51 protein-coding genes and 1 riboswitch are annotated in these 56,169 nt (G+C 73.3%); of the genes, 25 read left to right on the top strand and 26 right to left on the bottom strand.

Annotated elements, in window-relative coordinates:
* Positions 1–374: 374 nt before the first annotated feature.
* The 7 genes from IG64_RS30665 to IG64_RS30635 all read right to left on the bottom strand — a co-directional run bounded on the left by IG64_RS30665 (position 375) and on the right by IG64_RS30635 (position 9,002).
* Positions 375–1,823, bottom strand: coding sequence for a cobyrinate a,c-diamide synthase (locus tag IG64_RS30665; protein ID WP_199811684.1), 1,449 nt, complete (start codon positions 1,821–1,823; stop codon positions 375–377).
* Positions 1,824–1,827: 4 nt separating this feature from the next.
* Positions 1,828–2,427, bottom strand: a complete 600-nt coding sequence (gene cobO / locus IG64_RS30660; protein WP_037862122.1) for a cob(I)yrinic acid a,c-diamide adenosyltransferase — start codon at positions 2,425–2,427, stop codon at positions 1,828–1,830.
* A complete protein-coding gene (locus IG64_RS30655; RefSeq protein WP_037862121.1) occupies positions 2,427–4,508 on the bottom strand; it encodes a putative cobaltochelatase in 2,082 nt (693 codons plus the stop codon). Before IG64_RS30655 ends, cobO begins: the two co-directional genes overlap by 1 nt.
* 49 nt (positions 4,509–4,557) lie before the next feature.
* Positions 4,558–6,081 (bottom strand): cobyric acid synthase, encoded by a 1,524-nt coding sequence (locus IG64_RS30650; RefSeq protein WP_037862120.1) that lies wholly within the window; start codon positions 6,079–6,081, stop codon positions 4,558–4,560.
* Positions 6,078–7,031 carry a cobalamin biosynthesis protein gene (locus IG64_RS30645; protein ID WP_037862119.1) on the bottom strand — a complete coding sequence of 318 codons (954 nt, stop codon included), beginning with the start codon at positions 7,029–7,031 and terminating at the stop codon, positions 6,078–6,080. The genes IG64_RS30650 and IG64_RS30645 overlap by 4 nt, the downstream gene beginning before the upstream one ends.
* Before the next feature lie 99 nt (positions 7,032–7,130).
* Positions 7,131–7,283: riboswitch (cobalamin riboswitch) on the bottom strand.
* 182 nt (positions 7,284–7,465) lie between these two features.
* Positions 7,466–7,687: a hypothetical protein gene (locus IG64_RS30640; RefSeq protein ID WP_037862117.1), complete on the bottom strand. Its 222-nt coding sequence runs from the start codon at positions 7,685–7,687 to the stop codon at positions 7,466–7,468.
* A gap of 43 nt (positions 7,688–7,730) precedes the next feature.
* Entirely contained in the window at positions 7,731–9,002 is a 1,272-nt protein-coding gene (locus IG64_RS30635; RefSeq protein ID WP_037862115.1) for an inorganic phosphate transporter, read from the bottom strand.
* A 263-nt stretch (positions 9,003–9,265) separates the two neighbouring features.
* On the opposite strand from IG64_RS30635, the gene IG64_RS30630 reads away from it, so the two are divergent.
* From IG64_RS30630 to IG64_RS30620, 3 genes are all read left to right on the top strand, one after another.
* Positions 9,266–10,060, top strand: coding sequence for a class II aldolase/adducin family protein (locus IG64_RS30630; protein WP_078884317.1), 795 nt, complete (start codon positions 9,266–9,268; stop codon positions 10,058–10,060).
* Positions 10,061–10,199: 139 nt separating this feature from the next.
* Complete coding sequence (locus tag IG64_RS30625) at positions 10,200–11,327, top strand: alpha/beta hydrolase (protein ID WP_037862113.1); 1,128 nt, start codon at positions 10,200–10,202, stop codon at positions 11,325–11,327.
* A gap of 742 nt (positions 11,328–12,069) precedes the next feature.
* Positions 12,070–13,515, top strand: a complete 1,446-nt coding sequence (locus tag IG64_RS30620) for a hypothetical protein (RefSeq protein ID WP_199811683.1) — start codon at positions 12,070–12,072, stop codon at positions 13,513–13,515.
* Between the two features lie 211 nt (positions 13,516–13,726).
* Here the strand turns inward: IG64_RS30620 and IG64_RS30615 are convergent, their stop codons facing one another.
* The gene (locus IG64_RS30615) at positions 13,727–14,140 is read right to left on the bottom strand and encodes a VOC family protein (RefSeq protein WP_037862111.1); all 414 of its coding nucleotides are present in this window, start codon (positions 14,138–14,140) and stop codon (positions 13,727–13,729) included.
* 231 nt (positions 14,141–14,371) lie between these two features.
* Here IG64_RS30615 and abc-f point away from each other — a divergent pair, with 231 nt between their 5' ends.
* The 3 genes from abc-f (at position 14,372) to IG64_RS30600 (ending at position 17,552) form a co-directional block, all read left to right on the top strand.
* The gene (gene abc-f, locus IG64_RS30610; protein ID WP_037862108.1) at positions 14,372–15,970 is read left to right on the top strand and encodes a ribosomal protection-like ABC-F family protein; all 1,599 of its coding nucleotides are present in this window, start codon (positions 14,372–14,374) and stop codon (positions 15,968–15,970) included.
* A gap of 378 nt (positions 15,971–16,348) precedes the next feature.
* On the top strand, positions 16,349–16,570 hold the full coding sequence (locus tag IG64_RS30605; protein WP_037862106.1) for a helix-turn-helix domain-containing protein: 222 nt from the start codon (positions 16,349–16,351) through the stop codon (positions 16,568–16,570).
* 160 nt (positions 16,571–16,730) lie between these two features.
* Complete coding sequence (locus IG64_RS30600) at positions 16,731–17,552, top strand: enoyl-CoA hydratase/isomerase family protein (protein WP_037862104.1); 822 nt, start codon at positions 16,731–16,733, stop codon at positions 17,550–17,552.
* A gap of 164 nt (positions 17,553–17,716) precedes the next feature.
* Here the strand turns inward: IG64_RS30600 and IG64_RS30595 are convergent, their stop codons facing one another.
* The 4 genes from IG64_RS30595 to IG64_RS30580 form a co-directional block, all read right to left on the bottom strand.
* Positions 17,717–18,472, bottom strand: coding sequence for an SDR family oxidoreductase (locus IG64_RS30595; protein ID WP_037862103.1), 756 nt, complete (start codon positions 18,470–18,472; stop codon positions 17,717–17,719).
* 325 nt (positions 18,473–18,797) lie between these two features.
* Positions 18,798–19,625: an SURF1 family protein gene (locus IG64_RS30590; RefSeq protein WP_078884316.1), complete on the bottom strand. Its 828-nt coding sequence runs from the start codon at positions 19,623–19,625 to the stop codon at positions 18,798–18,800.
* 49 nt (positions 19,626–19,674) lie between these two features.
* Positions 19,675–19,908, bottom strand: a complete 234-nt coding sequence (locus IG64_RS30585) for a hypothetical protein (protein ID WP_078884318.1) — start codon at positions 19,906–19,908, stop codon at positions 19,675–19,677.
* A 378-nt stretch (positions 19,909–20,286) separates the two neighbouring features.
* Positions 20,287–21,276 carry a DEDDh family exonuclease gene (locus IG64_RS30580; protein WP_078884315.1) on the bottom strand — a complete coding sequence of 330 codons (990 nt, stop codon included), beginning with the start codon at positions 21,274–21,276 and terminating at the stop codon, positions 20,287–20,289.
* A 361-nt stretch (positions 21,277–21,637) separates the two neighbouring features.
* Here IG64_RS30580 and IG64_RS30575 point away from each other — a divergent pair, with 361 nt between their 5' ends.
* A complete protein-coding gene (locus IG64_RS30575) occupies positions 21,638–22,348 on the top strand; it encodes a VIT1/CCC1 transporter family protein (RefSeq protein ID WP_037862099.1) in 711 nt (236 codons plus the stop codon).
* 168 nt (positions 22,349–22,516) lie between these two features.
* Here IG64_RS30575 and IG64_RS30570 read toward each other — a convergent pair whose 3' ends face one another.
* Entirely contained in the window at positions 22,517–23,926 is a 1,410-nt protein-coding gene (locus tag IG64_RS30570; protein WP_037862098.1) for a CoA transferase, read from the bottom strand.
* 43 nt (positions 23,927–23,969) lie between these two features.
* Positions 23,970–25,502: a S8 family peptidase gene (locus IG64_RS30565; RefSeq protein ID WP_037862096.1), complete on the bottom strand. Its 1,533-nt coding sequence runs from the start codon at positions 25,500–25,502 to the stop codon at positions 23,970–23,972.
* Between the two features lie 666 nt (positions 25,503–26,168).
* Between IG64_RS30565 and IG64_RS30555 the strand changes: the two genes are divergently transcribed.
* The 3 genes from IG64_RS30555 (at position 26,169) to moaA (ending at position 29,443) form a co-directional block, all read left to right on the top strand.
* Positions 26,169–26,525 carry a DUF485 domain-containing protein gene (locus IG64_RS30555; protein WP_037862093.1) on the top strand — a complete coding sequence of 119 codons (357 nt, stop codon included), beginning with the start codon at positions 26,169–26,171 and terminating at the stop codon, positions 26,523–26,525.
* The gene (locus IG64_RS30550; protein WP_037862091.1) at positions 26,522–28,171 is read left to right on the top strand and encodes a cation acetate symporter; all 1,650 of its coding nucleotides are present in this window, start codon (positions 26,522–26,524) and stop codon (positions 28,169–28,171) included. Before IG64_RS30555 ends, IG64_RS30550 begins: the two co-directional genes overlap by 4 nt.
* 282 nt (positions 28,172–28,453) lie before the next feature.
* The gene (gene moaA / locus IG64_RS30545) at positions 28,454–29,443 is read left to right on the top strand and encodes a GTP 3',8-cyclase MoaA (RefSeq protein ID WP_037862089.1); all 990 of its coding nucleotides are present in this window, start codon (positions 28,454–28,456) and stop codon (positions 29,441–29,443) included.
* Positions 29,444–29,475: 32 nt separating this feature from the next.
* Here the strand turns inward: moaA and IG64_RS30540 are convergent, their stop codons facing one another.
* Together IG64_RS30540 and IG64_RS30535 are read right to left on the bottom strand one after the other, a co-directional pair.
* On the bottom strand, positions 29,476–29,697 hold the full coding sequence (locus IG64_RS30540; RefSeq protein ID WP_037862087.1) for a hypothetical protein: 222 nt from the start codon (positions 29,695–29,697) through the stop codon (positions 29,476–29,478).
* Positions 29,698–29,920: 223 nt separating this feature from the next.
* Positions 29,921–30,400, bottom strand: coding sequence for a DUF3099 domain-containing protein (locus IG64_RS30535; protein WP_037862084.1), 480 nt, complete (start codon positions 30,398–30,400; stop codon positions 29,921–29,923).
* A 304-nt stretch (positions 30,401–30,704) separates the two neighbouring features.
* Between IG64_RS30535 and IG64_RS30530 the strand changes: the two genes are divergently transcribed.
* Entirely contained in the window at positions 30,705–30,992 is a 288-nt protein-coding gene (locus IG64_RS30530) for a GlsB/YeaQ/YmgE family stress response membrane protein (protein WP_037862082.1), read from the top strand.
* A gap of 142 nt (positions 30,993–31,134) precedes the next feature.
* Here the strand turns inward: IG64_RS30530 and tyrS are convergent, their stop codons facing one another.
* The 3 genes from tyrS to IG64_RS30515 form a co-directional block, all read right to left on the bottom strand.
* Entirely contained in the window at positions 31,135–32,403 is a 1,269-nt protein-coding gene (gene tyrS, locus IG64_RS30525; protein WP_037862081.1) for a tyrosine--tRNA ligase, read from the bottom strand.
* A gap of 76 nt (positions 32,404–32,479) precedes the next feature.
* Positions 32,480–33,874 carry a metallopeptidase TldD-related protein gene (locus tag IG64_RS30520; protein WP_037862079.1) on the bottom strand — a complete coding sequence of 465 codons (1,395 nt, stop codon included), beginning with the start codon at positions 33,872–33,874 and terminating at the stop codon, positions 32,480–32,482.
* Positions 33,871–35,433, bottom strand: coding sequence for a TldD/PmbA family protein (locus IG64_RS30515; RefSeq protein WP_420710013.1), 1,563 nt, complete (start codon positions 35,431–35,433; stop codon positions 33,871–33,873). The genes IG64_RS30520 and IG64_RS30515 overlap by 4 nt, the downstream gene beginning before the upstream one ends.
* A gap of 217 nt (positions 35,434–35,650) precedes the next feature.
* Between IG64_RS30515 and fabG the strand changes: the two genes are divergently transcribed.
* Both fabG and fabI read left to right on the top strand, forming a co-directional pair.
* Positions 35,651–36,355: a 3-oxoacyl-[acyl-carrier-protein] reductase gene (gene fabG, locus IG64_RS30510; RefSeq protein WP_037862077.1), complete on the top strand. Its 705-nt coding sequence runs from the start codon at positions 35,651–35,653 to the stop codon at positions 36,353–36,355.
* Between the two features lie 2 nt (positions 36,356–36,357).
* On the top strand, positions 36,358–37,125 hold the full coding sequence (gene fabI, locus IG64_RS30505; RefSeq protein WP_037862076.1) for an enoyl-ACP reductase FabI: 768 nt from the start codon (positions 36,358–36,360) through the stop codon (positions 37,123–37,125).
* Between the two features lie 320 nt (positions 37,126–37,445).
* Here fabI and IG64_RS30500 read toward each other — a convergent pair whose 3' ends face one another.
* A complete protein-coding gene (locus IG64_RS30500; protein ID WP_037862074.1) occupies positions 37,446–38,138 on the bottom strand; it encodes a FadR/GntR family transcriptional regulator in 693 nt (230 codons plus the stop codon).
* Positions 38,139–38,229: 91 nt separating this feature from the next.
* Between IG64_RS30500 and IG64_RS30495 the strand changes: the two genes are divergently transcribed.
* The 4 genes from IG64_RS30495 to IG64_RS30485 all read left to right on the top strand — a co-directional run bounded on the left by IG64_RS30495 (position 38,230) and on the right by IG64_RS30485 (position 40,805).
* Positions 38,230–39,588, top strand: coding sequence for a CynX/NimT family MFS transporter (locus tag IG64_RS30495; RefSeq protein ID WP_037862123.1), 1,359 nt, complete (start codon positions 38,230–38,232; stop codon positions 39,586–39,588).
* 47 nt (positions 39,589–39,635) lie between these two features.
* Complete coding sequence (locus tag IG64_RS42920) at positions 39,636–39,755, top strand: SGM_5486 family transporter-associated protein (RefSeq protein WP_267883420.1); 120 nt, start codon at positions 39,636–39,638, stop codon at positions 39,753–39,755.
* A 210-nt stretch (positions 39,756–39,965) separates the two neighbouring features.
* On the top strand, positions 39,966–40,172 hold the full coding sequence (locus IG64_RS30490; protein WP_037862072.1) for a hypothetical protein: 207 nt from the start codon (positions 39,966–39,968) through the stop codon (positions 40,170–40,172).
* A 114-nt stretch (positions 40,173–40,286) separates the two neighbouring features.
* Entirely contained in the window at positions 40,287–40,805 is a 519-nt protein-coding gene (locus IG64_RS30485; RefSeq protein WP_037862070.1) for a SixA phosphatase family protein, read from the top strand.
* A 276-nt stretch (positions 40,806–41,081) separates the two neighbouring features.
* On the opposite strand, the gene serB is transcribed toward IG64_RS30485, so the two are convergent.
* Positions 41,082–42,290, bottom strand: a complete 1,209-nt coding sequence (gene serB, locus IG64_RS30480) for a phosphoserine phosphatase SerB (protein WP_037862066.1) — start codon at positions 42,288–42,290, stop codon at positions 41,082–41,084.
* Between the two features lie 486 nt (positions 42,291–42,776).
* Between serB and IG64_RS30475 the strand changes: the two genes are divergently transcribed.
* On the top strand, positions 42,777–45,308 hold the full coding sequence (locus IG64_RS30475; RefSeq protein WP_037862064.1) for an FHA domain-containing protein: 2,532 nt from the start codon (positions 42,777–42,779) through the stop codon (positions 45,306–45,308).
* A 146-nt stretch (positions 45,309–45,454) separates the two neighbouring features.
* Here IG64_RS30475 and IG64_RS30470 read toward each other — a convergent pair whose 3' ends face one another.
* On the bottom strand, positions 45,455–46,192 hold the full coding sequence (locus IG64_RS30470) for a transglycosylase SLT domain-containing protein (RefSeq protein ID WP_037862061.1): 738 nt from the start codon (positions 46,190–46,192) through the stop codon (positions 45,455–45,457).
* 726 nt (positions 46,193–46,918) lie between these two features.
* On the opposite strand from IG64_RS30470, the gene IG64_RS30465 reads away from it, so the two are divergent.
* The 3 genes from IG64_RS30465 to chpE all read left to right on the top strand — a co-directional run bounded on the left by IG64_RS30465 (position 46,919) and on the right by chpE (position 49,123).
* A complete protein-coding gene (locus tag IG64_RS30465) occupies positions 46,919–48,064 on the top strand; it encodes a GAF domain-containing sensor histidine kinase (protein ID WP_037862060.1) in 1,146 nt (381 codons plus the stop codon).
* Positions 48,057–48,698, top strand: coding sequence for a response regulator (locus IG64_RS30460; RefSeq protein WP_037862058.1), 642 nt, complete (start codon positions 48,057–48,059; stop codon positions 48,696–48,698). Before IG64_RS30465 ends, IG64_RS30460 begins: the two co-directional genes overlap by 8 nt.
* A gap of 179 nt (positions 48,699–48,877) precedes the next feature.
* A complete protein-coding gene (chpE, locus tag IG64_RS30455; RefSeq protein ID WP_037862057.1) occupies positions 48,878–49,123 on the top strand; it encodes a chaplin ChpE in 246 nt (81 codons plus the stop codon).
* Positions 49,124–49,389: 266 nt separating this feature from the next.
* Here chpE and IG64_RS30450 read toward each other — a convergent pair whose 3' ends face one another.
* Positions 49,390–50,178 (bottom strand): hypothetical protein, encoded by a 789-nt coding sequence (locus IG64_RS30450; protein WP_051813521.1) that lies wholly within the window; start codon positions 50,176–50,178, stop codon positions 49,390–49,392.
* 150 nt (positions 50,179–50,328) lie between these two features.
* Between IG64_RS30450 and IG64_RS30445 the strand changes: the two genes are divergently transcribed.
* The 3 genes from IG64_RS30445 (at position 50,329) to IG64_RS30435 (ending at position 52,844) form a co-directional block, all read left to right on the top strand.
* The gene (locus tag IG64_RS30445; protein ID WP_037862054.1) at positions 50,329–51,126 is read left to right on the top strand and encodes an ABC transporter ATP-binding protein; all 798 of its coding nucleotides are present in this window, start codon (positions 50,329–50,331) and stop codon (positions 51,124–51,126) included.
* Between the two features lie 164 nt (positions 51,127–51,290).
* On the top strand, positions 51,291–51,722 hold the full coding sequence (locus tag IG64_RS30440; RefSeq protein WP_037862053.1) for an NfeD family protein: 432 nt from the start codon (positions 51,291–51,293) through the stop codon (positions 51,720–51,722).
* 129 nt (positions 51,723–51,851) lie between these two features.
* A complete protein-coding gene (locus IG64_RS30435; RefSeq protein WP_037862052.1) occupies positions 51,852–52,844 on the top strand; it encodes an SPFH domain-containing protein in 993 nt (330 codons plus the stop codon).
* Between the two features lie 117 nt (positions 52,845–52,961).
* Here IG64_RS30435 and IG64_RS30430 read toward each other — a convergent pair whose 3' ends face one another.
* The 3 genes from IG64_RS30430 to IG64_RS30420 all read right to left on the bottom strand — a co-directional run bounded on the left by IG64_RS30430 (position 52,962) and on the right by IG64_RS30420 (position 55,006).
* Positions 52,962–53,468: an HNH endonuclease gene (locus IG64_RS30430; protein ID WP_037862049.1), complete on the bottom strand. Its 507-nt coding sequence runs from the start codon at positions 53,466–53,468 to the stop codon at positions 52,962–52,964.
* A gap of 164 nt (positions 53,469–53,632) precedes the next feature.
* Positions 53,633–54,172, bottom strand: coding sequence for a YbhB/YbcL family Raf kinase inhibitor-like protein (locus IG64_RS30425; protein ID WP_037862048.1), 540 nt, complete (start codon positions 54,170–54,172; stop codon positions 53,633–53,635).
* A gap of 51 nt (positions 54,173–54,223) precedes the next feature.
* A complete protein-coding gene (locus IG64_RS30420; RefSeq protein ID WP_037862047.1) occupies positions 54,224–55,006 on the bottom strand; it encodes a sporulation protein in 783 nt (260 codons plus the stop codon).
* Between the two features lie 139 nt (positions 55,007–55,145).
* On the opposite strand from IG64_RS30420, the gene IG64_RS30415 reads away from it, so the two are divergent.
* Positions 55,146–55,796: a DNA-3-methyladenine glycosylase gene (locus IG64_RS30415; protein ID WP_037862045.1), complete on the top strand. Its 651-nt coding sequence runs from the start codon at positions 55,146–55,148 to the stop codon at positions 55,794–55,796.
* Positions 55,797–56,169: the final 373 nt, after the last annotated feature.

The raw sequence follows: 56,169 nt of genomic DNA, 5'->3' as shown, positions 1-56,169 counted from the left end.
GGCCTGGCGGCCTGAGCGCAGCCGCCCCCGGGCCCGGCCCGCGGGCCCCCCCGCCCGCCCCCCCGCCCGGCCCGGCAGCGCCCCCCACCCGCCGGATGAGCGCGGCGCCCCGCCCGCGGCACCCGCCCGCCCCCCGAACACGGACGCCGGGGCGCTCCCGGCCACGGACACGGGCCCCCGCACGGACCCGCACACGGGCACGCGCTCGGCCACGCACAGGGGACCACCCACGGGCACAGACACCCACGCGGACACGTCCGCGGGCACGCACACGGACACGGGCCCGCTCACGGACACGTCCACGGCCATGGCTTCGGGCCCGCACACGGCCAAGGCGGCGGTCGCCGGAGCGGACGCGGCTGCCGGCCTGCCGTTCACGACGTCCGGCACCTCTCCACGAACCGGCGGGCGGCGCCGGGTGCGGCGGCCCAGTGCGTGTGCACGTAGCTCGCGTGCACGTTGCCCTGCACGAACCCTTCGAGGCGCCGCTCGGGTCCGCGCAGCCCCCAGGCGGGGGCGGCCCCGGCGCCCGGTTCCACGACCGTCCGGTGGAACTCGTGCCCCCGCATCCGTTCGCCGGCGCCCGCCAGCACGCTGTCGGTGACGGCCACGGCGTCCCGGTAGCCCAGCGTCAGCCGCCCGCTCATCCGCGCGGACGCCTCCAGCACCCCGCACATCGGCTTCCCGTCCAGCTCCCGGCACAGATACAGCAGCCCGGCGCACTCGGCCGCGACCGGGGCACCGGTGCGCGCGAGGTCGCCGACGGCCTTGCGCAGGGGTTCGTTCGCGGACAGCTCGGCGGCGTAGACCTCCGGGAAGCCGCCCCCGACGACCAGCCCGCGCGTCCCCTCGGGCAGTTCCTCGTCGCGCAGCGGATCGAACGGGACGACCTCGGCACCGGCGGCCGTCAGCAGCTCGGCGTGCTCCGCGTAGGAGAACGTGAAGGCGGACCCGCCGGCGACGGCGACGCGCACGGGCGAGCCGTGACCGGAGCCGGCGGCTCCCGGGGCCGGGGCGGGGACGGACAGCGCGGGCGCGGCCGCCACCGCCCCGGCCGCGTCCCAGGCCGCACACGACAGCGTTCCCGCAGTGCGCGCCAGCGCGACCAGTCCCTCCAGGTCGCACCCCGCCTCCGCCTGCGCCCCCATCGCCGCGACCGCCTCGACCGCGGCACCGCGCCGCTCGGCGACCGGCACCAGCCCGAGGTGGCGCGAGGGGGTGTCGACCTGCGGCGCCCGGCGCAGCACCCCCAGCACCGGCACGCCCACCGACTCCAGCGCCTCCCGCAGGAGCGCCTCGTGCCGGTCCGAGGCGACCTTGTTCAGGATCACGCCCCCGACCCGTACTTCCGGGTCCCACGAGACGAACCCGTGCACCAGCGCCGCCACCGACCGCGACTGGGAGGAGGCGTCGACCACGAGCACCACCGGCGCCCGCAGCAGCTTCGCCACCTGCGCGGTGGACGCCAGCTCGCCCTGCCCCGCCGCCCCGTCGTACAGGCCCATGACCCCTTCGACGACGGCGATGTCGCACCCGCGCGCCCCGTGCAGGAACAGCGGCCCGACCAGTTCGGGACCGCACATGTACGCGTCCAGGTTGCGCCCCGCCCGCCCGGTGGCGAGCGCGTGGTACCCGGGATCGATGTAGTCCGGCCCGACCTTGTGCGGGGACACGGCGAGCCCCCGGCGCGCCAGCGCGGCCATCAGCCCCGTGGCGACCGTGGTCTTGCCGCTCCCCGAGGCAGGCGCGGCGACGACGATCCGGGGCACGCACCCCGGGGCGGAGACCGCCCGGGTCGCGGGGCCCGGGGCCGGGGTCAGCACGGCGTCACCACTCGATGCCCCTCTGGCCCTTCTGGCCCGCGTCCATCGGGTGCTTGACCTTGGACATGTCGGTGACGAGGTCGGCGAAGCCGACCAGCTTCTCGGGAGCGTTGCGCCCGGTGATCACGACGTGCTGGGTGCCCGGCCGGCCGCGCAGCACCTCCACCACCTCGTCCGTGTCGATCCAGCCCCAGTGCAGCGGGTACGCGAACTCGTCGAGCACGTACAGCCGGTACGTCTCGGCGGCCAGGTCCCGCTTGACCTGCTCCCAGCCCTCCCGTGCCTTGGCCTCGTTGTCCGTCTGGGCGTCCCGCTGGACCCACGACCAGCCCTCGCCCATCTTGTTCCAGACGACGCTGCCGCCCTCGCCCGAGTCGCCGAGCACCCGCAGTGCCCGCTCCTCGCCGACCCGCCACTTCGCCGACTTGACGAACTGGAACACTCCGATCGGCCAGCCCTGGTTCCAGGCGCGCAGCGCCAGTCCGAACGCGGCGGTCGACTTGCCCTTGCCGGCGCCCGTGTGCACGACGACCAGCGCACGGTTGCGCCGCTGACGCGTCGTCAGCCCGTCGTCCGGCACCACACTCGGCTGTCCCTGCGGCATTACGCGGCCCTCCTCGAAGTTCCCTGCACATCCCGGACGAGCCCGGCGATGCTGTCCGCGCGCAGCCCGTCCAGTGTCACCGCCGTGGCGCCCAGTTCACCGGCGAGCCGTCCGGCGAGCCCCAGCCGCACCGGTCCCGTCTCGCAGTCCACGACCACCGAGGCCGTCCCCTCGGCGGCGAACAGCCGCGCCGCGCGCTCCGCGAGGGCGACCGGTTCCGGGCCGCCGGTGGCCCGCCCGTCGGTCACCACGACCACCAGCGCCCGCCGCGCCGGGTCCCGCAGCCGCTCCACGCGCAGCACCTCGTGCGCCCGCAGCAGCCCGGCCGCCAGCGGCGTACGACCGCCCGTGGGCAGCGACTCCAGCCTCACCGCCGCCGCCTCCACGGACGACGTCGGGGGCAGCGCCACCTCCGCGGACGTCCCCCGGAACGTCACCAGACCCACCTTGTCCCGCCGCTGGTAGGCGTCCAGCAGCAGGGACAGCACGGCACCCTTCACGGCGCTCATCCGCTGCCGCGCCGCCATCGACCCGGACGCGTCCACCACGAACAGCACGAGGTTCCCCTCGCGCCCCTCCCGGGTCGCCTGCCGCAGATCGTCCCGCCGCACCACCAGCCCGGGACCGGAGCGTTTGCGTGCCCGCTGGTGCGGGGCGGCGGCGTGTACGGTGGCCGCCAGGTGCAGCTTGGTCAGGGTGCCCCGCGGGCGCCGCGCGCCGGTGGTACGGCCGTGCTCGGTACGCGCCCGCGAGCGCCGCCCCGCGGCCCCTTCGCCGATGCCGGGCACGCTGAGCACCTTGGTACGGAACGGCTCCGCGGCCCGGACGGCGGACTGCTGGCCCGCTGCGGCCCCGGCCGGCCGCGGCCGGCCCGCGCTCTCCCCCTCCCCGGGCGGCACGGCGCCGTCGTCCTCGGCCTGCGCGCTCGCGTCGTCGCCTCGCGCGCTCCCGTCGTCCCCGCCCCGCGGGGTGCCGCCGCCGTGGTCGGGGCCGGGCTGTCCGCCGCCCCCACCGCCACCGCCGCCACCGTCCGGCCCGTCCGGGCCGGGATCGTCGTCGTCCTCGGGCTCGCCGCCGAACTGCTCCAGCGTCTCGTCGAGTCTGTCCTCGTCCAGGCCCGGCGCGTCGAACGGATTGCGCCGCCGCCGGTGCGGCAGTGCCAGCAGCGCCGCCTGCCGTACGTCCTCGGCGAGCACGTCGGTGCGCCCGGCCCACGCGGCCAGCGCGGTCGCCGTCCGCGCCATCACGATGTCGGCCCGCATGCCGTCCACCTCGAAGGCGGCGCAGGTCGCCGCGATCTGCCGCAGCGCCCCGTCCCCGAGCCGCACCCGCGACAGCAGTTCCCGCGCGGCCGCGATGCGGGCCCGTACGGCGGCCTCCTCGTCGGCCCAGCGCGCGGCGAAGGCGGTGGGATCGTCGTCGTACGCCAGCCGCCTGCGCACCACCTCCACCCGCTGGTCCGGCTCCCGCGAGGCGGCCACCTCGACGGTCAGCCCGAACCGGTCGAGCAGCTGCGGGCGCAGCTCCCCCTCCTCGGGGTTCATGGTTCCCACCAGCAGGAACCGCGCGGCGTGCCGTACGGAGACGCCCTCGCGCTCGACGTAGGAGGCACCCATGGCGGCGGCGTCCAGCAGCAGGTCGACGAGGTGGTCGTGGAGCAGGTTGACCTCGTCGACGTAGAGGATGCCCCGGTGGGCGTCGGCGAGCAGGCCCGGCTCGAACGCCTTCACGCCCTCCGCCAGCGCGCGCTCGATGTCCAGCGCACCGACCAGCCGGTCCTCGGATGCCCCGACGGGCAGTTCGACCATCCGCGCCGGCCGCGTCTCGAACGCCCCCGGCTCGTGCGGCCCGTCCGGGCAGGCGGGGTCGGGGGAGTCCGGGTCGCACGAGAAACGGCATCCGGCGACGACGTCCACCGCGGGCAGCAGCGCCGACAGCGCCCGCACCGCCGTGGACTTCGCGGTGCCCTTCTCACCGCGTACCAGCACCCCGCCGACCGCCGGGGAGACGGCGTTCAGCAGCAGCGCCAGCCGCAGGTCGTCCTGACCCACGACGGCTGTGAACGGAAACGGGGTACTCACTTCTCCTCGCCCTCCAAGTCGCCCTCGAACTCCAGATGTGCGGCGGTGTTCACGCGGGCGCCCCCGGCGGGACGAACGGCAGGCCCTGCGGCGCGCCCGACTCGATGAGCCGCCACAACGCGTCCGTGTCCGCGTGTTCTTCGATCAGGTCGCCGAGCCGGTCGAGCTGCTCCTCGCGCAGCGCGGCGAACGACGTGCCGGGCGCGGGCACGAAACGGCGGCCCGCGGCCGAGGCCACCTCGCGCAGGAAGGCCCGCCGGAATCCGTCCGACTCCAGCGAACCGTGCCAGTGCGTGCCCCAGACGGACCCGGCCCGGCAGCCGTCCAGGAACGCCTCACCGCCGGTGACCTCGGCGACCCCGTGGTGGATCTCGTACCCCTCGACCCGCTCGCCCAGGGCCTCGCCCACGGGCCGGGCGAGGGTCTTGCCGGCGGCGAAGCGGACCCGTACCGGCAGCAGCCCCAGCCCGTCCACGTCCCCGCGGCGGCTCTCCACCTCGTCCTCGATGTGCTCGCCGAGCAGCTGGAAGCCGCCGCAGATCCCGAGCACCGGCCGCCCCTCGGCCGCCCTGCGCGCCAGCGCGCCGGCGAGGCCGCGCTCGCGCAGCCAGTCCAGCGCCCGCACCGTGCCCCGGGTGCCCGGCACCACCACCAGGTCGGCGTCGGCCAGTTCCTCGGGCCGGTCCACGAACCGCACGACGACGCCGGGTTCGGCGGCCAGCGCGTCCACGTCGGTGAAGTTGGACATCAGGGGCACCGCGCACACGGCGACCCGGAGCACGTCCTCACCGACCGGCGGCGCGACGGCGGACTCCCGCACGGCGCCCCGCAGGGACACTCTCAGGCCGTCCTCCTCGTCGATGCCGAGCCCGTGTTGGAACGGCAGCACGCCGTAGGTGCGCCGGCCCGTGAGCCCGTGCAGCATGTCGATGCCGGGTTCCAGCAGGGAGACGGCGCCCCGGAACTTGTTGACGAGGAACCCGGCGACCAGCTCCTGGTCCTCGGGGGACAGCAGGGCCACGGTGCCGAAGAAGGAGGCGAAGACACCACCGCGGTCGATGTCGCCGACGACGACCACCGGCAGCCCCGCGCCCCGCGCGATCCCCATGTTGACGATGTCGGTGCGGCGCAGGTTGATCTCGGCCGGGCTGCCCGCCCCCTCGCAGATCACCGCGTCGTACGTGCCCCGCAGTTCGGCCAGGCAGTCCAGCACCGTACCGAGCAACTGCCGCTGGCGTCCGCCGTGGTAGCCGCGGGCGCTCATCTCGCCCACCGGCCTGCCCAGCAGCACGATCTGGCTGCTCTGCTCGCCGCCCGGCTTGAGCAGCACCGGGTTCATCAGCGCGGTCGGCTCGATCCGGCAGGCCTGCGCCTGCATGGCCTGCGCCCGCCCGATCTCGGCGCCCTCACGGGTGACGAACGAGTTGAGGGACATGTTCTGCGCCTTGAACGGCGCGACCTTGACGCCGCGCCGCACCAGCCACCGGCAGATCCCGGCGGTGACGACGCTCTTCCCGGCGTCGGAGGTGGTCCCGGCGACGAGCAGACCGCCGCCGCGTCGAGCGCCGCTCATGACGCACGTCCTTTCGTCAGACGGTCGCACAGCAGCTTCGCGGCGGCGCACGTGCCGAGCGCGAGCCAGCTCACGCGCCGTGAGAGCCGTACGGCCCGGTCGATGTCCCTCACCTGGACGGCGCGCCCCCGGTCATTGAGCACCGGCCGGTGCTCCACCCGCCCCCCGTACGACAGCGTGCCGCCCAGCCGCACCCCGAGCGCCCCCGCGAACGAGGCCTCCACCGGCCCGGCGTTGGGACTCGGGTGGCGCCCGGCGTCGGCGCGCCAGGCCCGTACGGCCCCGCGCGGATCACCGCCCGCCACGGTGGCCAGCAGGGCCGTCAGCCGGGCCCCCGGCCAGCCCGCCAGGTCGTCGAGCCGGGCGGACGCCCAGCCGTAGCGCCGGTAGCGGGGCGACTTGTGCCCGACCATGGCGTCCAGGGTGTTGACGGCCCGGAAGCCGGCCAGGCCCGGCACGCCCGCCAGGGCACCCCAGGCGAGCGCGCCCACCACCGCGTCGGAGGTGTTCTCGGCGACCGACTCGACGACGGCGCGGGCGATCCCGTCGGCGTCCAGGGCCTGCGGATCGCGTCCGCACAGGTGCGGCAGGCGCGCCCGGGCCGTCTCGACGTCGCCCGCCTCCAGCGCCCGCCCGATGGCGCCCGCCTCGCGGGCGAGCGAGGTGCCGCCGACCACGGCCCAGGTGGCGGCCCCGGTCAACAGGACCGAGCCGGCGGGGGAGTGGCGGACGGCGCGGGCGGCGGCGGCACCCAGCGCGGCGGCGCCACCGGCGCACACGACGGTGTGCAGCGCGCCCCACCCGCGGTGGTCCCGCCACAGCACACGCTCCACGGCGCCCGCGGCCCGCCCGAACACGGCGACCGGATGTCCGCGGCGCGGATCGCCGAGGAGCAGGTCACCGAGGAGGCCGGCGGCGGCGCCGTACGCGAAGACGCGGTCGGCACCCATGGGTTCAGCCGGCCGCGGGGTCGGTCGGGCGGTCGGTGCTGGGCCTCGGTCGGCAGCCGCGCATGGCGATAGGTCCTCACTCAGGGTGTCCGCGCCCTGGTTCGACGAGACCGGCGGAGAGAGTTCCTGGCTCCCGGGGAACGTCCTCCCCGGTGACAGTGGCGGGACCGCGCCGGATTCGCACCGGCTTCCTCTGCTGCCGCCGTACATGGCCCCGGAAGTCCACCACGGCCCCGGAACACCCGTCAACTTGCCGTTGACCTGCACCGCGCCGGTGTGCCGAGGCTCATATCCCCGACGGGAGGCTGCCGCAGGGGCGCCGGAGGCGAGCCGGCGCGGCAAGAACCCCCGTGAGCGCCACGGAAGGGCTCACGGGGGTCGATGCCGAAGTCGCGGGACGTGCCCCTCGCCGGGGCAGGGGTGCGTCCCTGCGGTCAGCCCAGGATCAGGGAGATTCCGTAGGCGACGGCTGCCGCGCACAGCGCGAAGCACGCATAGGCACCGGCGGTCGCGGCGAGGGCCGACTCACCGCGGGTCGACGCGGCCTCCCGGCGGGACAGGCCCGCGATGCCCAGGGTGAACAGGGCCACGAGGCCGACGGTGACCACGAGGCTGACGCCGAAGACGGAGCCGATGGCTGCCCAGTCGATCTTCATCTCGATGCTGCTTTCTCGATTGCCGGGGGGAGGGGCGGCGGTGTCAGACCGCCGCGGCGGGCGGGGTCGCCGCCGCCGGGCTCGCGGCAGAGGCCGTGCCGAGCGCGGACGCCGGGGCCGGGATGGTGGCCGTGAGGCCGTCGGCCACCGGGGCCGCCGGTGGCGGCGCCACAGCGGCGATGGCCTGCGTGACCACACCGGCCGGCTCCTCGGCGTCCGCCCCGTTGACGTTCGTGTGGTCGACGACCTGGCGGCGGGAGATCTTCCAGATCGCGGCGCTCGCGGCCACCAGGAACACGGCGACCAGCGCGGTGCCCCAGTCACCGAGACCGGTGACGGCCTCCGCGCCCGCGCCGACCACCGCGGCGGCCGGCAGCGTGAGCACCCAGGCGACGGCCATCCGGCCCGCCGTGGACCAGCGGACCATGCCGCCCTTGCGGCCCAGACCCGCGCCCATCACCGAGCCCGAGACGACGTGCGTGGTGGAGAGCGAGAAGCCCAGGTGGGAGGAGGCCAGGATGGCCGCGGCCGCGCTGGTCTGGGCGGCGAATCCCTGCTGCGGCCGGAGGTCGGTCAGGCCCGTCCCCATGGTGCGGATGATGCGCCAGCCGCCGATGTAGGTGCCGAGCGCGATGGCGAGACCGGCGGAGAGGATGACCCAGGTGGGAGGGTTGGAGCCCGGTGCGACGGCGCCGCCGGCGATCAGGGCGAGGGTGATGATGCCCATCGTCTTCTGCGCGTCGTTGGTGCCGTGCGCCAGCGAGACCAGGCCCGCCGAGGCGATCTGCCCGATCCGGTGGCCCTTCTCGGCCGCCTTGCCTTCCGTCTTCCGGCCGATCGTGTACGACAGCCGGGTCGCGGCGACCGCGGCGACGCCCGCGACGACCGGCGCGGCGACCGCCGGGAGCATGACCTTGGTGACCAGGACGTCGCCGTGCACGGCGCCGACGCCGGCCGAGGCGATGGTGGCGCCGATCAGACCGCCCAGGAGGGCGTGGGAGGAGCTGGACGGGAGCCCGACCAGCCAGGTCAGCAGGTTCCAGAGGATCGCGCCGACCAGGGCGGCGAAGATGACCTCGGGACGGATGCCGGTCTCGTCGACGAGACCCTTGGAGATCGTGTTGGCGACCTCGACGGAGAGGAACGCGCCCACCAGGTTGAGCACGGCGGACATGGCCACCGCGACCTTGGGCTTGAGTGCGCCGGTGGAGATGGTGGTGGCCATCGCGTTGGCGGTGTCGTGGAAACCGTTCGTGAAATCGAACGCGAGTGCGGTAACGACCACAATCGCGAGGATCAGCGAGAAGCTTTCCATTTACCCAGGCAATCGTTCGAGCGTCATTGGCTCGTCGAACGTAGGTAACCCGGGTGAACGGAAGATGAACTGGGGCGGTCGCAGTGGTGTCCGATTCTGTGTCTTCGGCCTCCTGTGTCTTCCGCCTCCTGTGTCTTCCGCCCTTCTCCGTCTTCGGCCCTTCACCGGGGCCGGTCCTCCCCCTTCCCTCTTCCCGGGCGCCCGGGAGCCCGGCGCCCGGGAAGTCCGGCCCGGGGGCCGCGGGAGACTGGCAGGATCACCGCATGGCCGAACAGCAGCAGGACGCGGAGCGCGCGAGCGGAGCGCGGCAGGAGCCGGAGGGGCGGGAGGGGCAGGCTGCGCAGGAGGTGCGGGAGGTGCGGGAGGTGCGGGAGGTGAGGGAGGTGAGGGAGGTTCGGGACGAGGAGTCCCGCGCGTGGCGCGAACTGGTGTCCACCGCCCGCCGTACCGTCACCGACGGACTCGTCGTCGGCACCTCCGGCAACGTGTCGGTCCGGGTCGGGGACACCGTCCTGGTCACCCCCTCGGGCGTCCCGTACGACCGGCTCACCCCGCAGGACGTCACCGGCGTCGCCCTCGACGGCCGGCAGGTGCTCGGCACCCTGGTCCCCACCAGCGAGCTGCCCATGCACCTCGCGGTCTACCGCACCACCGGAGCGCGTGCGGTCGTCCACACCCACGCCGTGCACGCCACGGCCGTCTCCACGCTCGTCCCCGAACTCCCGCTGATCCACTACATGGCCGGCGCCCTCGGCGGTCCCGTGCGCGTCGCCCCCTACGCGGCCTACGGCACCGAGGAACTGGCCGCGCACGTGCTGCGTGCCCTGGCCGGCCGCTCCGGCTGCCTGCTCCAGAACCACGGCACCCTCACCTACGGCGCCACCCTCGACCAGGCGTACGACCGCACCGCCCAGCTGGAGTGGATGTGCCGCCTGTGGCTGACCGCGTCCTCGGTCCCCGGCCTGACCCCCTCCCTGCTCTCCCCGCAACAGCTCGCGGAGGCCGGCGAACGGCTGCGCGGCTACGGTCAGCGGCACCCGCGGACGCCGGGGGCCTGACGGGTGCCGCCCCCGGGGCCGGCACGGGATCCGGCGGTCCGCAGGGGTGAAGAGCGCTGTTCCTGGAACTCGCAGGAGCATGTCACCCCGACCGTTCCTTCCGCTGGCCGGTGAACCGGCACGCCATGACACTGGACCCGTGCGCACAGTCAAAGCGACGGCCGCGGCCGTCACCGCGGCCCTCGCGGCCGGCGCGGCGAGCGTCGCCGCCGGCCGGCTCGCCAGCGACGCCGCGCTCAAGTCACCCCCGGGCCGGCCCCTGCCCACCGAGCCCCGGCTCACCGTGCACGGCACGGCCGCCGGCCAGATCACCCTCACCCGGGACCTGGCCTCGCTGCGTCCCGGCACCTACGGCCTGGCGGGGGACGGCTCCCACGCGGTCGTGGGCCCCGTCCTGCAGGGCGCCCCGCACCTGCCCGACACCGTCGTACGCCGCCTGGAACGCGTCACCCACGGCCTGCTCCACCCCCGCGACCGGGTCTGGCTCACGCCCAACCTGCACGTCGGCGACCCGCGCTCCGCCCTCGGGCTGGACCACGCCGACGTCGACGTGCCCGGCGAACTCGGCCCGCTGCCCGCCTGGTTCGTGCCCGGCGTCCGCGAGACCTGGGTGATCACCGTGCACGGTCTCGGCGCCACCCGCGAGCACCCCCTGAACATCATGCAGTTCCTGCACCGCAGACACTTCCCGGTGCTGGACGTCGCCTATCGCGGGGACCTCGGCGCACCCCGCTCCCCGGACGGCCTGAACCACCTCGGCGAGAGCGAGTGGCGCGACCTCGACGCGGCGATCCGCTACGCCGTGGACCACGGCGCCGAGCGCGTCGTCCTGCACGGCTGGTCCACCGGCGCCACGATGGCGCTGCGCGCCGCCGTCCACTCGGAGCTGCGCGACCGGATCTCCGGGCTGGTCCTCGACTCGCCCGTACTCGACTGGGAGGCGACGCTGCGCGCCCTCGCCCGGGCCCGGCACACGCCGGGGCCCCTGCTGCCGCTCGCGGTGCGCGCCGCGCAGGGACGCACGGGCCTGTACGCCGACCGGGTCGCCGACTCCGCCGGGCCGGCGCGGCTCACGGCACCGACGCTGATCTTCCACGGCCCCGGCGACGAGGTGGCCCCCTGGCGGTTCTCCCGCCGCCTGGCCGAGCACCACCCCAACCTGGTGGCCCTCCACACGGTCCGCGACGCCCCCCACGGCGCCATGTGGAACGCCGACCCCCAAGGCTACGAAGAGGCCCTGCGCCGCTTCCTGACCCCATTGATGTGACCTGCCCGGCCCACGCTCGGTGCGCGGCCACGCGCGGTGCCTAGGTCGGGTGTCCTGCCCGGCCACGCACCGTGCCCGGCGGAGGTGTCCTGATCAACCGCCCCCGCACCGCCCGGCCGCCACGCCCGGCCCGTGCCGTGTCCGGCCGACGTGCCCTGCCCGGCACACGCGCGCCGCCCGGCCGGCGCGCGGTGCCCGGGCGGGCGTCCTGTCCGACCGACCCGCCGCGCCCGGCCGGCGCCCGGCCGACCCGCAGTGCCTGGCCTGCGCCGTGTTCGGCCGACGTGCCCTGCCTGGCCCACGTTCGGTGCGCGGCCACGTGCGGTGCCTGGTCGGGCGCCCTGCCCGGCCACGCACCGTGCCCGGGCGGGCGTCCTGTCCGACCGACCCGCCGCGCCCTGTCCACTCGCCGTGCCTGGCCCACCCGCCGGACCCGGCCGATGCGCCGGGTCCGGCGGGCCCGCACCGCCCGGAACCGGCGGTCGTCGGCCGGAACCGTTCCCGGCCCCGCCGGGCCCGCACCGCCCGGAACCGGCGGTCGTCGGCCGGAACCGTTCCCGGCCCCGCCGGGCCCGCCCCGCGCCCCTCCCGCGGCGCGGGCCCCGCCGGTTCCGTTTGTTGCCGCGCGGGGCGCCTGTTTCCGGCCGGTCGGCGCCCTCCCAGGCGGCCTGCCTCGGCCTTCTCCCGCACCCCCGTGGCATTCCGTTTGGGTTTTCGGACCGTCAACCGGAAGACTGCACCCGTGACGTCCCGTATCCCGCGCGACTCCAGGCTTCGACTCGTCCGCCCACGACCCCTGGCCGCCGCCCCCCGAGCCGTGAACCAGCGGCGCTCGCAGCGCCCCGCCCCGCGCCCTCCGGAGGGCACCCCGGCACCCGCGGAACTGGCCAGAATGGCGCGCTCCGGCCTGGCCGGGGCGGCCCGCGTCGCCCGCTGGGCCGACGCCGCCCTCGGGCCGGGCCGGGACGGGGCGACCGCCGACGGCAAGGCCACCCTCTCCGCGGCCAGCGCCCGGCGGGCGGCGGACGAGCTGGGCCTGACCACGGCTCAGATCCGTGCCGAGTGGGACACCGCCCGCCTCGCCGGACTCATCGAGGTGCACGGTGACAGCGCCCGCCCCGGCTGGCGGCTGCGCGCCTGGGACCGCGACGACAGCGCGGTCCTGCGCGGCTGGGTCGCCCTGTTCGACGCCTGGTCGCTCGCCTGCCCGGAGCCCGACGGCCAGGAGGCCGCCGCGGTCGCCGAGGTCGTCTCGGCGATGCCGCAGGTGCTCTCCTTCCTCCAGCTCTCCGCCGGCCCCGTCCCCGTCGAACAGCTCCTCGACCTCCTCGGGCAGCGCGTCACCGAACTGCGCACCGAACGCTGCGAGGTGCCCTACGACCCGCAGCTCGAACCCGCCGGACCGCCGGCCCCCGCCACGGGCCCGGGCGCCGCGGGGGCCGAGGACGTCCCGCGGGCCTCGCCGGCCGCCCTCGCCCCGCTTCTCGACTGGGCGCTGCGCGCCCTCGCGTCCGTCGGCGCGCTCACCTACGGCGACGGGCAGGCCACCCTCACCCCGCTCGGGAGCTGGGCGGTCTGGGTCAAGCTGGAGCAGATCTGCGTCGCCGCGCAGAGCCCGGCGGGCAACATCGAGCAGGCGGCCGAGGACATGCTGCGCGGCTGCGCCCAGCTGCGCCCCAACGCGGCCCGCGCCGAGTACCGGGCCTGGCTCGCCGCGCGTCCCGTGGGCAGCGCGATCACCGAGCTGCTGGGCGCGGCCCGCGGCGAGGACGCCCTGCTGCGCGGCCTCGCCTTCGAGGCGCTGCGGGTGGTCGGCGCCCCCGCCGAACCCGAGGTGCGGGCCGTGCTCGACGAGCCCGCGCTGCGCCCGTACGCCCTGCTGTGGCTGGCCGAGCACGACGGTGTCGACCCGGAGGACGCGCACGAGGTCCTCACCCGCGAGGAGGCCACGTGGCTGTGGGTGGACACCGCCGCCGCCGTCGCGGATCACGGTGAGTCCCCGATGCTCGTACGGCACCTGGAGTCGGCGCTGCAGCCCACCGTCCCCGCCCTGCTCGACGAGGTGCGGGCCGTCGGTCACCCCCGCACCGTGCAGGTGCTGGTCGCGCTCGCCGCCGCACACCCCGACCCCGCGCTGGCCAAGGCCGTCCGCAGAGCGGCCTTCCAGGTGCACCGGGGCGGCAGCTAGACCCCCTGGCCCACCGCGGCACCGGCGGCCGGAGCCCCGCCCGCCGGTCCTCGGCTCCCGGGGTCCCGGGGCCCCGGGTCTTCGCCCCGGCCACCTGGCTCCTCGGCCCCCGCCGTCTTCGGCCCCGGGCCTTCGGCCCCAGGCCCCCGGCCCCTGAGCGCCCGGCCCTCATGGGGCGGCCTTCAGCCTTCCACGGCCCCGGCCAGGGCCTTCAGCCCTCCATGCGCGGCGCGTACGTCCCGAAGCTCCAGATGTTGCCCTCGGTGTCCCGGGCCATGTAGTCCCGGGAGCCGTAGTCCTGGTCCGTCGGGGGCATCAGGATCTCCGCGCCGTGGTCCACCGCCCGCTGGTGGTGGCCGTCCACGTCGTCCACCACCACGTAGACCCCCACCGGCCCGGCGCCGCGCATCGCCTCGTCGAAGCGGCCGCCGTGCCCCTTGGAGCCCAGCATCACCGCGCCGTTGCCCTGGACCAGCTCGGCGTGCCGGATCAGGCCGTCCTCGCCCTCGTAGACGGACAGCTCGGTGAAACCGAAGGCCTCGGTGAGCTGCCGCAGGGCCGCCTTCGCGTCCGCGTACAGCAGCGTCGGGTAGATGCTGGGGCGTCCGCCGGCCGGGTACGCCATGCCGATCACTCCTTCGTGAGCGTCCTCGCCCGGGGAATCCGGTCCGCCGCCCAGTCTGGCAGCGGCCGGCGGCGACGCCCCGGCATGAGCGCCGCGCCCCGCGCAAACACCCGGGAAAACCGCTTGCGCACCCCCGTTAGACTGTTCCGCATGGCCTTTCTCCTCGCGCATTAGACGGCGGGAACGTCCTCAGCCGCCCAACCCGCCAACGACCCGCCCTGGAGTCTGTCCGTGATCTCCGCTTCCGGCATCGAGCTGCGCGCCGGTGCCCGCATCCTCATCGAGAACGCCACCTTCCGTGTCGCCAAGGGCGACCGCATCGGCCTCGTCGGCCGCAACGGCGCGGGCAAGACGACCCTCACCAAGTGCCTCGCCGGCGAGGGCATCCCGGCCGGCGGCACCATCACCCGTTCCGGTGAGGTCGGCTACCTTCCGCAGGACCCCCGCACCGGCGACCTCGACGTGCTGGCCCGCGACCGGATCCTCTCCGCGCGCGGCCTGGACGTCCTGATCCGCAAGATGCGCGAGAACGAGCAGCGCATCGCCACCGGCAAGGGCTCCACCCGCGACAAGGCGATGAAGCAGTACGAGCGCCAGGAGACGGAGTTCCTCACCAAGGGCGGGTACGCCGCGGAGGCCGAGGCCGCCACCATCGCCGCCGCGCTGAACCTGCCCGACCGGGTGCTCGGGCAGCCCCTGCACACCCTCTCCGGCGGTCAGCGCCGCCGTATCGAGCTGGCCCGGATCCTGTTCTCCGACGCGGACACCCTGCTCCTCGACGAGCCGACCAACCACCTCGACGCGGACTCGATCATCTGGCTGCGCGACTACCTGAAGACCTACCGCGGCGGCTTCATCGTGATCTCCCACGACGTCGACCTGGTCGAGACGGTCGTCAACAAGGTGTTCTACCTGGACGCCAACCGCTCCCAGATCGACATCTACAACATGGGCTGGAAGCTCTACCAGCAGCAGCGCGAGGCCGACGAGAAGCGCCGCAAGCGGGAGCGCGCCAACGCCGAGAAGAAGGCCGCCGCCCTGCACTCGCAGGCCGACAAGATGCGCGCCAAGGCCACCAAGACCGTCGCCGCGCAGAACATGGCGCGCCGCGCCGACAAGCTGCTCTCCGGCCTGGAGGCGGTCCGCCAGTCCGACAAGGTCGCCAAGCTGCGCTTCCCCGAGCCCTCGCCCTGCGGCAAGACCCCGCTGATGGCCGAGGGCCTGTCGAAGTCGTACGGCTCGCTGGAGATCTTCACCGACGTCGACCTGGCCATCGACAAGGGCTCCCGGGTCGTCATCCTCGGCCTCAACGGCGCGGGCAAGACCACCCTGCTGCGCCTGCTCGGCGGCGTGGAGAAGCCCGACACCGGCCAGGTCGTCCCCGGCCACGGCCTCAAGCTCGGCTACTACGCGCAGGAGCACGAGACCCTGGACCCGGAGCGCACCGTCCTGGAGAACATGCGTTCGGCCGCGCCCGACATGGATCTCGTCGAGGTCCGCAAGGTGCTCGGCTCCTTCCTGTTCTCCGGCGACGACGTCGACAAGCCGGCCGGGGTCCTCTCCGGCGGTGAGAAGACCCGCCTGGCGCTGGCCACCCTGGTCGTGTCCTCGGCCAACGTCCTGCTGCTCGACGAGCCGACCAACAACCTCGACCCGGCCAGCCGCGAGGAGATCCTCGGCGCGCTGCGCACCTACAAGGGTGCCGTCGTCCTCGTCACCCACGACGAGGGCGCGGTCGAGGCGCTGCAGCCGGAGCGCATCATCCTGCTGCCCGACGGTGTCGAGGACCTGTGGGGCGCGGGCTACGCGGACCTGGTCGCCCTCGCCTGATCCCGCCCGGCCGCCCCTGCTCCCGCCCTCGGCTCCGGCCCTGGCCGGGGGCTGATCAACGGCGTATGGATCATTCGGCCCATCGGTGATCCGTCATCTGCGTGAGATCTCCTCGTACCGGGGTGTGTCGTCCACGTATTTTCCGGCCGAGCCCTTATGTGCCAAGGGCTCGGCCGTCGTGCGTCCCTGACCTGGCACTTCGCGGAACAACCCGTTCGGCCGTACGGACGGCGACGTGCGGAATTCGAGATTCCGCATGTGGGGACGCACTCCTGTCGTCACAAGCCTGTCTCACGGACCTTGCCGAATGGGTGGCCATGAGGCCCCGGAGGGGTGATCATGAGGGGACCAGAGCGCACTTCCCATGAGGAGGCACGGGTGGCCGAGACTCTGAAGAAGGGCAGCCGGGTGACCGGCGCCGCGCGCGACAAGCTCGCGGCAGACCTGAAGAAGAAGTACGACGCCGGTGCGAGCATTCGGGCGTTGGCCGAGGAGACCGGCCGCTCGTATGGCTTCGTGCACCGGATGCTCAGCGAGTCGGGCGTCACGCTCCGTGGGCGTGGCGGGGCGACGCGGGGCAAGAAGACCGCGTCCGCCTGACCGACCGCGGGCGGTCCATCGGGCTTCGACGGTGGCCACCCGGTCGGCCGACCGGCCGGCTGGGTGGTTACTGTGCAGTCACTTACGGATTCCCGTACGTCCTCGTACAGCGGTACGACCGTACGGCGTCCAGGCTGACCGCACCCACCGGAGGCGCACCATGGCTTCGCCCGACACCGAGCACGACCTGGAACCAGTACGCGAACCAGTTCTCGACAAGGACGGCGTACGGCTCACCGTGGACGACGCGGTCGCCACGGTGACGCTGACCAACCCGGCCAAGCGCAACGCGCAGAGCCCCGCCCTGTGGCGTGCGCTCGCCGAGGCCGGCCGGCTGCTGCCGGGCTCCGTCCGCGTCGTGCTGCTGCGCGCCGAGGGGAAGTCCTTCTCCGCCGGGCTGGACCGGCAGGCGTTCACGCCCGAAGGCTTCGACGGCGAACCCTCGTTCCTCGACCTCGCGCGCGGCGACGACGCCGCACTGGACGCGACCATCGCCGACTACCAGGAGGCGTTCACCTGGTGGCGGCGCAGCGACGTCGTGTCCGTGGCCGTGGTCCAGGGCCACGCCATCGGCGCCGGCTTCCAGCTGGCGCTCGCCTGTGACCTGCGCGTCGTCGCCGACGACGTGCAGTTCGCCATGCGCGAGACCAGCCTCGGACTGGTCCCGGACCTCACCGGCACTCATCCGCTGGTGGGGCTGGTCGGCTACGCCCGCGCGCTGGAGATCTGCGTGACGGGGCGCTTCGTCACCGCCGAGGAGGCGGTCGCCTCCGGCCTGGCCAACCTCGCCGTGCCCCGCGACCAGCTGGACGCCGCCGCGGCCGACCTGGCCTCGGCGGTCCTCGCCGCGCCCCGCAGCGCGGTCATCGAGACCAAGGCCCTGCTCCAGGGCGCCCGGGAGCGCTCGTACGAGGAGCAGCGCGCCGCCGAGCGGCAGGCTCAGGCCCGCCGCCTGCGCGACCTGGCCGGCCTCGGCGAGTAGCCCCCCGGCGCTCCCCGCGCCCCGCGTCCGCCGACGAAGCCTCGCCTCCGCCGCCCGCCGCGGTCCATGGGGACGGCGGCAGGCGGCCGTGGTCCTCCGGGACGGCGGACGGCGGGCGCGGGCGGCCGGGGCCGAGGACCCGGCCTGGGCAGCGCTCTCCCTGCTCAGAAACCGTGCCGGAAACCGCCGTCCACGGGCAGCATGACGCCCGTGAGGTAGGACGCGGCGGGGGAGAGCAGGAACGCCGCGGTGCGCCCGAACTCCTCCGGCGTGCCGTACCTGCGCAGCGGGATGCGCGACTCGTTCGCGGTCCGTGTCGCCCCCGGGTCCGCCGACAGACCGTCCAGCTCGCGCACCCGGTCCGTGTCGATGCGGGCCGGCAGCAGGCCGACGACCCGGATGCCGCGCGGCCCCAGCTCGTCCGCGAGGGACTTGGCGAACCCGGCGAGACCGGGCCGCAGTCCGTTGGAGATGGTCAGCCCGGCGATCGGCTCGTGCACCGAACCGGACAGCACGAAGCCGATGACACCGCCCGCCTCCAGCTCCGCCGCCGCTGCCCGGGCCAGCCGCACCGCGCCCAGGAACACCGACTCGAACGCCGCCTGCCACTGCTCGTCGGTGTTGTCCGCGACGAAACCGGGGGGCGGTCCGCCGACGCTGACGAGCACGCCGTGGAAGCCGCCGAAACGCTCGCGCGCGGCGGCGATCAGGCGCGCCGCGGCCTCCGGGTCCGCGTTGTCCACGGCCACCCCGACGGCGTTCGGGCCCAGCTCGGCCGCCGCGTCCGCCGTCCGCTGCTCGTCCCGTCCGGTGACGACCACCTTCGCCCCGTCCGCGACCAGCTCGCGGGCGGTGGCACGGCCCAGCCCGCGGGTGGCTCCGGTGACGACGTACACCCGGTCCTTCAGTCCAAGATCCATGGCCCTATCCTGCCCGGTCGCTCCCGTACGGGGCGAGGGCGGTGTCCACCAGGGCGATGTGGCCGAACGCCCGCGGGATGCTGCCGAGCTGCCGGCCGGTCCCGCCGGCCGGTACTCCTGCACCGGCAGCCCCGCGTCGTCGGTGAGGCCGACCAGCCGGGCGACCAGCTCCCGGGCCTCCTGGGGTCCGGCCGGCCATGCGCAGGGCTCCGGCGAGCCAGAAGGTGACACCAGGAAAATGCCCTCACCGCCGGGAAGCCCGTCGGTATGAGCAGCAGGGCGGCGTCCGGCTCCCGGGACCCGTACGGCAGGGTGCGGGCGCCCGCTACACCGCGGCGGGCTCCGACTCCTCGCGGGCGGCTTCCTCCGTGGCGCCGGTCCGGTCCCGCAGCTCGCGGCGGGCCAGGATCAGCCAGCCCACGGGGACGCAGGCGGCGAACAGCCACCACTGGACCGCGTACGGCAGGTTGATGTCGTCGACGCCGATCCAGCTCGTGTCCTCCTTGGGCGACGGGATCAGCTCGGGGCTGCCGCCCTTGGGAGCGGGCGCGGTCAGCTCGACGTAGCCGTTGAGCACCGCCTTGGCCGTGCTGTCGCCCGAGTCCCGCAGCAGCGCGCCGACCTGCTCGCTGTTGATCAGCATGATCTGGCGGTCGGGCAGGCCCTTGACGTTCTTGATGCCGCTGGCGGCCGTCGTCTGGTCCTGCATCAGCCGGCCGGTGATCGTGACCTTGCCCGCCGCCGGGGCCGGGATCTCGGGGAAGGCCGACTGCGAGGCGGGTGACGCGACCCAGCCCCGGTTGACGAGGAGGACCTTGCCGTTGTCCAGCACGAAGGGGGTCAGGACGTGGTAGCCGACCCGGTCGTCCGCGTTGGTGCGCCGGCGCACCACGAGTTCGTGCGCCGTGTCGAAGTGCCCCTCGGCGGTGACCCGGCGGTAGATGTCGTCGTGCGCGACCGACCCGCCGACCGAGGTCAGCGACTCGACGGGCACGGGCGGCGCCGCCAGCGAAGCGGTGATCACCTGGTTCAGTGCCTGCCGGTGGTCGTGGCGGTGCAACTGCCAGAAACCCAGCCAGACCATCGTCGGGATCAGTGCGATCGCGAAGAGGGTGAGGATCACCCACTGGCGGGTCAACAGGAAGCGGTACACCCCACGACGGTACATCCCGGGCCGTGGGGCGTTTTCGGCAGGGGTGTCCTCAGACACTGTCGACGATGCCGACCCTCCCCTCCGCGCGGGCGCAGTGACCGCCGCAGTACCAGTGGCCGTCGACCTCCACGCCCTGGCCGATGATCTGCACGCGGCAGTGCTCGCAGATCGGTGCCATGCGGTGGATCGCGCAGGAGAAGCAGTCGAAGACGTGCACCGCGCCCTGGGCGTGCACCTCGAAGGTCATACCGTAGTCATTGCCGCACACTTCGCATCTCGCCATGCGCCACAGGGTGAGCCGCGGCCGCCGCGCGGGCGAGTGGGCGGCGGGCGAGTCGCCCGCCAATCACCCGTACGCCCCCTCGCACGCGGCACGCCCCCGGGCGGGGGTGTGCCTGCGCGGGCGACGCGCGCCTGTGCGGCGCGGCCCGCCCGTGCGCGGGCGATACGTGCCCGGGTGGGCGGTACGCCTCTTCGTCCTCGCCCCGCGCGCCCCGCGCGCTCCCGCCGCGTCTCGGCCCGCCGCGCGCGCCGCGGGCGCCACGCGCTCCCGTGCGCCTCGCGCCCTCCACGGGCGCCGTGCGCGCCGCGCGCTCCCGCTCCGCCGGACCCACCACGGGTCTCGCGGGCGCGGTGCGCTCCGGCGGCCGCGCGCCGCCGCTCAGTCGCCGTCCGCGGGCTCCACGTCCCTCAGAAGCTGTCCGAACGCCGCCTCGTCCACCACCGGCGTGCCGTACTGGCGGGCCTTGGCCGCCTTGGACGTCCCCGAGTCCGGGTCGTTGGTGACGAGCAGGCTGGTCAGCCGGGACAGGCTGGTGGCGACGTGCAGGCCGGCCTCGGTCGCCCGGTCCTCCAGCAGTTCGCGCTCGACGGAGGTGTCGCCCGAGAAGGCGACCCGCATACCCTGTTTGAGCCGTTTGCCCGCTTCGTAGCGCCCCGGGTTCGGATAGGGGCAGGCGGGCCTCTTGCGGGACGGGCGCCAACTGCCCGCCCGGTAGCCGCCGTAGCCGCCGCCCGACTGCTGCCGGGGCACCGGCCGGTCCGACCACTCCGTCAGCGGACGGCACTCCAGCAGCGGCAGCCGGACGCCGCCCGCCGCCGCGGCCCGCAGGCTCGGCCGGAACGCCTCCGCCAGGACCCGCGCGTCGTCCAGCGCGTGGTGCGCCCGCTGCTGCACCACGCCGAAGTGCGCCGCCAGCGACTCCAGCTTGTGGTTGGGCAGCGGCAGGCCCAGCTCCTTGGAGAGCGCGATGGTGCACAGCCGCTGCCGCACCGGCGCCTCGCTCTTCGCGCGCGCGTACTCGCGGGCGATCATCTGCCAGTCGAAGACCGCGTTGTGCGCCACGAGCACCCGGCCGTCCAGCCGGGCCGCGAACTCCTCGGCGACGTCCGCGAACAGCGGCGCGCCTTCCAGCACCTCGCTGGTCAGTCCGTGGATCCAGACCGGCCCCGGGTCCCGCTCCGGGTTGACCAGCGTGTACCAGTGGTCCTCGACCTCGCCGCGCGCGTCCAGCCGGTAGACCGCCGCGGAGATGATGCGGTCGTCCCGGGCCAGGCCGGTGGTCTCCACGTCAACGACCGCGTATCCCTGCGGATACGCGGTCGGCCACGGTGTGGGGGAGGGCCCTGCGAGGGTGCGGTCTTCCAGCATGGTCACTGAGGATACGGGCCGTGACTGACAGCCCGGCCCCGCAGGTGTCCTCCGCCGCCCCTCCCTCGTCCCGCCCGCCGTCCGTGAGCGGGGGAGCCCGCGCCCGCCGCCGGGGGCGCCGCCCCCGCGCGCTCGGATGCAAGCCCGCGCGCGCGGGCGGGAGTTCGCGCCGGTGGCGGTATGGAAAGCGTACGGGTGCGGCGGCTCGACGCGCGTACGGGCGTTACCGTGAGAAGCGCGTCCGGGCGCGGCGGAGCAGGAGCGGCGGCCGGGAACCCGCGGCCGGCCGGGACGGCTTCACCCGCACGGGCGCGGGGGGCGTGGCAGCCCCCGGGGCCGCAGCCGTGCGATCCTCCCTGCTGTGACCGAACCCACGCACGACGAGGCACACGGCGGGACCCTCGGCTCCCGCCTCAACTGGCTGCGGGCAGCCGTCCTCGGGGCGAACGACGGCATCGTCTCCACCGCCGGCCTCGTCGTCGGTGTGGCCGGGGCGACGGACTCCCGCGCGGCGCTGCTCACCGCCGGGCTGGCCGGTCTGCTGGCCGGGTCGATGTCGATGGCCGCGGGGGAGTACGTGTCGGTGTCCACCCAGCGGGACTCGGAGAGGGCCGCGCTGGCGCTGGAGAGGCGCGAGTTGCGCGAGCAGCCGGAGGCCGAGCTGCGCGAGCTGACCGAACTGCTCCAGGAGCGCGGGCTCTCGCGCGAGGTGGCCCGGGAAGCGGCCGAACAGCTCACCGCGCGGGACGCGCTGCGGGCCCACGCGCGCGTGGAGCTGGGCATCGACCCCGACGAGCTGACCAACCCCTGGCACGCGGCCTGGGCCAGCTTCCTGGCCTTCACGGCGGGCGCCCTGCTGCCGCTGCTGGCCATCGTGCTGCCGCCCGCCCACTGGCGGCTGGCGGTCACCGTGCTGTCCGTGCTGGCCGCCCTCGCCCTCACGGGCTTCAGCAGCGCGCGGCTCGGGGCGGCGCGGCCCGGCCGCGCCGTGCTGCGCACCATGGCCGGCGGGGCGCTGGCCATGGCGGTGACCTACGCGGCGGGCGCACTGCTGGGCGAGGTGGGGGCGTGACGCCCGCCCCTCCCGCCCCCCGCTCTGCGCGCGCGGGAGTGCGGGCGGGGAGCGGGGCGGCCTCGGCGCGGTGAGCCGCCCGTCCGGGCGGGCGCCCGCTCGCGCGCCCGCTCGACGACCGCTCAGACGCCCCTGGCGAGCCCGCCCGACACCCGCTCAGACGCCCGCTCAGGACCAGCGCGCCTCGTCCGTCCCCCAGGGTCCCGGCGGCCGGGCCCAGTCGGTGGGGCCACCGGTGAAGGCGACGGGCGGCCCGGCGTGGCGCAGCCTTCCGATGCGGCTGTCCGTCTCGCAGAGCCAGGGCCCGGGACCCTCGTAGGGCGCACCCGGCTCGCTCCGCACGACGGCGCCCGGCCCGGCGGAGCCCGTCAGCCATGCCGCCGTGCGGGCCAGAGCCAGCCGGACGAGCCTGCTGCCGCCTTCGTGGGACTGCTCGGTCAGCGCCCGCAGTACGGCCGCCGCCAGCAGGTAGCCCGTGCCGTGGTCCAGGGCCTGCGCGGGCAGCGCGCCCGGCCGCCCGTCCGTCCCCTCGGCCGCCGCGACACCGGTGGCGACCTGGACGAGGCTGTCGAAGCCGCGCCGCCCGCCCCACGGCCCGTACCCGCCCCACGCCGAGACCTGGGCCACGACCAGACCGGGCCGCCGCTCGGCCAGCGCCTCGGGGGAGAGCCCGAACCGGTCAAGGGTCCCGGGCCGGTACCCGGTGACGACCACGTCCGCATCGGCCAGCAGGCTCTCCAGGACCTCCCGGCCGGTGGTGAGGTCCAGCACGGCCGACCGCTTCCCGAAGTCCGTGTCCGCGTGCTGGTCGGCGAGTTCGGGCAGGTGCGGCGGGTCCAGCCGCAGGACGTCCGCGCCGAGCAGCGCGAGGGTGCGGGTGGCGACGGGACCGGCCAGGACCCGGGTCAGGTCCAGCACCCGCAGCCCGGCGGCCGGCAGCGCCACCGGGCCGTCGAGGGGGGCGAGCACACGCGCGCGTGCCGTGTCGAGCCGGGTGCGCTCGACCAGCGGCCGGGCGGCCACCTCGGCCGCCTGCGGGTGCGCCGCCCACTCCTCGGGGGTGCGCAGCGCCACGGCCAGCCCGCCGGCGGCGTACACCGTCTCCTCGACGTCGAGGGCGGACCGCCCGGCGAGCGCGGACTCCACCGCGGCCACCGCCGCCGCCGTGCCGTCCTCGCCCTCGCCCGCGCCGGGCGGCAGACCGAGGGCGGTGAGCAGCCGCGCGCGGTGGTGCGGGTAGTTGGCGTGCGCGCGCACCCAGCCGTCGGCCGTCCGCCAGAACCGTGACAGCGGCGCGAAGGAGACCGGCGCGCGCCCGTCGACGAGCAGGTGCCGTTCACTGGCGAACGCGGCCGCCACGGCCCCGTCGTCGACGCCCACGGCGGGCACCTCGGCCGCCTCGGTCCGCCGCGCCGCCAGTTCGGCGGCGGCCAGCGCGCACGCACCGACGCACGCGCGTGCCAGATCACGCACGGGAAGGCGCGCGGTGAGCACGCCTTCCCGTTCCACGAGGGTGACGCGTTCCACGAGGCCGGGGTCGCCGCCCAGCGCGGACCATGCGAACGAGATGTCAGTCATGACCGCACTATGCAGCAAGGACCGCGTCCCCCGGCAGGCCGGGCTACCTGGTCACCGCGGCCAGCGCGTCCGCCGTGCCCCAGCCGTAGAAGCCGTTGCGGTTCTTCGTGCCCTGGCACACCGCGTCGGCCTTGCCGTCCCCGTCGATGTCGTAGGGGTCGGTGCACGGCGTGGCGGAGGCCTCCGCGTACAGCAGCGCCTTCACCAGCGCGGCGGGGGCGTGCGGGTGCGTGGACTTGATGAGGGCGGCGACACCGGCGACGTGCGGGCTCGCCATGGACGTACCGGCCATGTAGCCCCACTTGCCGCCCGGCAGCGGACCGAGGATCAGTCCGCTCTGCGCGGGGGCGTCCGGCTTCTGGTACGCCGTCGAGTCGCCGCCCGGCGCGGCGATGTCGATGACACCGAGCCCGTAGTTGGAGAACGACGACTTGATGCCCTTGGCGCCGGTCGCCGCGACGGTGACCACGCCCGGCAACTGGGTCGGGATGTCGTAGCACTTGCGCGGGTCGATCACCCGGTCGCCCGGAGTGGTGTCGTTCGGGGAGGACGGGTCCGTGATCGAACGGGCCGCCAGGTCGTAGTTCTCGTTGCCGGCCGCCGCGACGTTGACGGTGCCCTTGCGCTCGGCGTACTGCGAGGCCCGCCGGACGGCGTCCACCAGCGCCTTCTGGTCCGGGTCGTCGGTGCAGTTGAAGTACCACGGGTCGGTGTAATAGCTGTTGTTGGTCACGTCGACGCCGTGGTCGGCCGCCCACACGAACCCGCACACCACGGCCTCGGCGTAGAAGAAGCCGTCCGGGTTGCCGACCTTGATGCCGGAGACCTTCACGCCCGGTGCCACACCGGTGATGCCGACGCCGTTCTTGGCGCCCGCGATCTCGCCGGCCACGTGCGTGCCGTGCGGGCTCTCGGAGGCGCTCGGCCGCCAGGCCCCGTCCGTGGTGTCCGGCTTGCCGGAGACGCAGTTGACGGAGGCCCGGCGGTCGAAGTTCGGGGCGATGTCGGGGTGCGTGTCGTCCACGCCGGTGTCGATGACGCCGACCGTGACGTTCGGGCTGCCGAGTGTCTTGAGGTGCGCCTTGTCCGCCTTGATGGCGGGCAGGTCCCACTGCAGGGGCTCCAGCGGGTCCTGCCCGGCGGCGGCCCTGGTGCCCGCGCCGGCCACCTGCGCGGCGGTGAGCGGCTGCGGGGTGCCGACGTCGGTGGTCGACTGGGCGGGCAGCGGCGCGGTGCGCGTGGCGCCGGCGGAGTCGACGCCGTGGACCTTGCGGATCGTCGTGGCGAAGTTGGGGTCGGCGGAGTGGACGACGATGACGCCGATGCGGTCGTACGAGGTCACGATGGTGCCGCCGGCCTTGCCGATCGCCTGCTTCACCTGCGCCGATATCCCGTGCTTGGGGCGGACGTTGACGACGTAGCTGAGCGGGGTGGCGTCCGCCTGTGCGGTGTGGGCGGCGGGCGCGGCCGGGGTCGCCGACGCGGTCGCGCCGGGCAGGAACGCCACGGCGGTGGCCATGGCCATTCCGAGCGGGAGGGCGAGGACGCGGCGAGCGCGCGGCTGGGACGCTGTCATGTGTCTGTGTCTCCAGAGTGTTTCGCGGTGGCATGGGTACGGCGGTTCGCGAGTGGTGCTCGAACGGAGGATGTGGCAGGAGCCGCACGCGCCCGGACGAAGGCGCGGGCGGGCGGCGGGCCGTGTGCACGGCCCCCTCGCCGGCGCCGTCAGGGCCGCCGGCCGGGGTACGCCCCGCGCGCGTGCGCGCTGGTGTGAAGGCCGGGTTCGGCGTTGACGGCGGGTGCGGCGGCGGACGGGCCCGCGGCAGGGACCGCACGGCTGGTGCCGGGCGCCGCGGGAACCGTGCCCGTGCCGTCGCGGGACGCGCCGGCCGGCGACGGCGCGACCGGGTCGTGCGGCGCGGTCCGGTGTCCGGAACGCAGACGAGCCATGGGGTCCCCACATCATCCGGGTGCGGCACCGCCCGAGCCACGGGTCCGGCTCGGGCAGGTACATGACGGGTGGTGCAGGGCGAAGCTATCCCGCAGTCCCACCGGCCAGCAATGACTTGGCAATGACTTGTCCAGGCCACTTGGCGAAAGAACTCATAGGACTTGAACCGGTCCTCGCGTGGCGCCGTGGACCTCGGACAGGGAGCCCGAGCACCATCGAGCCCCCTGTCGCATCAGCATCCGTATCCGTATCCGTATCCGCTCACCGAGATCCGCACCCGAGGAGACAGACGTGGCCACCGAGACACCGCCACCCTCGAAGACCCAGTCCCCCCTTCCCTCCGCGCAGGAGTACTCCACGGTGGCCCAGAGCGCCGAGTTCGGTGAACTGCGCCGCTCCTACCGCTCGTTCGCCTTTCCGCTGACCCTCGCCTTCATCGCCTGGTACCTGCTCTACGTCCTGCTGTCCAACTACGCGGGCGGCTTCATGGGCACCAAGCTCTTCGGCAACATCAACGTCGCCCTCGCCCTGGGCCTCGCCCAGTTCCTCACCACGTTCCTCATCGCCTGGTGGTACGCGCGGCACGCCGCCACGAAGCTCGACCCCAAGGCCGAGGCCATCAAGTCCCGGATGGAGGGCGGAGCATGACCCCCGCGACCCACCCCGCCGCGCACACGGCGCACACCCTGCTCGCCGCGGGCGGCGCCGCGAGCGAGCACCGGACGCTGATCATCACGCTCTTCTCGGTCTTCGTCGCCGCGACCCTCGTCATCACCGTCTGGGCGGGCCGGCAGACCAAGGACGCCGCCGACTTCTACGCGGGCGGACGGCAGTTCACCGGATTCCAGAACGGCCTCGCCGTCTCCGGCGACTACATGTCCGCCGCGTCCTTCCTCGGCATCGCCGGCGCCATCGCCCTGTTCGGCTACGACGGCTTCCTGTACTCCATCGGCTTCCTGGTCGCCTGGCTGGTCGCCCTGCTCCTGGTCGCCGAACCGCTGCGCAACTCCGGCCGCTACACCATGGGCGACGTCCTGGCGTACCGCATGCGCCAGCGCCCGGTGCGCACCGCCGCCGGCGCCTCCACGATCGTCGTGTCGATCTTCTACCTGCTGGCCCAGATGGCGGGCGCGGGCGTCCTCGTCTCACTGCTGCTCGGCATCACCAGCGACGGCGGCAAGATCGGCATCGTCGCGCTGGTCGGCCTACTGATGATCGTGTACGTCACCATCGGCGGCATGAAGGGCACCACCTGGGTGCAGATGGTCAAGGCCGTGCTGCTGATGGCGGGCGCGATCCTGCTGACGTTCCTGGTGCTGCTGAAGTTCGACTTCAACGTCTCCGACCTGCTCGGCAGGGCCGCCGACAACAGCGGCAAGGGCGCCGCCTTCCTGGAGCCCGGCCTGAAGTACGGCGCGACCGGGACCACCAAGCTGGACTTCCTCTCGCTCGGCGTCGCCCTGGTGCTCGGCACCGCGGGACTGCCGCACATCCTGATCCGCTTCTACACGGTCCCGACCGCCAAGGCCGCCCGCAAGTCCGTGATCTGGGCGATCGGCCTGATCGGCGTCTTCTACCTGATGACGCTCGCGCTCGGATTCGGCGCCGCCGCGCTCATCGAACCGGACGAGATCATCGCCTCCAACAAGGCGGGCAACACGGCCGCCCCGCTGCTCGCCCTGCACCTGGGCGGAGTGGACTCCAACTGGGGCGCCGTCCTGCTGGCCTCCATCTCCGCGGTCGCCTTCGCCACCATCCTCGCCGTCGTCGCGGGCCTCACCCTCGCCTCGTCGTCCTCCTTCGCCCACGACATCTACGCCAACGTGATCAAGAAGGGACAGGCCACCGAGAAGCAGGAGATCAAGGCGGCCCGCTGGGCGACCGTCGGCATCGGCGCGGTCTCCATCGTCCTGGGCGCCCTCGCCCGTGACCTGAACGTCGCCGGACTCGTCGCCCTCGCCTTCGCCGTGGCCGCCTCCGCCAACCTGCCCACGATCCTCTACAGCCTGTTCTGGAAGCGGTTCACCACCACGGGCGCCCTCTGGTCGATCTACGGCGGCCTGGTCACCGCCGTCGGCCTGGTGCTGTTCTCGCCCGTGGTCTCGGGCAAGCCCACGTCGATGTTCCCGGACGCCGACTTCCACTGGTTCCCGCTGGAGAACCCCGGACTCATCTCCATCCCGGTCGGCTTCCTGCTGGGCGTCGTCGGCACCCTGCTGTCCAAGGAGACACCGGACCGGGCCAAGTACGCGGAACTGGAGGTGCGGTCCCTGACCGGCACCGGAGCGCACTGACCGGTATACCCGAGCGCACTGACCGGTACCGGACCCGCTGACCCGCAGCGCACCCGCACCGCGCGCCGCAGGGCAACCGGCCCGCGACCGTGCGCCCGGCGACGCGTCCCGGGCGGCGGCGGCCGTGCCGTGGGGATCGTAGAGACCTACGACACGGCCGCCGCCCACGTCGTGGGATCGGGACCGGTGTCGCTGTCGGTTCCGTCACGTAGGCTCGCAGGAGAAGGAACACGAGGCCGAGGACGAGTGTTCCGCTGTCAGGCGAAGAGGGAGGGGGCCCACGTGCTCATCGACACCTACGGCCGGGTGGCCACCGACCTGCGGGTCTCACTGACCGACCGGTGCAACCTGCGCTGCACCTACTGCATGCCCGAGGAGGGCCTGCAGTGGCTGGCCAAGCCCGATCTGCTCACCGACGACGAGATCGTCCGGCTGATCGGCATCGCGGTCACCTCCCTGGGCATCGAGGAGGTCCGCTTCACCGGCGGGGAGCCCCTGCTGCGCCCCGGCCTGGTCGGCATCGTGGAGCGCGTCGCGGCCCTCGACCCGCGCCCCCGGATGTCCCTCACCACCAACGGCATCGGACTCAGGCGCACGGCGGCGGCCCTGAAGGCGGCCGGTCTCGACCGGGTCAACGTCTCCCTGGACACCCTGCGCCCCGACGTCTTCAAGGCGCTCACCCGCCGGGACCGCCACAAGGACGTCCTCGACGGACTCCTGGCCGCCCGCGACGCCGGACTGACCCCGGTGAAGGTGAACACCGTCCTGATGCCGGGGCTGAACGCGGACGAGGCCCCCGACCTGCTCGCCTGGGCCGTGGAGCACGACTACGAACTGCGCTTCATCGAGCAGATGCCGCTGGACGCCCAGCACGGCTGGAAGCGCGAGGGCATGGTCACCGCGGGGGACATCCTCACCGCGCTGCGCACCCGCTTCACGCTGACCCCCGAGGGCGCCGCCGAGCGGGGCTCGGCCCCCGCCGAGCGGTGGATCGTCGACGGCGGCCCGCACCGCGTCGGCGTCATCGCCTCCGTCACCCGCCCGTTCTGCGCGGCCTGCGACCGCACCCGCCTCACCGCCGACGGCCAGATCCGCACCTGCCTGTTCGCCACCGAGGAGACCGACCTGCGGACGGCCCTGCGCTCGGGCGCACCCGACGAGGAGATCGCCCGCCTGTGGCGGCTGGCGATGTGGGGCAAGAAGGCCGGTGCGGGCCTGGACGACCCGTCGTTCGTCCAGCCCGACCGCCCGATGTCCGCGATCGGCGGCTGACGGCCCCGCCGGGCGTCCGGCGGGGCCGTGGCTCAGGTCTCTTCGGAGGCCTGCCACTCGGTCAGCAGGACCACGTCCTTGAGGAAGCCGCGCACCCCGAGGAACTGCGACAGGTGCTCCCGGTGCTCGTCGCACGCCAGCCACGTCTTGCGCCGCTCGGGCGTGTGGATCTTCGGGTTGTTCCAGGCCAGCACCCACACGGCGGCCGCACGGCAGCCCTTGGCGGAGCAGATCGGGGCGGTCTCGTCACTCACGGTTTCGTCTCACAGCCACTGCGCACAAGGCGACGCCGAGCAGCCACGGGGGGAGCTGCCCGGCGTCGGTCCGTCGCTCCGACGGGGGATGCGGAGCGCGTACGAAGTATGTCACGAGTGACCCGTCGCCCGGGACCGGAACAACATGATTGATCTGAGCATTTCTTGAGGTTCGCCCGCGGCTCCCGGCGCTGCGCACGGGCGGCCGGGCGGACACCGCCGGTCACACCCCGTCGCGTCGCTCCCGCGCGGCGCCCGCCGTACCCGCCGCCCGGTCGCCCGCCCCGTCCTCGGCGACGGATTGCGCGAAGCCGCTCCCGGAGCCGCCGGTGCCCGCGTCCTCGCCGGACCCCGCCCGCTCGCCCGAGCCGCCACCGGCGGCGTCGTCCGTCGTCCGCGGCGCCGTGATCATCGGCTTCGTGGGCACGGTGACGAAGGTCGACGGAAGCTTCGGCGCGTTCTCCCGGCCGGCGTTGGCGATCACCACGGCGATGTACGGCAGCGCCGCGCCGAGCACCAGGGCCACGATCGCCACGTACCGCTCGACGTTCCACAGCGTCACCGCGAGGAGCACCGCCACCGTACGGATCGCCATGGAGATGACATACCGGCGCTGACGGCCCCGGACGTCCTCCTGGAGGCCCGTGCGGGCACCGGTGATCCGGAACACCTCGACGCCGCCACCGCCATGCTGCTTCCGCATCACACTTCCACCATCCGCCCGCATCGGACACCGCCCGGTCCGTCTCCGGCTCCCGGCCGAGGACCCCGGCCCGGCCCGCACTCGCTCACCCTCCACGGTACGCCGCGCTCACCCCGCCCACGAGACCGGGTCGGCCCCCACTGCCTGCGTGTCTGCCTGCGCGAACGGCGCACGCGCCCCCCCGCCGGGCGCCGCGCGCACGCGCTCCGCGCCCGGTGTCCGCGGCGGCGCCCGACATGCGCCGCAGGGTCGGCCCCCCGACACTGGCGGTAATGCTCACGTCGAGCCGGACGAGGAGGCAGCCATGGGCTGGTTGTGGGCGATCATCGTGGGTTTCATTCTCGGCCTGATCGCCAAGGCGGTCATTCCCGGCAAACAGCACAGCCCGCTCTGGCTGACCACCATCTTCGGCATGCTCGGAGCCATCGCGGGCAACGCCGTCGCCCGGGCGGTCGGTGTGGAGTCCACGCGCGGCATCGACTGGAGCCGGCACATCTTCCAGCTCGTCGCCGCGATCATCATCGTCGCCGTCGGTGACATGGCGTACATGGCGATGTGGGGCAACCAGCACCGGCGACGCGAACGGGCGTGACCTCAGCGGCACCGGCCACCGCGACGGCACGGAACACGGCGAGGGAACGGCACGGAACACGGCGAGGGAACGGCACGGACCACGGCGAGGGGCGGCCCCGGGACCAGCGTCCCGCGACCGCCCCTCGGGTCACCGCGTCCGGTCAGCCGGCCGTGACCTCGACCGCCGCCAGGTTCTTCTTGCCCCGGCGCAGCACCAGCCACCGTCCGTGCAGCAGGTCCTCCCGGGCGGGCACGGCGTCCTCGGCGGTGATCTTGACGTTGTTCACGTAGGCACCGCCCTCCTTCACCGTGCGGCGCGCGGCCGACTTGCTGGGCACCAGGCCGACCTCGGCGAACAGGTCGACGACCTGACCCAGCTCCGCGACCCGGACGTGCGGCACCTCGGCCAGCGCCGCGGCCAGCGTCCGCTCGTCCAGCTCCGCCAGCTCGCCCTGCCCGAACAGCGCACGGGAGGCGGCGATCACGGCGGCGGTCTGGTCGGCGCCGTGCACCAGCGTCGTCAGTTCCTCCGCAAGCGCGCGCTGCGCGGCCCGTGCCTGCGGACGCTGCCGCGTCTGCTCCTCCAGCTCCTCCAGCTCCTCGCGGGAGCGGAAGGACAGGATGCGCAGGTACTTGGAGATGTCCCGGTCGTCCACGTTCAGCCAGAACTGGTAGAACGCGTACGGCGTCGTCATCTCCGGGTCGAGCCAGACGGCGCCGCCCTCGGTCTTGCCGAACTTGGTGCCGTCCGCCTTGGTCATCAGCGGCGTCGCCAGCGCGTGCACGCTCGCGTCCGGCTCCAGCCGGTGGATCAGGTCCAGCCCGGCGGTGAGGTTGCCCCACTGGTCGCTGCCGCCCTGCTGCAGCGTGCAGCCGTGGCGCCGGTAGAGCTGCAGGAAGTCCATGCCCTGCAGGATCTGGTAGCTGAACTCGGTGTAGCTGATGCCCTGGTCGGACTCCAGGCGCCGGGCCACGGAGTCCTTCGTCAGCATCTTGTTGACGCGGAAGTGCTTGCCGATGTCCCGCAGGAACTCGATCGCCGACAGGTTCTGCGTCCAGTCCAGGTTGTTCACCATGACCGCGGCGTTCTCGCCCTCGAAGGACAGGAACGGCTCGATCTGCCGGCGCAGCTTCTCCACCCAGCCGGCCACCGTCTCCGGCGCGTTCAGCGTGCGCTCGGCCGTCGGGCGGGGGTCGCCGATCAGGCCCGTGGCACCGCCGACCAGCGCCAGCGGCCGGTGACCGGCCTGCTGGAGCCGGCGCACGGTGAGCACCTGCACCAGGTGCCCCACGTGCAGCGACGGCGCGGTCGGGTCGAAGCCGCAATAGAACGTGACGGGACCGTCCGCGAGCGCCTTGCGCAAAGCGTCCTCGTCGGTGGACAGGGCGAACAGCCCACGCCACTTCAGCTCGTCGACGATGTCCGTCACGGTTCTCGTGTCTCCTAGGTGATGCCGGGATGGTGCTCAGGGGCGTCGGGCAGTCGGGTGACGGCCGACTACGAGGTTATACGCCCTGGCTGACAGAGCTCATGTTGAAATCCGGGACGCGCAGCGCGGGCATCGCGGCCCGCGTGAACCAGTCGTTCCACTCGCGCGGCAGCGTCCGCTCGGTGCGCCCGGCCTGCGTCGCCCGGCCCAGCAGGTCCACCGGCGACTCGTTGAACCGGAAGTTGTTGACCTCGCCCGTCACCTCGCCGTTCTCGACCAGGTACACCCCGTCCCGGGTCAGGCCCGTCAGCAGCAGCGTCGCCGGATCCACCTCACGGATGTACCACAGGCAGGTCAGCAGCAGCCCGCGCTCCGTCCCGGCGACCATCTCCTCCAGTGAGCGGTCCCCGCCGCCGTCCAGGATCAGGTTCCCGGCCGAGGGGGCCACGGGCAGCCCGGTCAGGGCCGCGCTGTGCCGGGTGGTCAGCAGGTGCGCCAGGCGCCCGCCGCCGATCCACTCGGTGGCCCGCACCGGCAGCCCGTTGTCGAACACCGACTGGTCGCCGCCGGAGGAGTGCGCGACGACGAACGGCGCGCACTGCAGGCCCGGCTCCTGCGGGTCGCTGCGCAGCGTCAGCGGCAGCTCGCTGAGCCGGTCACCGACCCGCGTGCCGCCGCCCGGCCGGGAGAACACGGTCCGCCCCTCGGCCGCGTCCCGGCCCGAGGAGGACCACAGCTGGTAGATGAGCAGGTCCGCGACCGCGGTCGGCGGCAGCAGCGTCTCGTAGCGCCCGGCAGGCAGCTCCACCCGCCGCCCGGCCCAGCCCAGCCGTACGGCCAGCTCCGCGTCCAGCGCCGTCGGGTCGACGTCCTTGAAGTCCCGCGTGGCCCGCCCCGCCCAGGCCGAGCGGGTGCGGTCCGGGCTCTTGGCGTTCAGCTCCAGGGTGCCGCTGGGCTGGTCGTGGCGCAGGCGCAGTCCGGTCGACGTGCCCAGGTAGGTGGACACCAGCTCATGGCTGGCGAAGCCGTACAGCTCCCGGCCGCCGGCCCGCGCGCGGGCGAACGACTCGCCGAGGGCGGGCGCGAAGTCCGCGAACACCGCGGAGGAGGTCTCGGCGGGCGCGTCGGTGAAGTCCGGGGACGCGGGCACGCCGGTGACCAGCGGCTGCGCGTCCTCGGCGGGACCGGCCGACCGCGCGGCGGCCTCGGCGGCCCGCACCAGCGGCTCCAGCTCGTCCGCGCCCACCGCCGACCTGGACACCACCCCGGAGGCGGTGCCCTCCTGGCCGTCGACGGTCGCGACGACGGTGAGCGCGCGCCCGCGCGTGACGCCGTTGGTGGTGAGCGCGTTGCCCGCCCAGCGCAGGTTCGCGGTCGAGGTCTCGTCCGCGATGACGACGCACCCGTCGGCCCGGGACAGGGCGAGGGCGCGCTCGACGACCTCGTGCGGCTTGCTCGTACGCGGACTCATCGACCGGCCTCCTGGGTGGTGTTCAAGATGTTGACGCCCTTGAAGAGGGCCGAGGGGCAGCCGTGGGAGACGGCCGCGATCTGACCCGGCTGGGCCTTGCCGCAGTTGAAGGCGCCGCCGAGGACGTACGTCTGCGGGCCGCCCACGGCCGCCATCGAACCCCAGAAGTCGGTCGTGGTCGCCTGGTAGGCGACGTCCCGCAGCTGCCCGGCCAGCCGCCCGTTCTCGATCCGGAAGAACCGCTGGCCGGTAAATTGAAAGTTGTACCTTTGCATGTCGATCGACCATGACCGGTCCCCGACCACGTAGATGCCCCGCTCGACACCGCCGATCAGGTCCTCCGTCGACATCCCGGCCGGGTCCGGCAGCAGCGACACGTTCGCCATGCGCTGCACCGGCACGTGCCCGGGGGAGTCGGCGTAGGCGCACCCGTTGGAGCGCTCGAACCCGGTCAGCCGCGCGATCCTGCGGTCCAGCTGGTAGCCCACCAGCGTCCCGTCCTTCACCAGGTCCCAGGACTGCGCCTGGACCCCCTCGTCGTCGTAGCCGACGGTCGCCAGGCCGTGCTCGGCGGTGCGGTCGCCGGTGACGTTCATCAGCTCCGAGCCGTACCGCAGCTTGCCGAGCCGGTCGAAGGTGGCGAAGGACGTACCGGCGTAGGCGGCCTCGTAGCCGAGCGCCCGGTCCAGTTCGGTGGCGTGCCCGATGGACTCGTGGATGGTCAGCCACAGGTTGGACGGGTCGACGACCAGGTCGTAGACGCCCGCCTCGACGCTCGGCGCGCGCATCTTCTCCGCGAGCAGTGCGGGCATCCGCTCCAGTTCGCCGTCCCAGTCCCAGCCGGTCCCGGTCAGGTACTCCCAGCCGCGCCCCGCCGGCGGGGCCAGCGTCCGCATGGAGTCGAACTCCCCGCTGGAGCCGTCCACCGACACGGCCGTCAGCTGCGGGTGCAGCCGCACCCGCTGCTGCGTGGTGACGGTGCCCGCGGTGTCGGCGTAGAACTTGTTCTCGTGCACGGTCAGCAGCGAGGCGTCCACGTGGTCCACGCCGTCGGCCGCCAGCAGCCGCGCGCTGAAGTCGGCGAGCAGCGCCGACTTCTCCTCCCCGGGCACCGCGAAGGGGTCGATCTCGTACGACGACACCCAGGTCTTCTCGGCGTGCACGGGCTCGTCGGCCAGCTCCACCCTCTCCTCGGACCCGGCCGCGGCGATCACCTGCGCGGACAGCTTCGCCATCGCCACCGCCTGCGAGGCGACCCGGGCGGCGGCGTCCATGGTCAGATCCACCCCGGACGCGAACCCCCACGTTCCGCCGTGCACGACCCGCACCGCGTACCCCAGGTCGGTGGTGTCCGAGGACCCGGCCGGCCGCGCGTCCCGCAGCCGCCAGGACGCGCTGCGCACCCGCTCGAACCGGAAGTCGGCGTGCTCGGCGCCGAGCGCCCGCGCGCGGGCGAGGGCGGCGTCGGCCAGGGCGCGCAGCGGAAGGGCCGTGAAGGCCTCGTCGATCGTATGTGGCACGGGGGTCTCCCTGCTCTCGTGGCCTGTCGGACCGATCATGTCGTGCGGGCGGCGGAGCGGACCACACGTTTGCGGCCCGGGTCCGCCTTTTTCTGTAGGGACTCGACAGAGCTGCCCCGCCGCCACTGTCGGTGCCCGATTGTCCGCGGTAGCGGCCGGACCGATAGGTTTTCGGTGAAGCCGCCTGCCCCCGTCTGTCGTCGAGGCTCCGGGCGCGCGTTCGGAACGATTGAGTCCGCTATGAAAGGGTGATCCGTTGAGCCGCTCGGTTCTCGTCACCGGAGGCAACCGGGGCATCGGCCTCGCCATCGCCCGCGCGTTCGCCGAGGCCGGCGACAAGGTCGCGATCACGTACCGCTCGGGGGAACCGCCGGAGGGCTTCCTCGCCGTCCGCTGCGACATCACCGACCCCGAGCAGGTGGAGCAGGCCTACAAGGAGATCGAGGCCCAGCACGGCACGGTCGAGGTCCTGGTCGCCAACGCCGGCGTCACCAGGGACCAGCTCCTGATGCGCATGTCCGAGGAGGACTTCGCCTCGGTCATCGACACCAACCTCACCGGCACCTTCCGTGTCGTCAAGCGGGCCAACCGCGGCATGCTGCGCGCCAAGAAGGGCCGCGTGGTCCTGATCTCGTCGGTCGTCGGGCTGCTCGGCTCCGCGGGGCAGGCCAACTACGCCGCCTCCAAGGCCGGCCTGGTCGGCTTCGCGCGCTCCCTCGCCCGTGAGCTGGGCTCGCGCAACATCACCTTCAACGTCGTCGCCCCCGGTTTCGTCGACACCGACATGACGCGGGCGCTCAACGACGAGCAGCGCGAGAACATCCTGACGCAGGTGCCGCTCGGCCGGTACGCGCAGCCGGAGGAGATCGCCGCCGCGGTGCGCTTCCTCGCCTCCGACGACGCCTCGTACATCACTGGAGCCGTCATTCCCGTTGACGGCGGACTGGGAATGGGTCACTGATCATGAGCGGAATCCTCGAGGGCAAGCGCGTCCTGATCACCGGTGTGCTGACGGAGGCGTCCATCGCCTTCCACGCCGCCAAGCTGGCCCAGGAGCAGGGCGCCGAGGTCATCCTGACCGCGTTCCCGCGGCCCACGCTGACCGAGCGCATCGCCAGGAAGCTGCCGAAGCCCGCCAAGGTCATCGAGCTGGACGTCACCAACGACGAGCACCTCGCCCGGCTCGCGGACCTCGTGGGCGAGGAGCTGGGCGGCCTCGACGGCGTCGTGCACTCCATCGGTTTCGCGCCGCAGGACGCGCTCGGCGGCAACTTCCTCAACACGCCGTTCGAGTCCGTGGCCACCGCCATGCACGTCTCGGCGTTCTCCCTGAAGTCGCTGACCATGGCCTGCCTGCCGCTGATGCAGAACGGCGGTTCGGTCGTCGGCCTCACCTTCGACGCGCAGTACGCCTGGCCGCAGTACGACTGGATGGGCCCGGCCAAGGCCGCCCTGGAGGCCACCAGCCGCTACATGGCGCGCGACCTGGGCAAGCAGAACATCCGCTGCAACCTCGTCTCCGCGGGCCCGCTCGGCTCCATGGCCGCCAAGTCCATCCCGGGCTTCAGCGACCTGGCCTCCGTGTGGGACAGCCGCTCCCCGCTGGAGTGGGACCTCAAGGACCCCGAGCCGGCCGGCCGCGGCATCGTCGCGCTGCTGAGCGACTGGTTCCCCAAGACCACCGGCGAGATCATCCACGTGGACGGCGGCCTGCACGCCATCGGCGCGTGAGCACCACCGCCGCCACGGCATGAGCCCGCGGGGCCCGCATCCTCCGGGGTGCGGGCCCCGCGGGCTTCACCCCGCCGGTGCCCGGAAGGCGGGCCGACCGGTGCGCCCGGTGACTCCACCCGGTCCGGTGGCTCAGGTGCGCACGGCACCACCGTGCCGTACCGCACGGAGTCGTACGCGGACGTCTCCGCGGCGCGCGGGGGCGGTCGGCCGGCACCCCCTGGCCGGCCGCGGACCTGTCGCCAGCGCGCGTGCGCGCGGGCGGCACCGCGGCGCCCGAGCCGTCCGGTGCCGCCCGCCGCAGGCGTCCCGGGCTCGGCTCACGCCCGCCCGGGCGGGCCGACCCGGGCCGGACGGCACTGGAACGGGTAGCTCGCCGCCTCCGCGGCGGCGGCCTCCGCGTCGCCCACCCGGATCGCGTCGACCAGCCGGGTGTGGTCCATGTTCGACCGGTCGGTCAGCTCCGCGCCCACGTCCGCGCGCAGCCAGTCCCGCATGACCTCGCCCAGGTCCGCGTACATCGCCGTCATGACGTCGTTGTGCGAGGCGGCCACCACCGCCAGGTGGAAGGTGGCGTCCGCCGTGACGAACGCCTCCGCGTCACCGCTCTGCCAGGCCTCCTCCCGCCGTACCAGCAGCGCGTCGAGCTGCTTGAGGTCCTTCTCGCCGCGCCGCGTCGCCGCCAGCTTCGCCGCGGCCGACTCCAGCGTGGAACGCAGCTCGGCCACGTGCCGCGGGTCCGCGTCGGCGAACCGGCGCTGCATCACGCCCGCCAGCTCGCTGGTGGCCACCACGTACGTGCCGGACCCCTGGCGGATGTCCAGCAGACCGTTGTGGGCGAGGGCGCGGACCGCCTCGCGGACGGTGTTGCGGGCGACGCCGAGCTGCTCCACCAGCTCGGGCTCGGTCGGGATGCGGGAGCCGACCGGCCACTCGCCCGAGGAGATCTGGCTCCGCAGCGCGGCGATGACCTGCTCGGACAGGGCCGAGCGGCGCTGATGGCTCAAAGGCATGGCACACCTTCGCGAGCGGGACCGGGGAGCGGGATCCCGGACCCTGGACGGACTGGACACTTAATCATCCCATCATTCTATGATGGGCCTCATGGCACGTGAGGAAACAACCCGGACCACGACGTCACCGACCGAGCACCAGGCCCCGGCCGCGACCGCCGCCCCCCGGGTTCCCGGGGCGGATCCCGCACCCGGGAAACCCGCCACGCGCGCGTGGGCGACCCGCCTGGTGGTCATCGGCATCGTGCTGTCCGCGCTGAACCTCCGGCCCGCCATCACCAGCCTCGGCGCCCTCCTGGAAGAGGTCCGCGACGGGCTCGGGATGAGCGGCAGCGTCGCCGGGGTGCTCACCTCCGTGCCCCCGCTCTGCTTCGCCGTCTTCGGCGTCATGGCACCCCGGCTCGCCCGCCGCTTCGGCCCCGCCGCCGTGGTCTGCGCGGGCATGGCCGCCATCGGCGCCGGACTGCTCGTGCGGCCCTACGCCGGCGGCACGGCCGGGTTCCTGGCCGCCAGCGCGCTCGCCCTCATGGGCATCGCCGTCAGCAACGTCCTGATGCCGGTCATCGTCAAGCGCTGGTTCCCCGACCGGGTCGGTTCCATGACCGGCCTGTACTCGATGGCGCTCGCCCTCGGCACCTCGTCCGCAGCCGCCGCGACCGTGCCGCTGACCAACGCCCTGGGCGGCGACTGGCAGCCCGGCCTGGCCGTGTGGGCGGTGCTCGCCCTGGCCGCCGTCCTCCCCTGGCTGCCGCTGGTCCGCGACCGCGACCGGGGTGCGGCACCCGCCGCCCCCGGCGCCGCACGGCAGGCACCGCGGGAGCAGTCGCCGGCCCGCGGGGCGTCCGCGGGCGCGGAGGCGCCGGCCCTGCGGATCACCCGCAGCCGTACCGCCTGGGCACTGGCCGTCTTCTTCGGGCTCCAGGCCACCGCCGCCTACATCACCATGGGCTGGATGGCGCAGATCTTCCGCGACGCGGGAGTCTCCGCCGGCACCGCCGGGCTGCTGCTCGCCGTCACCATGGTGATGGGCGTACCGCTGGCCTTCGTCATCCCGCGCCTGGCCACCCGGCTGCCCCACCAGGGCCCCATCGTCCTCGCGCTCGGCGTCTGCGGCCTCGCCGGGTACGCCGGCCTGTACCTGGCACCGGCCGGCGGGGCCTGGGCCTGGGCGGTGCTGCTCGGCGTCTCGAACTGCGCCTTCCCGCTGGCCCTGACCATGGTCGGCATGCGGGCCCGGACCGGCGCGGGCGTGGCCCAGCTGTCGGCCTTCGCCCAGAGCACCGGCTACCTGATCTCCATCCCGGGGCCGCTCCTGGTCGGCGTCCTGAACCAGAGCAGCGGTGGCTGGGGCCTGCCCATCGCGCTCATGTGCGCGCTCATGGTCCCGCAGATGGTGGTGGGCTGGGTGGCCGGCCGCGACCGCACCGTGGAGGAGGAGGCGGCGCGCTGAGACGCCCCCGGCGCCCGCGCGCGGGGAGCGGGTGCGAAACTGGGGCCATGCAGCCTGTGCTCGACCCGAACCCGAAGAACAGCCAGAAGAAGATGCTGCTGATCTTCGGCTCCTTCTTCGCCATCTTCGTGATCATCGCCATCGTCGCGACCGTGGTCTCGCCCTGACCCGGCCCCTGCTGGACCCCGGCGCCCCGCCTGCCCCGCGCGCCTCCGTACGGGCCGCGGGGTAGGGCTGGCCCCCCGTCCCCTAGGGGGTACAGGTCAGGGTCGAGTGGGTGGATCACCGGATAGGCCCCGGCCCGCCGGTTCCGTACCTTCGAGATGTGACCGCGGACAGGCGGTCCGTGAAGCCCTCGGAGACCAGCGGAGGCGATCATGCCGGTCCGTACGCACACCCGGACCCGCCCGGCGACCACGGGCGGGGTGGACATCCGGTTGCCGTGGTGGGCCCTGGCCCTGCCGGCCCTCGCCTTCGTCGCCCTGCTCGCTCTGATACTGAACCCGTCGGACGCCCATGCGGCCACCGGCGACCCCGCGATCACCCAGCTCCTGCAGCGCGCCCAGGAACTGCTCGGCCGCTGAGCCGGCGCCCCTCCCCACGACCGCCGGTCCCGCTCCGTGCCGGACCCGCCACGCATGGGGCACGCCTGTCAACTCCCTGCGCCTCATGGCCTGTTTCATGCGAAGCTGGATTCCATGAGCGTCGCAGAACCCCGCAGGATCGTCCTCTTCCGGCATGCGAAAGCCGACTGGCCACAAGTGACCGATCACGAGCGACCACTGGCCGAGCGGGGCCGCAAGGACGCGGCGGTGGCCGGCCGCAAGTTCGCCGACGCCGGTGTCGTGTTCGACCTGGCCCTGTGCTCGACCGCCGTGCGCACCCGTGAGACCTGGAAGCTCGCCGTCCACGAGCTGCCGGAGCGGCCGAAAACCGTCTATGAGGAGCGGATCTACGACGCCTCGCCGGGCGAACTGATCGCCGTGCTCAACGAGACGCCGGACGACGTGCGCAACGCCGTCCTGATCGGCCACAACCCGGGCATCCAGGGTCTGACCGAGGTGCTGTCCGGCGCGGCCGAGGGCGACGCCCGTGAGCGGCTGAGCCGCCGAGGCTTCCCGGCTGCGGCGTTCGCCGTCCTCTCCTTCGACGGCCCCTGGAAGACCCTGGAGCCGGGCGTGGCCACGCTGGTCGACTACTGGGCACCCTCGGAGTGAGCGATGGCCCCGGGCCCTGGGCCCGGGGCTCAGCGGCCGGGGGGCTTGCGCAGGCCCTCGGCACAGGCCCGGCGGGCGCGCGCAGGCACTCACGGCGCGGCCGAGGTGTGCAGGCCGTCGGCGGACGGCCGAGGTGCTCAGGCCCCCGGCGGACGGCGGAGTGCCCAGCCCGCCGGCACACGGCGTAGGTGCCCTGGCCGTCAGCACGCGGCGTAGGCGTCACGCGGCGTTGGTGCCATACGGCGTGGGTGTCACACGACGTAGGTGTGCAGGCCCTCAGCGCTCCTCGTGGGCGTCCGCCGCCTCGACCTCTTCGCGGGTGACACCGAGCAGGTAGAGGACGGTGTCGAGGAAGGGCACGTTCACCGCCGTGTGCGCGGCCTCGCGGACCACCGGCTTGGCGTTGAAGGCTACGCCGAGACCCGCCGCGTTCAGCATGTCCAGATCGTTCGCACCGTCACCGATCGCCACGGTCTGCGCCAGCGGTACGCCCGCCTCGGCGGCGAACCTGCGCAGCAGCCGTGCCTTGCCGGCCCGGTCGACGATCTCGCCCGTGACCCGTCCCGTCAGCTTCCCGTCGACTATCTCCAGCGTGTTGGCCTGCGCGAAGTCCAGTCCGAGCCGGTCCTTCAGATCGTCCGTGACCTGGGTGAAACCACCCGAGACCACACCGACCTGGTAACCGAGCCGCTTCAGCGTACGGATCAGGGTCCGCGCGCCCGGCGTCAGCCGCACCTCGCTGCGCACCTTGTCCACCACCGAGGCGTCCAGCCCCGCCAGGAGCGCCACCCGGGCGTGCAGCGACTGCTCGAAGTCCAGTTCCCCGCGCATCGCGGCCGCCGTCACCTCGGCGACCTTGTCCTCGCACCCCGCGTGCGCGGCGAACAGCTCGATCACCTCGTCCTGGATGAGCGTCGAGTCCACGTCCATGACGACCAGGCGCTGGGCCCGGCGGTGCAGCCCCGCCGCGACGACCGCCACGTCGACCCCGAGGGCCGCCGCGTCCGTCGCCAGCGCGGTGCGCAGCGGTTCGGTCTCCACCCCGGACACGGCGAACTCCACGGCCGTGACCGGGTACTTGGCGAGCCGGAAGATCCGGTCGATGTTCCCGCCGGTCTTGGTGATCCGCGCCGCGATCTGGGCGGTGGCCTCGGCGGTGAGCGGGTGGCCGAGCACGGTGACCAGGGAGCGTCCGAGGCCGCGCGGCCGGTTGTCGCCCCGGCCCGAGATGATCTCCGCCTGCATCCTCATCGACTCGGCCCAGCTGTGCACCGTGGCGCGCAGGTCGCCCTCCAGACCGGGGGACGGCTGGGTGACGAGCGCGCACAGCACCATCCGGCCACGGGTGACGACCTGCTCGATGTCGACCACGTCGACGGAGTAGGCCGCGAGGGTGTCGAAGAGACCGGCCGTGATGCCCGGCCTGTCCTTCCCGAAGATCTTGACGAGAAGGGTGAGGTCATCGGAACTCTGCGAAGCGCTCATGGTGATTCCACCGTATCCGGCACCCCGTGCCTTGCGCCCCCCAGGTCCGCCTGGCGGACAGCGAACAGCCGGTGACGTCCAGGTGGCCGACGGGCACCGGGACGACCAGCCCCGCGCCGGGATCCGCCACCTCCGGCCCGGACCCGGCCGCCCTCGGCCGCAGCCCCGGTGCCGCTGGCGCGATCTCGACGGCGGGGCGCGCCTCGACGCCCCTTCCGGCCGGCCGCGGGACGCGGTGACCGCGCCCACGGCACCGCGTGCCGCCGCCGCGAGGGTCCGCCGTGTGTCCTCCTCGGGCCGGAATACCACTTTCCGGCCGGGTTTCGACCCCGCGGCTGCCGTCCGGCGGGGGTGCGCGTTACGCACTCATGACAAGGCCCGGCTTTCGGTCAGAGGGCGGAGCCTGGAATAGTTCACCACGATGTTCGACATCCCTAGACTCCCCGCGACGGGGGCAATTCGGGGGACAACTCAGTGGGGCTTGGAGTGCCGGAACTCGTACTGGAAACCAATGGACGGACCTGGACGCTCGATCCGTCCAGGGCCTACACCCTCGGCCGTGATCCGCAGGGTGACATCGCATTCGACGACGCCAGGGTCTCCTGGCGTCACGCCACGGTCAGCCACAACGGCCGCAGTTGGGTGATCGAGGACCACGGCAGCACCAACGGCACGTTCGTGCGGGGGCAGCGGATCCAGCAGGTGGAGATCGGCCCCGGCTCGGCCGTTCACCTCGGCAACGCCACCGACGGCCCGTGCCTGAACCTCGCGGCCGCCACCGCGGCCGTCGCGACACCGCAGGCCCAGCCGCAGCAGCAGCCCTACGCCGCCCAGGGTGCGGGGGCCGGCTGGGGCGATCAGCGGGCGCCGCAGCCGGCCGCGCCGGGCGACCCGCAGGCCGGCCGGCAGCAGCAGCCGCAGGCCCAGCAGGCGCCTTCGGTCCCGCAGCAGCAGGGCCCCGGTGGTGGCGCGGGGGCGCCGCCGGCGCACGGCGACCGCAGCCCGACCACGTTCCACCAGTTCTCCCTGGGCCGCGTGATGCGCATCGGCCGTGCCCTGGAGAACGACCTGGTCGTCTCCGACCTCCAGGTCTCCCGCAACCACGCCGAGTTCCACTCCATGCCCGACGGCCGCATGGAGATCCGCGACCTGGGCTCGCACAACGGCACCTACGTCAACGGCCAGCCGATCACCAAGGGCGGCTCGGCCACGCTCGGTCCCGCCGACATCGTCGGCGTCGGCCACTCGACGTTCCGGATCGTCGGCGACCGCCTGGAGGAGTTCGTCGACACCGGTGAGGTGTCCTTCTCCGCCCGGCACCTGACCGTCACGGTCGACGGCGGCAAGCAGATCCTCAAGGACGTCTCCTTCGGCGTCCCGGAGAAGTCGCTGATCGCGGTCATCGGCCCGTCCGGTTCCGGCAAGTCCACCCTGCTCAAGGCGCTCACCGGCTACCGCCCGGCCGACCAGGGCGAGGTCCTCTACGACAACCGGAACCTGTACAAGCAGTTCGCCGAGCTGCGTCAGCGCATCGGTCTGGTCCCGCAGGACGACATCCTGCACAAGGAGCTGACCGTCAAGAAGGCGCTGAAGTACGCGGCCAAGCTGCGCTTCCCCTCCGACACCACGGGCGCCGAACGCGACGCCCGCATCGACGAGGTGCTGCGCGAGCTGAAGCTCGACATCCACAAGGACAAGAAGGTCACCTCGCTCTCCGGCGGCCAGCGCAAGCGCGTCTCGGTCGCCCTGGAGCTGCTCACCAAGCCGTCGCTGATCTTCCTGGACGAGCCGACCTCCGGCCTCGACCCGGGCATGGACCGCGACGTGATGACGCTGCTGCGCGGCCTCGCCGACGACGGCCGCACCGTCCTGGTGGTCACCCACTCGGTGGCCGAGCTGGCGATCTGCGACAAGCTCCTGGTGATGGCGCCGGGCGGCAGCGTCGCCTACTTCGGGCCGCCCGAGGAGGCGCTGAACTTCTTCGGCTACGGCAGCTGGGCCGACGTCTTCTCCGCCTTCGAGAACTACCGCGACTACGACTGGGCGGGCCGCTGGAAGGGCTCGCAGCACTACCAGATGTACGCCGCGGACATCGACGCGGTCGCCCCGCAGTCGGTGAGCATGCCGCCGCCGCAGGCCATCAAGCCGCCCAAGCCGCAGGGCTGGGGCTCACAGCTGCTGACCCTGATCCGGCGGTACGTGTCCGTCATCGCCTCCGACAGGGGTTTCCTCGCGCTGACGGTGATCCTCCCGGCGGTGCTCGGCGCGGTCAGCCTGCTCATCGACCACGACAAGGGCCTGCTGGTCAACCCGGTCAACTCCAGGACGCACCTGCCGACCCCGAACGGCACGGCGACCACCGTCCTGCTGATCCTGGCGGTCGGCGCCTGCTTCGCGGGCGCGGCGAACTCCGTCCGCGAGCTGATCAAGGAACGGGTGATCTACGAGCGGGAGCGCGCCACCGGCCTGTCCCGGTCGGCGTACCTCATGTCCAAGGTCGTGGTGCTCGGTGTGATCACCGTGCTGCAGGGCCTGCTGGTGGGCCTGATCGGCTTCTCCAGCCGCGAGATCCCCGGCAAGGGCCTGATCCTCGGCAACGCGACGCTGTTCGAGCTGTGCCTGCCGATCATGGCGCTGGGCTTCACCTCGATGATGTTCGGCCTGGTGATCTCCTCGCTGGTGAAGACCGCCGAGAAGACCATGCCGCTGCTGGTGATGTTCGCGATCATCCAGGTCGTCTTCACCGGCTGCCTGTTCACGCTGCACGGCACGCTCGGCGTCAACGAGTTCTCGTACCTGATGCCGTCGCGCTGGGCGGTGGCCGGGGCCGGCGCCACGCTGGACTTCAACAACATCGCCCCGAACAAGGACGACCCGACCAGCACCGACCCGCTGTGGGACCACACGGTCTCGGCCTGGAGCCTCGACATGGCCGCGCTGATCGCCCTCGGCGTCGTCTGCGGCTTCCTGGTGGCGCGCTTCCTGCGCCGCCACGAGCCCGAGGTCATGCGCAAGTGACGCGCACCGCGTGACGCGCGCCGCGGCGCGCGGGCGGTGAGGCACGGACCGCGCGGCGAGCGGCGGAGAACGGCGAAGGGCGGCACCCCACACCGGGTGCCGCCCTTCCGCGTCCGCCGTCAGAGGTCCGCGCCGACCCCGCGGGGTCAGTACGCGCTGTTGACGTTGTCGATCGAGCCGTAGCGGTGGGCCGCGTAGTTGGCCGCGGCGGTGATGTTGGCGACCGGGTCGTAGATGTTCGCCGAGGTGCCGGGCACGTGGTACGTGTTGAAGGTCGGCTGGATGACCTGCAGCAGGCCCTTGGAGGGGATGCCGTTGCGGGCGTTGATGTCCCAGCCGTTCATGGCCATCGGGTTGCCCGAGGACTCCCGCATGATGTTGCGGTGCAGGCCGCTGTAGGAGCCGGGGATGTTGTGCTGCCTCATGATCGCCAGCGACTGCCGGATCCAGCCGTCGAGGTTGTTGCCGTAGCTGGTGGCGGCGGCGACCGTCTGCATCTGCGGGCGCGCGGCGGAGCGCGAGGCGGCCTTCCCGGCCTGGCGGGCGGCCTCGGCCTTGTGCCGGGCGGCGGCTTCGGCCTTGTGCCGGGCGGCGGCCTGGGCCTTGTGCTGGGCCGCGGCCTGCTTCTTGGCCTCGATGGCCTGGATCTTGACGCTGCCGCCGGCGAGCTGGTCGGTGACGTCGGCCTTGACGTCCTTGACCGGCTGCGAGCCGATCCGCACCGGGGCCGCGACGGCGTCGGCGGACGTCGTGGTGTGGGCACCGCCGGGGGCGGCGGTGAAGGCGAGGGCGGCGGCACCGAGGGTGGCGGCACCGGCGACGGCGGCCTTGTGGGTGCGGGTCAGGGCACGACTATGGCGGAGCAGACGGAAGTTTGCGGGCATGGCGAAATGGACCTCTTCGAGTAGCGCGGAGGTCGCTCTCCGGACTGCGGGAGGGGGTCCTTCCCACACGAACGCCGTGGGCGGAAACCCGCGGCGTTGAGCGACGAGAGCAATTCTTAGCGGCCGCAAAATCCGAGGGCAAAGGTGTGACGTACGAAGCCGGGTAGTGGATCAGGAAGCGACAAAACGGGACAGACAGGGATGTCTGTCCCGTTCACCAGGGGAGCCGTCTCTCCTATGCCCCTTCGTACGTGATGTGCGCCCTATGCGCGTCCTCACATCGGCGGAGCGGCTTCCTCACGTTTGGTTGCCATCGCAACGCACTGCGTGAGGGCTCTCCTCCGGAAGGACGAGGTGCGCGTCGCCGCACTCCTGCCCAGGGGGGTGCCCGCCCTGCGCCTCCTCATGACCGCGGGGGACCGCCACCCGCCCGGCGGTCCCCCTCCTCAGCGCCCGCGAGGCCGCCGCCCTCGTCCGGGCCGGCCGGCAGCCCGCCACGCCCCGCACGGCGCACCGCGCACCTCGCGCTCCGGCGCCCCCCGCTCCGACACACCCCCCTTCCTCCGCCCCCGCCTCGGCCCGCCCGGGGCTGTCGGCCTCCTTCCCCTTCCCCTGTCTCCGCCCCCGGGCCCGGCCGGGACCGTCCCCAGACCTACGACCCGCGGCCCAGGAAGGGCCTCCACAGGTCCGATCCCGCTGTCGCACCCCGCCGGTACCGTGAGCCACATGAGTCAAGGCCCCCGGTCCGGCCTCGCCGCGGTGAGTTCCGCGCTGCTGGCCATGAGCAGGCACCTGGAGGTGCGCGACGTCCTCAAGACGATCGTCGCCTCCGCCCGTGAGCTGCTCGACGCGCAGTACGCCGCGCTCGGCGTCCCCGACGACCACGGCGGCTTCGCCCAGTTCGTGGTCGACGGTGTCAGCGAGGAACAGTGGCGCGCCATCGGTCCGCTCCCGCGCCAGCACGGCATCCTCGCCGCGATGCTCCACGAGGCGCGCGCCGAGCGCCTGGCCGACGTGCGAAAGGACCCCCGCTTCGAGGGCTGGCCGGCCACCCACCCGGAGATGTCCGACTTCCTCGGGCTGCCCGTCCGGGACGGCGACGAGGTCATCGGGGCCCTGTTCCTGGCGAACAAACGCTGCCGCAAACCGGAGGGCAGCTGCGGCTTCACCGAGGAGGACGAGGAACTGCTCGCCATCCTCGCCCAGCACGCCGCCATCGCCCTGACCAACGCCCGCCTCTACGAGCGCAGCCGTGAACTGACCATCGCCGAGGAGCGCTCCCGCCTCGCCCACGAACTGCACGACGCGGTCAGCCAGAAGCTGTTCTCGCTGCGCCTGACCGCCCAGGCCGCCGCCGCCCTGGTCGACCGCGACCCGGTCCGCGCCAAGGGCGAGCTGCAGCAGGTGGCCGTGCTCGCCGCCGAGGCCGCCGACGAACTGCGGGCCGCCGTCGTCGAGCTGCGCCCGGCGGCCCTCGACGAGGACGGACTGGTCGCCACCCTGCGCACCCAGGTCCAGGTCCTGGACCGCGCCCACAGCGCGCGCGTCACCTTCACCGCCCGCGGCTTCCGCGCGCTGCCCGCCGCCCAGGAGGAGGCCATGCTCCGCGTCGCCCAGGAGGCACTGCACAACGCACTGCGGCACTCCGGCGCCGGACACGTCGACGTCACCCTCGACCGCCGCGGCAACGGCGCCGTCCTGCGCGTCACGGACGACGGCAGGGGCTTCGACCCGAGGACGGTGCGCCGCGCGGGCCGCCACCTGGGGCTGGTCTCCATGCGGGACCGGGCCGACGGCGCCGGCGGCACGCTGACCGTGGAATCGGCGCCCGGCAAGGGCACCACGATCGAGATGGAGGCCCCCGGTGGCTGACGCAATCAAGGTGCTGGTCGTCGACGACCACCAAGTGGTCCGCCGGGGCCTGCGCACCTTTCTGGAGGTGCAGGACGACATCGAGGTCGTCGGCGAGGCGGCGGACGGCGCCGAGGGTGTCGACCGGGCCGAGGAACTGAGACCCGACGTGGTCCTCATGGACGTCAAGATGCCCGTGATGGACGGCGTGGACGCGCTGCGCCGGCTGCGCGAACTCGGCAACCCCGCGCGCGTGCTCATCGTCACCAGCTTCACCGAGCAGCGCACGGTGGTCCCGGCCCTGCGCGCGGGCGCCGCCGGGTACGTCTACAAGGACGTGGACCCCGACGCGCTCGCCGGTGCCATCCGCTCGGTGCACGCCGGCCACATCCTGCTCCAGCCGGAGGTCGCCGGTGCTCTGCTGTCACAGGAGGAGACCCACTCCGGCCAGGGCCGCGGGACCTCCCTCACCGACCGGGAGCGGGAGGTGCTGGGCCTGATAGCGGACGGCCGTTCCAACCGGGAGATCGCCCGCGCCCTCGTCCTGTCCGAGAAGACCGTCAAGACCCACGTGTCGAACATCCTGATGAAGCTCGACCTGGCGGACCGCACCCAGGCCGCGCTGTGGGCCGTACGCCATGGCGTGACCGGCTGAAACGCCCCCCTCGGCACACCCCTGAGCCACCCCGTCCGGCAACGCGGAGCGTTCCCTTCCGGACTGAGATTCATACCGTCGTGGGAATGTCCCCCGGATGGCGCAACCTCCGCGGCCCCCGGCCGTTCTCCAGTGCGTGCTGCGGCGACTGCCGTGGCGATCACCAGGAGGACTCAAGCGTGAAGAACCTGAAGAAGGCAGCGGCTGTGACGATGGTGGCCGGCGGGCTCGTGGCCGCCGGTGCCGGAATGGCCTCCGCCCATGACGGCGCCGCGGCCGCCGGTGCGGCCAAGGCCTCCCCGGGCGTCGTCTCGGGCAACGTCATCCAGGCCCCGATCCACATCCCGGTCAACGCCGTCGGCAACAGCGTCAACGTCATCGGCGTGCTGAACCCGGCCTTCGGCAACCTCGGCCTCAACCACTGAGACCGGCGCGTCACCACTGATGCCCACGGCCTCCCGGGTCAGCCCCGGGAGGCCGGTCGGTGTGCCCGGACCCCCGGACCCTGCGGCAGGGCCGCGGAGCCGGACGGGCCGAAAGGACCGGAGGGGCCGGTGACGGCCACACAGGCCGGCGCAGTCGGTCCGTCCGGCGTTCGAGGACGAGACCGCTCAGCCCCACAGCGGGGCCCGGGGGAGCACGGCACAGCACCGCCGCTCGCACCCGCGCGGGAACAGACCGCCGTCCCCTCTCACCGCACCCCCTTCTCCCGCTCCTCCACCACGGAGTTGTACGCAGCCACCTGCGCCCGCCGGGCCGTTCGCTCCACCGGCCGCAGCGCGGCCCCCCGCGCGGCCATCTCGGACGCGCTCACCGCACCCCCGTGCCCGTTCCCGTACGCCAGCGACACCAGCAGCCCCACCCGCTGCGCGAGCTCGAGCACCCGCACCGCCCGCGGCGGATACCCCGGCGCCAGCACCTCCCTGCCGCGCTCGGCCCGCGCCCGGTACGCGTCGATCGCCGCCTCCGCCACCGGCCCCGACGCGGCCACGTCCAGCCGCGCCAGCACCTCCGTCGCCTCCCGCAGCGCCTCGGCCAGCTCCCGCTCGGCCTCGCCCAGCGACGGCACGTCCGCGGGCGGCGCCTCCCGCACCGGCAGCACGTGCCACACCACCTCGGCGTGCACATCACCCGCGGGCCCGGCCTCGTGCACCTCGGGCACCAGCCCGAACGCGGCCCCGTGACAGACGACCGCCTCCCCGGCGTCCAGCGCCCGCGCGTTGAACTCCGGCGGACCGCTCAGCCCCAGCGGATGCCCCGGCGCCGGCAGCGCCACCCGCAGGGCGCCCACCCCCAGGGAGCGCAGCCGCCCCAGCGCGAGCGTGAGCCCGACCGGCCCCGCCTCACCGGGCAGTCCCGCCACCCGGTGGACGGCGTCCTCACCCACCACGGCGAGCACGGCGTCATCCGGAGAGACAAGTCCGGCGAGAAGGGCATTTCCCCAAGCTGCTAGGCGTCCAGAACGCGGTTCCGAGAGCATGCGTCCACCCTAAGGACCAGACCGATGGAACAGCCCGCCCGGCCGGTGGCGTAGATTCGGTGGGGGCTGCGCCCACCGGCGCGGCGGACCGAGCCACAGGCGTACGCCAGCCGAGACCGGCGGCACACTGCAAGGGGAGACAACGCGCTCATGAGCGATGTTCTGGAGCTTCAGGACGTATCCGTGGTCCGCGAGGACCGGGCTCTGGTGGACCAGGTCTCCTGGTCGGTCAAGGAGGGCGAGCGCTGGGTCATCCTCGGCCCGAACGGCGCCGGCAAGACCACCCTCCTCAACGTCGCCTCCAGCTACCTCTACCCCAGCAAGGGCACCGCCACCATCCTCGGCGAGACCCTCGGCAAGCCCGGCACCGACGTCTTCGAACTGCGCCCCCGCATCGGCATGGCGGGCATCGCCATGGCCGAGAAGCTCCCCAAGCGCCAGACCGTCCTGCAGACCGTGCTGACCGCCGCGTACGGCATGACCGCCGGCTGGCAGGAGGAGTACGAGGACGTCGACGAGCAGCGCGCCCGCGCCTTCCTCGACCGCCTCGGCATGACCGAGTACCTCGACCGCCGCTTCGGCACCCTCTCCGAGGGCGAGCGCAAGCGCACCCTCATCGCCCGCGCCCTCATGACCGACCCCGAACTGCTGCTCCTGGACGAGCCCGCCGCCGGCCTCGACCTCGGCGGCCGCGAGGACCTGGTCCGCCGCCTCGGCCGGCTCGCCCGCGACCCGATCGCCCCCTCCATGATCATGGTCACCCACCATGTCGAGGAGATCGCGCCCGGCTTCACCCACGTCCTGATGATCAACCAGGGCAAGGTGCTCGCCGCGGGCCCCCTGGAGCTGGAGCTGACGTCCCGCAACCTCTCGCGCTGCTTCGGACTCCCGCTCGTCGTCGAGCAGGTCGGCGACCGCTGGACCGCCCAGGGCCTCCCGCTGACCTGACGTCCGCCCGCCCCGACCCTCCACCCGCGCCCACGCGTCACGCGCCCCCGCCCCCAACGGCCGCCGTCCCGGCGCCGGTTGCCGACCGTCTCCCGGGCTCCCCGCCCTGAGCCGCCCCCCGTGCGCCCTGTCCGCCACCCGGCCCGCGGACCTACCATGACCATGTGAACGACATCGACGCATGGGTGTGGTGGCTCGTCGGCGCGGCTGCGCTCGGAATCCCGCTCGTGGTGACCGCGATGCCGGAGTTCGGCATGCTCGCGGTCGGCGCCGTCGCCGCCGCGGTCACCGCCGGCTTCGGCCTGGGAACCGTCGTCCAGGTCATCGTCTTCCTCGCCGTCTCCGTCGCCCTCATCGCCGTCGTACGCCCCATCGCGGCCCGGCACAGCAGGCAGAGCCCGCGCCTGGCCACCGGCATCGAGGCGCTGAAAGGCCGGCAAGCCGTCGTCCTCGAACGCGTCGACGGCTCCGGCGGCCGCATCAAGCTCGCCGGGGAGATCTGGTCCGCCCGGGCACTGGACACCGACCGCGTCTACGAGGCGGGTGCCGAAGTCGACGTGGTCGACATCGAAGGAGCCACCGCCGTCGTCATGTGACCTGCACCGAACACCCCACGAGGCGGACGACGGTCTGTCAGACTCGACCAGCAAGATCTTCAACAGCCGCAAGAGCCCAATAAGATCTTCCGAAAGCGCCGAGGCGGAGAAGGGGACAGGGAGCCGTCGATGGAACCGGTCATCATCGTCCTGATCATTCTGGTGGTGTTGGTCTTCATCGCCCTGATCAAGACCATCCAGGTCATCCCGCAGGCCAGCGCGGCCATCGTGGAGCGCTTCGGCCGCTACACGCGCACGCTCAACGCGGGCCTCAACATCGTCGTCCCGTTCATCGACACCATCCGCAACCGCATCGACCTGCGCGAACAGGTCGTGCCGTTCCCCCCGCAGCCGGTGATCACCCAGGACAACCTGGTCGTCAACATCGACACCGTCATCTACTACCAGGTGACCGACGCCCGGGCCGCCACCTACGAGGTCGCCAGCTACATCCAGGCGATCGAGCAGCTCACCGTCACCACCCTGCGCAACATCATCGGCGGCATGGACCTGGAGCGCACCCTCACCTCCCGCGAGGAGATCAACGCGGCCCTGCGCGGCGTCCTCGACGAGGCCACCGGCAAGTGGGGCATCCGCGTCAACCGCGTGGAACTGAAGGCCATCGAGCCGCCCACCTCCATCCAGGACTCGATGGAGAAGCAGATGCGCGCCGACCGTGACAAGCGCGCCGCCATCCTCCAGGCCGAAGGTGTCCGCCAGTCCGAGATCCTGCGCGCCGAGGGCGAGAAGCAGTCCCAGATCCTGCGCGCCGAAGGTGAGGCCAAGGCCGCCGCGCTGCGCGCCGAGGGCGAGGCCCAGGCCGTCCGCACGGTCTTCGAGGCCATCCACGCCGGCGACCCGGACCAGAAGCTCCTCTCCTACCAGTACCTCCAGATGCTCCCCAAGATCGCCGAAGGCGACGCCAACAAGCTCTGGATCGTCCCCAGCGAGATCGGCGACGCCCTCAAGGGCCTGTCCGGCGCCATGGGCAACTTCGGCTCCCTGGGCGGCAATTCGGGCGGCGGCAACGGAGGCGGCAACGGCGGGGGCAACACCGTGCCCGCCCAGAACGACGGCAGGAACAGCCCCTCGGAACGCCGCGAGAAGCCCTTCATCGACTGACCGGGGCACCAGGGAAGCGACGACGTTCCCCGCACCCGCCCAGGGCGCGGGGAACCGGACGGCCGGCCACGGACACCTCAAGCGGCCGGCGCACGGCGGCACTCCGGCGGCGAGGCGTCAGGCGGCCTCCCGGCCCAACCACTGGGGCAGCGCCGCGAGTTCGTCCGCCCCCAGCGCGAACAGCATCGCGTCCGCCGGCGTCGGCTCGAACGGCGTCCGCAGCAACGGCATCCCCGCCTCCTGAGGAGTCCGGTCGGCCTTGCGGTGGTTGTCCTCCGCGCACGAGGCCACTGTGTTCAGCCAGGTGTCCTGCCCGCCGTGCGAGCGCGGCACCACGTGGTCCACGGTCGTCGCCCGCCGCCCGCAGTACGCGCACCGGTGCCGGTCCCGTACCAGCACGCCCCGCCTCGACCACGGTGCTTGTCTTCGGAACGGCACCCGCACATACCGGCACAGCCGGATCACCCGGGGCGCCGGGATGTCCACCGCGGCTCCCCGCATGCGCAGTTCGGGGTGGGCCTGCTCCACGACGGCCTTGTCCTGCAGCACCAGCACGACGGCTCGGTTCAGCGTCACCGTCGACAGCGGCTCGAAGCTCGCGTTCAGCACCAGCGTGTCCCGCATCCGGCCCACCTCCCGTGTGCACCTGCCCACCCCCCGGCGGGCCCGGATCAACTCTGGACGGGCGCGCCGGGATGGACAACGCAATAAAAATGCCCGCCTCCGATCACTTCCAAGACCAGAGGCGGGCAAACGTTCGGTGAACGTGGAAACACGCGGCGGGCGTCTCAGCCCTGGGCGGGCACCTCGTACTCACCGATCAGCTGGGCCCGGCCCAGCGTGTGGAACCGCAGGTTGAAGCCGACCACGGCCGGGGAGGCGTCCGCGTCCGGACCGAGCTTGTCCTGATCGACGGCGTACACCGTGAAGACGTACCGGTGCGGCCCGTCACCCGGCGGCGGCGCGGCACCCCCGAAGTCCTTCGTGCCGTAGTCGTTGCGCGCGTGCACGGCACCCTCGGGCAGGCCCTCGAACTTCCCGCCGCCGGCACCCGCCGGCAGTTCCGTCACCGAGGCCGGGATGTCGAACAGCACCCAGTGCCAGAACCCGCTGCCCGTGGGGGCGTCCGGGTCGTAGCAGGTCACGGCGAAGCTCTTGGTCCCGGGCGGGAATCCCTCCCAGCGCAGCTGCGGAGAGGTGTTCCCCGCCGCCTGGACCTGAGCGTCCTTGAGCGTCGCCCCCTCCCGGACGTCGTCGCTCGTGACCGTGAACGACGGCACGGGCGGGTGGAAGTCGTGGGGGAGCGGCCGCCGCTTGAGCTCGGTCACCTCGGTACCTCCTGATCGTTCCTGTTGTCGCCACCGAGCCTAGGACAGGTCCTAGAACCAGCTGCGCTTGCTGCCGACCTCGGCGATCCACTGGTGGAGGTACGCCGCCCAGTCGGTCTGCTGGTAGTCGTGCAGACCGACCTGGAAGGAGCGGTAGGTGTCGCTGCCCTCGCTGAACAGACCGGGCTTCTTGTCCATCTCCAGCACCACGTCCATCGCGTGCTCGTCGGCCACGAAACTCAGCTCGACCTCGTTCAGACCCCGGTACTCCGAGGGAGGGTAGAACTCGATCTCCTGGTAGAACGGCAGCCGCTGCCGCGTCCCGCGGATGTGACCGCGCTCCATGTCCGCGTGCTTGAAGCGGAAGCCCAGCTGGATGAACGCGTCCAGGATCGCCTTCTGCGCCGGCATCGGGTGCACGTTGATCGGGTCGAGGTCACCGGAGTCCACCGCGCGGGCGATCGCCAGCTCCGTGGTCACTCCGATGTGCATGCCCCGCAGGGACTGCCCGTCGATCATCGTGACCGGCGTCTCCCACGGGATCTCCAGCCCGAACGGCACCGCGTGCACCGCGCCGGCCTGCAGCTCGAAGGCCCCGCCGAGCCGCACCTTGGTGAACTCGATGTCCTGCTTGTACTCCTCGTCGCCGCTCTCCACCTCGACCTTGGCCTGGAGCCCGACCGACAGCCCCTCGATCGCCTGGTTCACGGATCCGCCCTGGATCCGCACCTCGCCCTGCACGACCCCGCCCGGCACGACGTTGACCTCGTGCAGTTCGGTCTCGACGGACGCCCCGCCCGCTCCAAGGCTCGCGAGCAGCTTCCTGAACGCCATGTCTCTCCCTCTACGGTGTGGATCCCTGATCCCTACTTGCGCGATCCGGCCCGGGCCGGTTCCGCGTCCACACCCTGGCAAGCGGAGGGATCCTTGACCAGCCCTTGACACCCACCCGTCTGGACTACGCTCGGAAGCCATGATCGCGCCCTCGGACCGTACGCCACTGCCCAGAGACTTCTTCGACCGTCCCGTCCTCGACGTCGCCCCGGACCTCCTGGGGCGGATCCTCGTCCGGACGACCCCCGACGGCCCGATCGCGCTGCGCCTCACCGAGGTCGAGGCCTACGACGGTCCCAACGACCCGGGCTCCCACGCCTACCGCGGCCGCACGGCCCGCAACGCGGTGATGTTCGGTCCTCCCGGACACGTGTACGTCTACTTCACCTACGGCATGTGGCACTGCATGAACCTGGTCTGCGGACCGGAGGGCCGGGCGAGCGGGGTCCTGCTCCGGGCCGGCGAGATCGTCGAAGGAGCCGAGCTGGCGCGCACCCGCAGGCCGGCGGCGCGCAACGACAAGGAACTGGCCAAGGGGCCCGCCCGGCTGGCCACGGCCCTGGGCGTCGACCGCGCCCTGGACGGCACCGACGCCTGCGCCGCGGGTGACACCCCGATCCGCATCCTGACCGGGACCCCGGTCTCCTCCGGCCAGCTGCGCAACGGCCCGCGCACCGGCGTCGCCGGCGAGGGCGGCAACGGCGACGTCCACCCCTGGCGTTACTGGGTCGCCGACGACCCGACGGTCAGCCCGTACCGCGCCCACGTGCCCAAGCGGCGCCGAAGTTGACTCGTCCCCGCAAGGTGCGTAATGTGGCCCGAGCCGCTGAACCGGGTACGGCGATCGCCTGCAGCCGGAGCGGCCAACCCACTCTCTAGTCACCACCCCTTCGTCGGGGTCGATTCTGGCGTGCTCGCACGTCCGAATTTGAAACCGCCGAGCCCGATTATGAATCAGGCTGGGAATCGGCTAGCGTAGTGAATGTCGAAAGGCCGACGAGCGAAAGCGCGGAAGCCCGAGACAAACCCCCCGACCGGGAATCGGATCAAAAAAGATCTGATAGAGTCGGAGCCGCCGGAAAGGGAAACGCGAAGCGAAAGCGGAGCGGGAACCTGGAAAGCACCGAGGAAATCGGATCGGAAAGATCTGATAGAGTCGGAAA

It is taken from the genome of Streptomyces sp. NRRL S-340, from assembly GCF_000720185.1.
Classification (GTDB): domain Bacteria; phylum Actinomycetota; class Actinomycetes; order Streptomycetales; family Streptomycetaceae; genus Streptomyces.
Note: the sequence above shows the minus strand (reverse complement) of the source record. Positions and strands in the feature narration are given on the sequence as shown.

Bases quoted from the DNA above. Each gene is read 5' to 3' on its own strand.
- cobO (WP_037862122.1), bottom strand. From the start codon at position 2,427: ATGCCGCAGGGACAGCCGAGTGTGGTGCCGGACGACGGGCTGACGACG.
- IG64_RS30650 (WP_037862120.1), bottom strand. From the start codon at position 6,081: ATGAGCGGCGCTCGACGCGGCGGCGGTCTGCTCGTCGCCGGGACCACC.
- IG64_RS30645 (WP_037862119.1), bottom strand. From the start codon at position 7,031: ATGGGTGCCGACCGCGTCTTCGCGTACGGCGCCGCCGCCGGCCTCCTC.
- IG64_RS30640 (WP_037862117.1), bottom strand. From the start codon at position 7,687: ATGAAGATCGACTGGGCAGCCATCGGCTCCGTCTTCGGCGTCAGCCTC.
- IG64_RS30635 (WP_037862115.1), bottom strand. From the start codon at position 9,002: ATGGAAAGCTTCTCGCTGATCCTCGCGATTGTGGTCGTTACCGCACTC.
- IG64_RS30630 (WP_078884317.1), top strand. From the start codon at position 9,266: ATGGCCGAACAGCAGCAGGACGCGGAGCGCGCGAGCGGAGCGCGGCAG.
- IG64_RS30615 (WP_037862111.1), bottom strand. From the start codon at position 14,140: ATGGCGTACCCGGCCGGCGGACGCCCCAGCATCTACCCGACGCTGCTG.
- IG64_RS30600 (WP_037862104.1), top strand. From the start codon at position 16,731: ATGGCTTCGCCCGACACCGAGCACGACCTGGAACCAGTACGCGAACCA.
- IG64_RS30595 (WP_037862103.1), bottom strand. From the start codon at position 18,472: ATGGATCTTGGACTGAAGGACCGGGTGTACGTCGTCACCGGAGCCACC.
- IG64_RS30585 (WP_078884318.1), bottom strand. From the start codon at position 19,908: ATGGCGAGATGCGAAGTGTGCGGCAATGACTACGGTATGACCTTCGAG.
- IG64_RS30580 (WP_078884315.1), bottom strand. From the start codon at position 21,276: ATGCTGGAAGACCGCACCCTCGCAGGGCCCTCCCCCACACCGTGGCCG.
- IG64_RS30570 (WP_037862098.1), bottom strand. From the start codon at position 23,926: ATGACTGACATCTCGTTCGCATGGTCCGCGCTGGGCGGCGACCCCGGC.
- IG64_RS30565 (WP_037862096.1), bottom strand. From the start codon at position 25,502: ATGACAGCGTCCCAGCCGCGCGCTCGCCGCGTCCTCGCCCTCCCGCTC.
- IG64_RS30550 (WP_037862091.1), top strand. From the start codon at position 26,522: ATGACCCCCGCGACCCACCCCGCCGCGCACACGGCGCACACCCTGCTC.
- IG64_RS30535 (WP_037862084.1), bottom strand. From the start codon at position 30,400: ATGCGGAAGCAGCATGGCGGTGGCGGCGTCGAGGTGTTCCGGATCACC.
- IG64_RS30530 (WP_037862082.1), top strand. From the start codon at position 30,705: ATGGGCTGGTTGTGGGCGATCATCGTGGGTTTCATTCTCGGCCTGATC.
- IG64_RS30520 (WP_037862079.1), bottom strand. From the start codon at position 33,874: ATGAGTCCGCGTACGAGCAAGCCGCACGAGGTCGTCGAGCGCGCCCTC.
- IG64_RS30515 (WP_420710013.1), bottom strand. From the start codon at position 35,433: ATGATCGGTCCGACAGGCCACGAGAGCAGGGAGACCCCCGTGCCACAT.
- fabI (WP_037862076.1), top strand. From the start codon at position 36,358: ATGAGCGGAATCCTCGAGGGCAAGCGCGTCCTGATCACCGGTGTGCTG.
- IG64_RS30500 (WP_037862074.1), bottom strand. From the start codon at position 38,138: ATGCCTTTGAGCCATCAGCGCCGCTCGGCCCTGTCCGAGCAGGTCATC.
- IG64_RS30495 (WP_037862123.1), top strand. From the start codon at position 38,230: ATGGCACGTGAGGAAACAACCCGGACCACGACGTCACCGACCGAGCAC.
- IG64_RS42920 (WP_267883420.1), top strand. From the start codon at position 39,636: ATGCAGCCTGTGCTCGACCCGAACCCGAAGAACAGCCAGAAGAAGATG.
- IG64_RS30490 (WP_037862072.1), top strand. From the start codon at position 39,966: ATGCCGGTCCGTACGCACACCCGGACCCGCCCGGCGACCACGGGCGGG.
- IG64_RS30485 (WP_037862070.1), top strand. From the start codon at position 40,287: ATGAGCGTCGCAGAACCCCGCAGGATCGTCCTCTTCCGGCATGCGAAA.
- serB (WP_037862066.1), bottom strand. From the start codon at position 42,290: ATGAGCGCTTCGCAGAGTTCCGATGACCTCACCCTTCTCGTCAAGATC.
- IG64_RS30470 (WP_037862061.1), bottom strand. From the start codon at position 46,192: ATGCCCGCAAACTTCCGTCTGCTCCGCCATAGTCGTGCCCTGACCCGC.
- IG64_RS30465 (WP_037862060.1), top strand. From the start codon at position 46,919: ATGAGTCAAGGCCCCCGGTCCGGCCTCGCCGCGGTGAGTTCCGCGCTG.
- IG64_RS30450 (WP_051813521.1), bottom strand. From the start codon at position 50,178: ATGCTCTCGGAACCGCGTTCTGGACGCCTAGCAGCTTGGGGAAATGCC.
- IG64_RS30445 (WP_037862054.1), top strand. From the start codon at position 50,329: ATGAGCGATGTTCTGGAGCTTCAGGACGTATCCGTGGTCCGCGAGGAC.
- IG64_RS30435 (WP_037862052.1), top strand. From the start codon at position 51,852: ATGGAACCGGTCATCATCGTCCTGATCATTCTGGTGGTGTTGGTCTTC.
- IG64_RS30430 (WP_037862049.1), bottom strand. From the start codon at position 53,468: ATGCGGGACACGCTGGTGCTGAACGCGAGCTTCGAGCCGCTGTCGACG.
- IG64_RS30420 (WP_037862047.1), bottom strand. From the start codon at position 55,006: ATGGCGTTCAGGAAGCTGCTCGCGAGCCTTGGAGCGGGCGGGGCGTCC.
- IG64_RS30415 (WP_037862045.1), top strand. From the start codon at position 55,146: ATGATCGCGCCCTCGGACCGTACGCCACTGCCCAGAGACTTCTTCGAC.